Annotated in this window: 56 protein-coding genes (1 of these 56 running past the window's edge); 35 read left to right on the forward strand and 21 right to left on the reverse strand. The window is 35.1% G+C overall.

Annotated elements, in window-relative coordinates:
- Positions 1–310: 310 nt before the first annotated feature.
- On the reverse strand, positions 311–2,305 hold the full coding sequence (locus A6I66_RS14740; RefSeq protein WP_067151237.1) for a putative porin: 1,995 nt from the start codon (positions 2,303–2,305) through the stop codon (positions 311–313).
- A gap of 428 nt (positions 2,306–2,733) precedes the next feature.
- Between A6I66_RS14740 and A6I66_RS14745 the strand changes: the two genes are divergently transcribed.
- The 3 genes from A6I66_RS14745 to A6I66_RS14755 are packed head-to-tail and all read left to right on the forward strand — an operon-like array spanning position 2,734 to position 6,892.
- Complete coding sequence (locus tag A6I66_RS14745) at positions 2,734–3,333, forward strand: ribonuclease HII (RefSeq protein WP_067151081.1); 600 nt, start codon at positions 2,734–2,736, stop codon at positions 3,331–3,333.
- Between the two features lie 52 nt (positions 3,334–3,385).
- Positions 3,386–5,815, forward strand: coding sequence for a ribonuclease HII (locus tag A6I66_RS14750; protein ID WP_067151086.1), 2,430 nt, complete (start codon positions 3,386–3,388; stop codon positions 5,813–5,815).
- A 27-nt stretch (positions 5,816–5,842) separates the two neighbouring features.
- Positions 5,843–6,892 carry a nucleoid-associated protein gene (locus tag A6I66_RS14755; RefSeq protein ID WP_067151090.1) on the forward strand — a complete coding sequence of 350 codons (1,050 nt, stop codon included), beginning with the start codon at positions 5,843–5,845 and terminating at the stop codon, positions 6,890–6,892.
- Positions 6,893–6,980: 88 nt separating this feature from the next.
- Here A6I66_RS14755 and A6I66_RS14760 read toward each other — a convergent pair whose 3' ends face one another.
- Together A6I66_RS14760 and A6I66_RS14765 are read right to left on the reverse strand one after the other, a co-directional pair.
- Entirely contained in the window at positions 6,981–7,397 is a 417-nt protein-coding gene (locus tag A6I66_RS14760) for a hypothetical protein (RefSeq protein ID WP_067151093.1), read from the reverse strand.
- 23 nt (positions 7,398–7,420) lie between these two features.
- Complete coding sequence (locus A6I66_RS14765) at positions 7,421–8,188, reverse strand: OmpA family protein (protein WP_067151096.1); 768 nt, start codon at positions 8,186–8,188, stop codon at positions 7,421–7,423.
- 211 nt (positions 8,189–8,399) lie between these two features.
- Here A6I66_RS14765 and A6I66_RS14770 point away from each other — a divergent pair, with 211 nt between their 5' ends.
- Both A6I66_RS14770 and A6I66_RS14775 read left to right on the forward strand, forming a co-directional pair.
- Positions 8,400–8,984: an acetate uptake transporter gene (locus tag A6I66_RS14770; protein ID WP_067151099.1), complete on the forward strand. Its 585-nt coding sequence runs from the start codon at positions 8,400–8,402 to the stop codon at positions 8,982–8,984.
- Between the two features lie 85 nt (positions 8,985–9,069).
- Positions 9,070–10,023, forward strand: a complete 954-nt coding sequence (locus tag A6I66_RS14775; protein WP_067151102.1) for a bile acid:sodium symporter family protein — start codon at positions 9,070–9,072, stop codon at positions 10,021–10,023.
- Positions 10,024–10,039: 16 nt separating this feature from the next.
- Here the strand turns inward: A6I66_RS14775 and lipB are convergent, their stop codons facing one another.
- Entirely contained in the window at positions 10,040–10,744 is a 705-nt protein-coding gene (gene lipB / locus A6I66_RS14780; RefSeq protein WP_067151106.1) for a lipoyl(octanoyl) transferase LipB, read from the reverse strand.
- A 240-nt stretch (positions 10,745–10,984) separates the two neighbouring features.
- Here lipB and A6I66_RS14785 point away from each other — a divergent pair, with 240 nt between their 5' ends.
- Entirely contained in the window at positions 10,985–11,683 is a 699-nt protein-coding gene (locus A6I66_RS14785) for a TapB family protein (protein WP_067151109.1), read from the forward strand.
- A gap of 74 nt (positions 11,684–11,757) precedes the next feature.
- Here A6I66_RS14785 and A6I66_RS16535 read toward each other — a convergent pair whose 3' ends face one another.
- A complete protein-coding gene (locus A6I66_RS16535; protein ID WP_084399707.1) occupies positions 11,758–11,922 on the reverse strand; it encodes a YqaE/Pmp3 family membrane protein in 165 nt (54 codons plus the stop codon).
- 271 nt (positions 11,923–12,193) lie between these two features.
- Here A6I66_RS16535 and lysS point away from each other — a divergent pair, with 271 nt between their 5' ends.
- The 4 genes from lysS to A6I66_RS14805 all read left to right on the forward strand — a co-directional run bounded on the left by lysS (position 12,194) and on the right by A6I66_RS14805 (position 18,574).
- Positions 12,194–13,885: a lysine--tRNA ligase gene (gene lysS / locus A6I66_RS14790; RefSeq protein WP_067151112.1), complete on the forward strand. Its 1,692-nt coding sequence runs from the start codon at positions 12,194–12,196 to the stop codon at positions 13,883–13,885.
- 372 nt (positions 13,886–14,257) lie between these two features.
- Positions 14,258–15,373, forward strand: a complete 1,116-nt coding sequence (locus A6I66_RS14795; RefSeq protein WP_067151116.1) for a DUF2914 domain-containing protein — start codon at positions 14,258–14,260, stop codon at positions 15,371–15,373.
- Positions 15,374–15,512: 139 nt separating this feature from the next.
- Positions 15,513–17,978, forward strand: coding sequence for a hypothetical protein (locus tag A6I66_RS14800; protein ID WP_067151119.1), 2,466 nt, complete (start codon positions 15,513–15,515; stop codon positions 17,976–17,978).
- 125 nt (positions 17,979–18,103) lie between these two features.
- Positions 18,104–18,574, forward strand: coding sequence for a Spy/CpxP family protein refolding chaperone (locus A6I66_RS14805; protein ID WP_067151122.1), 471 nt, complete (start codon positions 18,104–18,106; stop codon positions 18,572–18,574).
- A 94-nt stretch (positions 18,575–18,668) separates the two neighbouring features.
- Here A6I66_RS14805 and A6I66_RS14810 read toward each other — a convergent pair whose 3' ends face one another.
- From A6I66_RS14810 to A6I66_RS14835, 6 genes are all read right to left on the reverse strand, one after another.
- On the reverse strand, positions 18,669–19,172 hold the full coding sequence (locus tag A6I66_RS14810; RefSeq protein ID WP_067151240.1) for a hypothetical protein: 504 nt from the start codon (positions 19,170–19,172) through the stop codon (positions 18,669–18,671).
- Between the two features lie 174 nt (positions 19,173–19,346).
- The gene (locus A6I66_RS14815; protein WP_067151125.1) at positions 19,347–20,147 is read right to left on the reverse strand and encodes a GIN domain-containing protein; all 801 of its coding nucleotides are present in this window, start codon (positions 20,145–20,147) and stop codon (positions 19,347–19,349) included.
- 184 nt (positions 20,148–20,331) lie between these two features.
- On the reverse strand, positions 20,332–21,618 hold the full coding sequence (hemL, locus tag A6I66_RS14820; protein WP_067151127.1) for a glutamate-1-semialdehyde 2,1-aminomutase: 1,287 nt from the start codon (positions 21,616–21,618) through the stop codon (positions 20,332–20,334).
- 13 nt (positions 21,619–21,631) lie between these two features.
- Complete coding sequence (locus A6I66_RS14825; protein ID WP_067151131.1) at positions 21,632–22,441, reverse strand: glucosaminidase domain-containing protein; 810 nt, start codon at positions 22,439–22,441, stop codon at positions 21,632–21,634.
- Position 22,442: 1 nt separating this feature from the next.
- Positions 22,443–23,354 (reverse strand): 1-aminocyclopropane-1-carboxylate deaminase/D-cysteine desulfhydrase, encoded by a 912-nt coding sequence (locus tag A6I66_RS14830; protein ID WP_067151134.1) that lies wholly within the window; start codon positions 23,352–23,354, stop codon positions 22,443–22,445.
- Complete coding sequence (locus tag A6I66_RS14835) at positions 23,344–23,682, reverse strand: hypothetical protein (protein WP_067151243.1); 339 nt, start codon at positions 23,680–23,682, stop codon at positions 23,344–23,346. Before A6I66_RS14835 ends, A6I66_RS14830 begins: the two co-directional genes overlap by 11 nt.
- Positions 23,683–23,761: 79 nt before the next feature.
- Between A6I66_RS14835 and A6I66_RS16805 the strand changes: the two genes are divergently transcribed.
- Positions 23,762–23,926 carry a DUF5522 domain-containing protein gene (locus A6I66_RS16805; protein ID WP_169815741.1) on the forward strand — a complete coding sequence of 55 codons (165 nt, stop codon included), beginning with the start codon at positions 23,762–23,764 and terminating at the stop codon, positions 23,924–23,926.
- A gap of 88 nt (positions 23,927–24,014) precedes the next feature.
- Entirely contained in the window at positions 24,015–24,587 is a 573-nt protein-coding gene (locus tag A6I66_RS14840; RefSeq protein ID WP_067151137.1) for a DUF4136 domain-containing protein, read from the forward strand.
- A 44-nt stretch (positions 24,588–24,631) separates the two neighbouring features.
- On the opposite strand, the gene A6I66_RS14845 is transcribed toward A6I66_RS14840, so the two are convergent.
- On the reverse strand, positions 24,632–25,381 hold the full coding sequence (locus tag A6I66_RS14845) for an enoyl-CoA hydratase/isomerase family protein (RefSeq protein WP_067151140.1): 750 nt from the start codon (positions 25,379–25,381) through the stop codon (positions 24,632–24,634).
- A gap of 105 nt (positions 25,382–25,486) precedes the next feature.
- Here A6I66_RS14845 and A6I66_RS14850 point away from each other — a divergent pair, with 105 nt between their 5' ends.
- Positions 25,487–25,798 carry a rhodanese-like domain-containing protein gene (locus tag A6I66_RS14850; RefSeq protein WP_067151143.1) on the forward strand — a complete coding sequence of 104 codons (312 nt, stop codon included), beginning with the start codon at positions 25,487–25,489 and terminating at the stop codon, positions 25,796–25,798.
- On the opposite strand, the gene A6I66_RS14855 is transcribed toward A6I66_RS14850, so the two are convergent.
- The 3 genes from A6I66_RS14855 to alaS form a co-directional block, all read right to left on the reverse strand.
- Positions 25,787–26,401, reverse strand: a complete 615-nt coding sequence (locus tag A6I66_RS14855; protein ID WP_067151146.1) for a DUF4230 domain-containing protein — start codon at positions 26,399–26,401, stop codon at positions 25,787–25,789. The two genes, A6I66_RS14850 and A6I66_RS14855, sit on opposite strands and share 12 nt — an antisense overlap.
- A 380-nt stretch (positions 26,402–26,781) precedes the next feature.
- A complete protein-coding gene (locus A6I66_RS14860; RefSeq protein ID WP_067151149.1) occupies positions 26,782–27,750 on the reverse strand; it encodes a GSCFA domain-containing protein in 969 nt (322 codons plus the stop codon).
- A gap of 134 nt (positions 27,751–27,884) precedes the next feature.
- Positions 27,885–30,497: an alanine--tRNA ligase gene (gene alaS, locus A6I66_RS14865; protein ID WP_067151152.1), complete on the reverse strand. Its 2,613-nt coding sequence runs from the start codon at positions 30,495–30,497 to the stop codon at positions 27,885–27,887.
- Positions 30,498–30,718: 221 nt separating this feature from the next.
- Between alaS and A6I66_RS14870 the strand changes: the two genes are divergently transcribed.
- The 8 genes from A6I66_RS14870 (at position 30,719) to A6I66_RS14905 (ending at position 35,346) form a co-directional block, all read left to right on the forward strand.
- A complete protein-coding gene (locus A6I66_RS14870) occupies positions 30,719–31,690 on the forward strand; it encodes a M23 family metallopeptidase (protein WP_067151154.1) in 972 nt (323 codons plus the stop codon).
- Entirely contained in the window at positions 31,690–32,019 is a 330-nt protein-coding gene (locus A6I66_RS14875; RefSeq protein ID WP_067151157.1) for a MerR family transcriptional regulator, read from the forward strand. The genes A6I66_RS14870 and A6I66_RS14875 overlap by 1 nt, the downstream gene beginning before the upstream one ends.
- 11 nt (positions 32,020–32,030) lie before the next feature.
- Positions 32,031–32,618 carry a LemA family protein gene (locus A6I66_RS14880; protein WP_067151160.1) on the forward strand — a complete coding sequence of 196 codons (588 nt, stop codon included), beginning with the start codon at positions 32,031–32,033 and terminating at the stop codon, positions 32,616–32,618.
- A gap of 3 nt (positions 32,619–32,621) precedes the next feature.
- A complete protein-coding gene (locus A6I66_RS14885) occupies positions 32,622–33,059 on the forward strand; it encodes a TPM domain-containing protein (protein WP_067151163.1) in 438 nt (145 codons plus the stop codon).
- Between the two features lie 6 nt (positions 33,060–33,065).
- The gene (locus tag A6I66_RS14890; protein ID WP_084399709.1) at positions 33,066–33,908 is read left to right on the forward strand and encodes a TPM domain-containing protein; all 843 of its coding nucleotides are present in this window, start codon (positions 33,066–33,068) and stop codon (positions 33,906–33,908) included.
- A 223-nt stretch (positions 33,909–34,131) separates the two neighbouring features.
- Complete coding sequence (locus tag A6I66_RS14895) at positions 34,132–34,569, forward strand: hypothetical protein (protein ID WP_067151165.1); 438 nt, start codon at positions 34,132–34,134, stop codon at positions 34,567–34,569.
- A gap of 134 nt (positions 34,570–34,703) precedes the next feature.
- A complete protein-coding gene (locus A6I66_RS14900) occupies positions 34,704–34,973 on the forward strand; it encodes a hypothetical protein (protein ID WP_157614234.1) in 270 nt (89 codons plus the stop codon).
- A gap of 148 nt (positions 34,974–35,121) precedes the next feature.
- Positions 35,122–35,346: a hypothetical protein gene (locus tag A6I66_RS14905; protein WP_067151169.1), complete on the forward strand. Its 225-nt coding sequence runs from the start codon at positions 35,122–35,124 to the stop codon at positions 35,344–35,346.
- A gap of 77 nt (positions 35,347–35,423) precedes the next feature.
- Here A6I66_RS14905 and A6I66_RS14910 read toward each other — a convergent pair whose 3' ends face one another.
- Both A6I66_RS14910 and der read right to left on the reverse strand, forming a co-directional pair.
- Positions 35,424–36,428 carry a sugar kinase gene (locus A6I66_RS14910; RefSeq protein WP_067151171.1) on the reverse strand — a complete coding sequence of 335 codons (1,005 nt, stop codon included), beginning with the start codon at positions 36,426–36,428 and terminating at the stop codon, positions 35,424–35,426.
- A 174-nt stretch (positions 36,429–36,602) separates the two neighbouring features.
- A complete protein-coding gene (gene der, locus A6I66_RS14915; RefSeq protein WP_067151173.1) occupies positions 36,603–37,907 on the reverse strand; it encodes a ribosome biogenesis GTPase Der in 1,305 nt (434 codons plus the stop codon).
- 165 nt (positions 37,908–38,072) lie between these two features.
- Here der and A6I66_RS14920 point away from each other — a divergent pair, with 165 nt between their 5' ends.
- A complete protein-coding gene (locus A6I66_RS14920; protein WP_067151175.1) occupies positions 38,073–38,576 on the forward strand; it encodes a GTP-binding protein in 504 nt (167 codons plus the stop codon).
- 162 nt (positions 38,577–38,738) lie between these two features.
- Here the strand turns inward: A6I66_RS14920 and era are convergent, their stop codons facing one another.
- From era to A6I66_RS14935, 3 genes are all read right to left on the reverse strand, one after another.
- A complete protein-coding gene (gene era, locus A6I66_RS14925; protein ID WP_067151177.1) occupies positions 38,739–39,620 on the reverse strand; it encodes a GTPase Era in 882 nt (293 codons plus the stop codon).
- A gap of 136 nt (positions 39,621–39,756) precedes the next feature.
- Positions 39,757–40,422 (reverse strand): FKBP-type peptidyl-prolyl cis-trans isomerase, encoded by a 666-nt coding sequence (locus A6I66_RS14930; RefSeq protein ID WP_067151179.1) that lies wholly within the window; start codon positions 40,420–40,422, stop codon positions 39,757–39,759.
- A gap of 109 nt (positions 40,423–40,531) precedes the next feature.
- Positions 40,532–41,236, reverse strand: coding sequence for an FKBP-type peptidyl-prolyl cis-trans isomerase (locus A6I66_RS14935; protein ID WP_067151182.1), 705 nt, complete (start codon positions 41,234–41,236; stop codon positions 40,532–40,534).
- Between the two features lie 905 nt (positions 41,237–42,141).
- Here A6I66_RS14935 and A6I66_RS14940 point away from each other — a divergent pair.
- The 12 genes from A6I66_RS14940 (at position 42,142) to A6I66_RS14995 (ending at position 54,756) form a co-directional block, all read left to right on the forward strand.
- Entirely contained in the window at positions 42,142–43,095 is a 954-nt protein-coding gene (locus A6I66_RS14940) for an alpha/beta hydrolase (protein WP_084399711.1), read from the forward strand.
- Between the two features lie 481 nt (positions 43,096–43,576).
- Positions 43,577–44,611: a LacI family DNA-binding transcriptional regulator gene (locus A6I66_RS14945; protein WP_067151185.1), complete on the forward strand. Its 1,035-nt coding sequence runs from the start codon at positions 43,577–43,579 to the stop codon at positions 44,609–44,611.
- Positions 44,612–44,839: 228 nt separating this feature from the next.
- Positions 44,840–45,559 carry a DUF3575 domain-containing protein gene (locus tag A6I66_RS14950; RefSeq protein ID WP_067151188.1) on the forward strand — a complete coding sequence of 240 codons (720 nt, stop codon included), beginning with the start codon at positions 44,840–44,842 and terminating at the stop codon, positions 45,557–45,559.
- Between the two features lie 72 nt (positions 45,560–45,631).
- Positions 45,632–46,369 carry a porin family protein gene (locus A6I66_RS14955; protein WP_067151191.1) on the forward strand — a complete coding sequence of 246 codons (738 nt, stop codon included), beginning with the start codon at positions 45,632–45,634 and terminating at the stop codon, positions 46,367–46,369.
- A gap of 21 nt (positions 46,370–46,390) precedes the next feature.
- Entirely contained in the window at positions 46,391–47,071 is a 681-nt protein-coding gene (locus A6I66_RS14960) for a hypothetical protein (protein WP_067151194.1), read from the forward strand.
- Between the two features lie 205 nt (positions 47,072–47,276).
- The gene (locus A6I66_RS14965) at positions 47,277–48,323 is read left to right on the forward strand and encodes an HAD family hydrolase (protein WP_067151197.1); all 1,047 of its coding nucleotides are present in this window, start codon (positions 47,277–47,279) and stop codon (positions 48,321–48,323) included.
- 10 nt (positions 48,324–48,333) lie between these two features.
- Positions 48,334–49,302 (forward strand): AAA family ATPase, encoded by a 969-nt coding sequence (locus tag A6I66_RS14970; protein WP_067151200.1) that lies wholly within the window; start codon positions 48,334–48,336, stop codon positions 49,300–49,302.
- 12 nt (positions 49,303–49,314) lie between these two features.
- Positions 49,315–50,265 (forward strand): DUF58 domain-containing protein, encoded by a 951-nt coding sequence (locus A6I66_RS14975; protein WP_067151203.1) that lies wholly within the window; start codon positions 49,315–49,317, stop codon positions 50,263–50,265.
- Positions 50,252–50,725, forward strand: a complete 474-nt coding sequence (locus tag A6I66_RS14980) for a DUF4381 domain-containing protein (protein WP_067151206.1) — start codon at positions 50,252–50,254, stop codon at positions 50,723–50,725. The genes A6I66_RS14975 and A6I66_RS14980 overlap by 14 nt, the downstream gene beginning before the upstream one ends.
- The gene (locus A6I66_RS14985) at positions 50,718–51,710 is read left to right on the forward strand and encodes a VWA domain-containing protein (RefSeq protein WP_067151209.1); all 993 of its coding nucleotides are present in this window, start codon (positions 50,718–50,720) and stop codon (positions 51,708–51,710) included. Before A6I66_RS14980 ends, A6I66_RS14985 begins: the two co-directional genes overlap by 8 nt.
- Positions 51,710–53,410, forward strand: a complete 1,701-nt coding sequence (locus A6I66_RS14990; RefSeq protein WP_067151212.1) for a VWA domain-containing protein — start codon at positions 51,710–51,712, stop codon at positions 53,408–53,410. Before A6I66_RS14985 ends, A6I66_RS14990 begins: the two co-directional genes overlap by 1 nt.
- Positions 53,404–54,756 carry a BatD family protein gene (locus A6I66_RS14995; protein WP_067151215.1) on the forward strand — a complete coding sequence of 451 codons (1,353 nt, stop codon included), beginning with the start codon at positions 53,404–53,406 and terminating at the stop codon, positions 54,754–54,756. The genes A6I66_RS14990 and A6I66_RS14995 overlap by 7 nt, the downstream gene beginning before the upstream one ends.
- On the opposite strand, the gene A6I66_RS15000 is transcribed toward A6I66_RS14995, so the two are convergent.
- The gene (locus A6I66_RS15000; RefSeq protein ID WP_067151218.1) at positions 54,746–56,923 is read right to left on the reverse strand and encodes a tetratricopeptide repeat protein; all 2,178 of its coding nucleotides are present in this window, start codon (positions 56,921–56,923) and stop codon (positions 54,746–54,748) included. The two genes, A6I66_RS14995 and A6I66_RS15000, sit on opposite strands and share 11 nt — an antisense overlap.
- A 180-nt stretch (positions 56,924–57,103) precedes the next feature.
- Here A6I66_RS15000 and A6I66_RS15005 point away from each other — a divergent pair, with 180 nt between their 5' ends.
- A protein-coding gene (locus A6I66_RS15005; RefSeq protein WP_169815742.1) for a DUF481 domain-containing protein crosses the window boundary here: on the forward strand, positions 57,104–57,671 show its 5' portion. 437 nt of this gene lie beyond the right edge of the window; only the first 568 of its 1,005 coding nucleotides appear in the window; the start codon lies at positions 57,104–57,106; its stop codon lies off the right edge, out of view.

Here is a 57,671-nt window from a genome sequence, read left to right on the forward strand (position 1 = left end):
GAGTTATGCTTTAAGCCATAGGCAGTACGCTGAAGGCTTTAGACTGCACGTCCTAATCTTTATCGCAGTATTCATAGTGCTAAATACTGAACTACAATTTAAATAATAGCTTTAATAAAGATGATTATTAAGAGCTATTAACTATATATACGCCGCATGCATATAGCATAAAGCTTATTGCAAATAGCCAAAACGCTTCAGATGTAACACTGACTAAAAGAAAGTTGGATGCTTGTCTTGGATATTCCTATTATACAGATACCATTACGTTATTGTGGTGCCTTCCGCCGAAGGGCTAATTAAAAAGAAACTAAAGGAAAAAATTCCACACTAAACCAAAACGCACGGTGAAATCGCGGTATGGGTTATAAGGTGCCGAATAAAAGTTATTTCCGGTAAATGACGAATTGAAGTGTTCGGCTTTTAAGAATAGACGGGTTTGACGAATTTTTACATTTACAAAGTAGTCGAATCTCGGGAAATTCCCAAACTCCCTTTCGTTTTGCACATAGAACTCTGCTAAAACTGGATTATAGGCATTCATGTAATACTTTGTAAAGTAATTAAATGTTAATCCTGTTTGCAAAAACATAGCCTTGTTAAACATATGACTAGAAAAATACAGGGTATTTCTTGTATTGAACTCTGGCACGTTTAAAACCGAATTTTCATCATCTACATTTTGGTATTCTATAGTATTGTTAAGTGCAAACTTCCCTACTTTAAACTCTTTGCCCACTCGAAGTCTTAAGTAGCCAATAGTTTTATCGTTTTGAAATGGAGACACCTGACCTGAAGTTGGATTCTCTTTAAAATAAACATAATTGCTTATGGTAGAATAATCGACTGAGACATTAAGCCATTTATCTGAGTTTATCTTAAAAGCCAATTGTTGGGTTTCGACATTAGAAAAATCGTTTTCCCAATTGTACCCTATATAATTACTTTGATATAATAAGGTATTAAAGCTTGGAGCCTTAGCACTGTGGTTGATGGAAGCAACTGCCTCAATATCCTTATTCAGTTTAAAAGTGGCTACACCTTTTAAATAATTACCATCGAACTCTCCCGCAACATTCACACCTATATCGCCAACTAAATCAAATCCGCGATAATGTTTATGATACTTCCCTCCTATTGCCGTTGTACTACCTTTTAATCTATTAATTATGGTTTCACCGTTAACTACCACCAATTGATCGTAACCATAATTATAATAAGTATTACTGGCATTAAACTGAAGATCTCCAATTAGGTTGTTATTATAATTTAACTGTAACTCATTATACAAGGTTTTTAGAGTGACTTTATCGGACAAATTCGTGGAATTGAAAGCGCTACCAAAGTACTCTGTATTTGCCGTGGTTTGTTGATATTCGTAATATTTGCTTTCGGCAGATATTACATGATTCACCCTTAACTCATTTTTTGCAATAGAATCGTTTTGATTGATAATTTTGTAGTTATGGTCGAAATAATAACGCTTACCTACTACTATATTCTCGGCGTCTTCAAAACCGACTTCTAATATGGAACGGTCGGAATACTCGGGGTTGCCACTTTCGAAATTAATGACACTGGCATCGTCTAACCCGCCATTTTCTTGATTCATTAGATCTTGTGTTACCCAATGTCCGCGTGCATGGTAACGGTTATTTTTTGTCGCATAATTAAAGGTAAATCTGAAATTACCAGTACTGGTTAATAAATGCTGGTATTTCCCTAGAGAGCGCAAACCTTTATAGGCAATAGAAAAATTAAAGCCAGGCGTCATGTTTGCAGTAAAAAACGAATCAACTAACTGTCCTTGCTCGAAAGCTGTTTTCATGAACAATTCTGTAAGCGGCGTAGGCACGCGGTAATAATTAATATCTTCAACTTCCATGTAGTTAAAGTGCCTCGCCCGCGCACCAAATAATGGCATTAACTGGGTGCTTTCAAAATTATAACTTAAGGTATTATAGGTTTGTCCAAGATTTGAAAAAGGAATCAAACCGAAATTATCTTTTCTAAGGTAATTAAACTTATAATCTTTTTGAATACTTAAAGTGGTATCAACAAATGTGGTATCGTTTTCTCGAGATATGATTTGATATTGATCGATATCTCCTTTTTTTCTCACTTTTTTTTTATTCCCTGACTCGCCATTAGGATTTAAAGTTCTAATAGAATCCTGGCTTGGGGAGCCCAGACGTTCCACTTGAGCCCCAATAACGTTGGCAAACAAAAGAAATATCGAAACTAAAAATATGGTGGTAAATTGTCGGTTCCTTTTTTTAGTATGCACTTTTAACGTTACAATCATATTAAACTTATAGGTAAACGCAACAATATCGCTGAAGCGCTCAAACATTTTTTCTCGAAGCAAAAGTAATTATTTGAACGTAAAGAGCATGAAATTATTTTAAATATTGAGAAAGGCCAAGAGCTAGAGACTTTAGACTGTATGCTTATAGCTGAAAGGAGGAAGCTTCAGAGTTGCAAAGTCACATTTTTTCAGAGATGGCGTTAGGCTGAATGATGTAAGCAATATGCTAGACAGAGCACTATAAAAAACATGGAACTAGTGAGGGAAGGTTAATAATCAATAGGCTATAATAAATAATAAATGCTGTATACCTTGGGCTGTACGCTATATGCTAGGCTAGCGACTATTGAAAACATGTAACTATAGAGGTAGGATTAATAATAATTAATCAATAGGCAATAATAAATATTCAATATTTTAGCCCCATGTTATTAAATAACCATTCCGGTTTAATTTTAGAATGTGGTACCGACGAAGCGGGGCGTGGCTGTTTAGCAGGACCTGTGACGGCTGCTGCGGTGATATTGCCTGAAAAATTCAATAATGCCATACTAAACGATTCGAAGCAAATTAGCGAAAAAAAACGCATGTTTTTAAAACCTATTATCGAAGAGCAAGCTTTGAGTTTCGCAGTTTCACATGTGTTTCAAGAAAAAATAGACGACATCAATATTTTAAATGCCTCTATACTTGCTATGCATGAATCGATTGCCCAACTAACAACAATTCCAGAATTTATTATTGTAGATGGCAACAAATTTAAAGACTATCCCAATATTCCACATGAAACCATTATAAAAGGTGACGGTAAATATTTAAGCATTGCTGCAGCTTCCGTTTTAGCAAAAACTTATAGAGACCTTTATATGGATGCCATCCATGAAGAATACCCCATGTATAATTGGAAAAAAAATAAAGGCTACCCTACCAAAGAACATCGGGAAGCCATAAAAAAATACGGTGTTACTAAATACCACCGAAAATCGTTCAGATTATTACCAGAACAGTTAAAGTTAAAGTTATAAGGTTTTAAAGGCACTAAAAAATATATTAGGTTTGTAGAAACATTTGCAACCCATGAGATTTTTTTGCATCCCCCTACTCCTTACCTTACTAATTAGCTGTACTAATGCTAATACTAAACGTTCTGAACTGCTTGATTTCGCCCCTAAAAACACGGCTATTATCATTAAAGCCCAAGAACTAAACAGGGCAAAAAGTGGTATTAGGAACAATGATTTTCTAAATAAAATTTCTAAAACGACTGCTTTTACGGACTTAGAAAAGAAATTAGAGAACATTTCTTATTTAAAACCTCAGGGTGAAGCTTTAATTTGTCTTTCTAAGGATAATCATGACAGTTTGCAATTTTCGGTTGTGACCAAGTACAACAAAGCTCTTTTTACAACAGATTCTATTCCTAATTACATTGAAGAGTCTCTTATTTACAAAAATAAAACCATTATTAAATCGACCATTAATGATGCTACTTTTTATAGCGCCGTGATTGACAGCACCTTTTTTGCATCTTCATCGAAAGCACTGGTTGAAGCTGTTTTTGAAAACGCCCCTAAAGACGAAGCTCTAAATAAAATATACCGTACAACGGCTAGCGACAAAACATTCTCACTCATAATTAAACCCGAAAACACTTTTCTTAAATCCTTATTTATTCAAGACTCGATTCTTTTTAATGATTTTTCAGAGTATTTAGCACTGGATGTAGACCTAAATCAGAATAACATTTTATTTAACGGTATTTCAAAAGCCAACGATTCGACTCAGAGTTTGATTAATATTTTCAAAGGAACTATACCACAGGAAAATCAAATCCAGCATGTGGCACCATCAAATTGTGATGGTTTTCTAAGCATGACTTTTGATAATTTCAAAACTTTTGAAAAGAACATGGCTGCGTATAAACATCAAGACTCTATTACTACATCTGCTTTATTTAATGATGTTATTGAAATAGGTTCTATTTATGAAGACGACAAACGTGCCATTGTTTTAAACTCTATCGATGTTATTGCCACCAATGATGCGCTCCTAGGAGAACAAACTATTACTGACCAGTATAGAGAAATAAACATTTACGATTTTAGTCAGCCAGAGTTATTCAAACAGATGTTTTCCCCACTAATAACTTTTAATCAAGCGACGAAGTATTGTGTTTTAGATCAGTTTTTTGTGTTTGCTAACAATACCGAGATGCTCCAAAACATCATATCGAATTACCAAAATAAAACCACGCTTGCCGAAAAAGACTTATACCAAAACAGCCATTACGCTATAAGTGATGCCGCTTCTATATTACAGTTTAATAATGGTGCGACTTTAAAATCTATTTTAAACCGCAACTTTGAAAACAACGAAAATTTTGATGTTTCTCAGTACAACGCTTCTTTGGTTCAATTTATTTACGACAATAATTTTGCTCATGTTAATGGCGTTATTCAGAAAAACAAAACAAAGGTATCAGACCATTCTATTTCGGAAGAACTTAATATTAAGCTTGATGACCATTTACTAAATCAGCCTCAATTTGTAAAAAACCACATCACGAATCAACAGGAAATTGTAGTACAAGATGTTAATAATAACTTGTATTTAATATCTAATGGTGGTAGAATACTTTGGAAAAAACAACTTCAAGGTCCTGTTTTAGGTCGTATTGAGCAAATTGATATGTACAAAAACGGTAGACTGCAACTTGCTTTCGCTACACCGAACAGAGTATATGTTTTAGACCGAAACGGAAAAGAAGTTAAACCGTTCGCTTTAAAATTTAACGATAAAATCACGCAACCTTTAGCTGTTTTCGATTATGATAACCGTAAAAACTACCGTTTACTAGTGACGCAAGGTAAAAACCTGATTATGTATGATGGAAAAGGATCGCATGTAAAAGGTTTTACTTATAAATCGGCCAATAACGACATTATTTGCAAACCAGAACACTTTAGAATTTCTGGCAAAGATTATATTGTTTTTAAAACAAAAACCATATTACATATTTTAAACCGAACAGGAAAAACCCGTGTAAAAACACAAGAATTCCATAGTTTTTCAGATGAACCTGTATTTTTATACAACGGCAACTTTACAAGTACTTCCACCGATGGCCATTTAGTTTCCACAGATACCAAAGGAGGCATGTCTAAACAAAACTTAAATCTATCTGAAAATCACGGATTACAAACCACAAGTAAAACCCTTGTTGCGCAAAGTGAAAACAAACTTACCATCAAAGACAAAACTACTGAGTTAGATTTCGGACAATACACAAAGCCTAGTTTGTTTTACATAAACAACAAAATATACGTATCGACCACCGATATACAAGCCCATAAAGTATATCTTTTTGATAGCCAGTCGGAACTTTTACCAAATTTCCCTGTTTACGGAAATGGTCCGATAGCATTGGAGCAAATCGACAAAGACAACAAACTGGAATTTGTAACAAAAGGAGATGACAATTCCATCATTATGTATCAAATTAATTAATACTATTGCATTCCTAAAAACACACCCATGATTTCTAGAAAAAACGCTTCAATTTCTCAATTTATAATTCATAAAGTTGGTAATAAATTCAACGATACTAAAAATGCATTTTCCGAGAAAACCGTAGATTTCGATGAAGCTAGTTACGAACTCATGCTTCCTTTTTTGTTAAAACCATTTGGTAGCGTGGTGCAGAGTTACCGTTTTAATCATCATTCTAATATTTCATTAAATGAAATTAACAGCTATGCGGCACAATTATTTAATGATGAAGAAGCCTTTGTTGATGTTTCAAAACATATTGTGACTCATTTATATGAACAATCAAACTCTTCACAAATTAAAACCGGTGATGTTTTAGTCGTGATGTTTGAAGGCATCGAATTTCAAGATATCACAACCAATGCTGTTGGTATATTTAAAATTGAAAGCAAAGTGAATTTCTTTCAAACTTATTTAGAGGATAACAGTTACGATGTATTGGTACAAAAAGGTATCAGTTCTAGAAAGGTTGATAAAGGGTGCTTGATTTTAAATCAAAGTGATGGTGAAGGCAATATCATACTAAGTGTAGACAATAATAGCTATGATGCTCAGTACTGGATTAACCACTTCCTGAATATTAAATACGCCGATGATGCGAACAACCACACCCAACAATACATAGAACTTTGTAAAGAATTTTCAACAGAAATAATTCAAACCAGTTATGGTGCTCAGGAAAAAAACAGCTTTTTAGCCAAAACCATCGATTTTTTTAAAGAGAATGAAGTGGTGAATGTTGAACGTTTTAAAGAAGAGCTTTTTGAAGAAGACAAGCACAAACAACAGTTTGATGATTACAAAAAGGAGTTTGAAGGCGCCCAAAACCTCATCATTAGAAATCAGTTTGACGTCGCTGAAGCCGTTGTAACAAAAGAAAAGCGCAAAATTAAAACCGATATTAAATTGGATACCAATATTCAAATAAAACTCGATATTGATGCGCCTGATGCTTCTGCTGAATATTTAGAACGCGGATACGACGAGGAGAAAAAAATGCACTACTACAAAGTGTTTTTTAACGCAGAAGACTAATAAATCCCAATGTTATAAATCAAAAAGCCATCTAAATAAATTTAGATGGCTTTTCTCGGTTTAGTTGATAAAGTGTGTGTTATAATGGTTATACACCACCTTTTAACACATCTTGCCAATTTTTAAGCTCTTCCCACTCACCGTGATCGGCTAGGTTAGCTTGAGCTGGCCAAGTTCTAGTCATACCTCTATGTGTTATAAAAGCAGGTCCTGCTTCTACTAACATGTTTTCAAGAAACTCAATAGTTGTATTTGAAAGTTGTTTGTAACTGATAATACCTCTATCGTTTAACAAGCCTTCGATTTTTGGCCCAATACCTTCAACTTTCGTTAAATCTTGTTTTATATAAGTTACTTTTTCTTCTTTTGAACCGCATCCGAAAATCGATTTTAGAAGCCAGCCTAAAAGAAATCCTAATATAAAAGCTGCTAAAAGCCATAAAAACCATGGCCAAAACACATCAGATCCATCGCAAGCGGTCGTACTTATTTGTAATAATCTCATAATTTATTTTTTTTGGTTAATTGTTATTTGGTGATGTGTACTTCTACACGTCGGTTAAATTTTTTATTTTCTGGAGAATCGTTAGGTTTAATCGGCATGGTTTCACCTTTAGACTCTACGGTAATTTTATCTTCTGCAACGCCTAAACTTACTAAATGTGATTTATATTCGTTAGCACGTTTAAGTCCAAGATCTTCATTATACTCAGCAGCACCATCACTATCGGTATGACCAACTAACTTGATATGATCTCCAGAATCTTTTAAGAATGTTGCTAATTCTTGGAAATAAGCTAAAACACTTTCGCTTGCTTCTTCTTCGGTAGAATCATATTTATAAAATACCATAGTAGTACCGAAGTGCTCCATTATATCTTCATTGCGAGTTACCCATTTGTATTTAAGTTCATGAAGCATTTTCACTTTAGTAATTTCACAATCGCTTGCGGCTCGTGCGTCTATTTCAATATCCTCTGCCGGTAATTCGGTAAATAAAGCTTTTACTTTATTTGCACGATCAAATCCTGCCTGCTCATCTTCACCTGTAAAATAAGGCCCTACTAAAAGTAATTTTTTACCTGCCACTTGAGCATCTAAAATTTCTTGTTTTTTTGCTGGCCATTTTTCATTGGTAATAACAGCGCCAGTGGCACAATCAAAAATTAACGGCCCATACTCGACAACCGGTTCGGGTTCCGCACAACACACTACGGTATCTTTATACCAACCCCAGCTAAACCAAGCCAAGAGTAGAAAAAGAATACATAGTAAGAAAGCTAATGTTTTTTTCATTTTAATGGTTTTTAGTATTTCGCATCAATGTACGAAAAAAACGATAAGATATAAACATATTCTTCCGCAAAACGATGAGTAACACCTACGACTCGGATCAAAGAAACACTTCAATATTAGTATCACTTTATTAAAATTATTATATCACCTAACAACGCTCATGTTTTTCAATTATATTATACTCTAATTTCGCAGCCTAAAAATATCTCTAATGGAAAACAAAACAACACAAATAATCGATACTACTGCGAACCCAGCACCTTTAGGTTTGTTAGCTTTTGGAATGACTACGGTGCTACTAAATTTACACAATATAGGTCTGTTTAAACTAGACGCCATGATATTAGGAATGGGAATTTTTTATGGTGGCTTAGCACAAGTTATTGCAGGGATTATGGAGTGGAAAAAAGGAAATACTTTCGCTACTACTGCTTTTACATCTTACGGTTTTTTCTGGTTAAGCTTTGCTGCTTTAGTGCTTTTACCTAAAACAGGTTTAACCATAGCTCCAGAAAATGACTCATTAGTTTCCTATTTAGTCATGTGGGGAATTTTTACTGGAGCCTTATTTATAGGTACTTTAAAAATTAGCAGAGCACTACAATTTGTATTTGCCTCATTAACACTCTTATTCTTTTTATTAGCAATAGGCGATTACACACATAACGCTTCAATAGCCCTTATTGCCGGTTGTGTTGGTATTATATGTGGATTTTCGGCCATCTATACAGGAATGGCGCAAGTAATAAATGAATTATATAAAAAGGTGATACTTCCTATTGGACCGATAGACTAGATAATAAGTATTATTTTAGCCATACTAAGAACCATTTTTTAATCTCTTTTAAAAATGGTTTTTTTATGACAAACCTTTGCACTAAATGAAAATTGATCGTTTTGTATTGGCTATAATAGCCACCATTATCACCGCATATTTTTTTCCGCAATTAGGAAGTTCTTCAAGTCCTGTCCCTTTGGACTTGATAGGCTCTATAGGTGTTTCTTTAATTTTCTTTTTTTACGGATTAAAATTAAGTCCGGATAAGATTAAATCTGGTTTAAAAAACTGGAAGCTACACTTAGTTGTACAGGCTTCTACCTTTTTACTGTTTCCCTTAATTATTCTCACGGCAAAACCATTTATTTATTCTGAAGAAGCTGAAAATTTATGGCTTTCGTTTCTGTTTCTAGGTGCTTTACCTTCTACGGTATCCTCATCGGTGGTTATGGTATCCATTGCTAAAGGCAATGTGCCTGCGGCTATTTTTAATGCTAGTATTTCTGGACTTATCGGTATTATGATTACACCGCTTTGGATGGAGCTTTTTATTCCTCCAAGTACGTCGGATTTCGATTTAACAGAAATTTACACCAAATTAATTATCACCATCATTGCCCCCGTTTTTTTAGGGATCCTTCTACAGCGTTTTGGAAGACATTTTGCAGCAAAATACAAGAGCCAATTAACCACATTCGATAAACTTGTTATTCTTTTAATTATTTACAAGAGCTTTGTGCACTCCTTTGAAGACAATATTTTTAGCAGTATGAGTTTAATCGATTTGTTAATCATTGCCGCGCTTCTTATTTTGCTTTTTTACACGATCTATTTCCTTATCGGATTTATTTCTAAAACCTTAAAATTTAATAGAGAAGATCAAATTACAGCGCAATTTTGTGGTACTAAAAAATCCTTGGTTCATGGAACGGTTTTCGCCGAAATATTATTTCCTGCAACATTCCCTATAGGTATGATGTTACTACCGCTTATGCTTTTTCATGCTTTCCAGATTTTTATAATTAGCATAATTGCGTCGCGATTAGGTAACGAATAGAAGTATAATAGGCGGTTTAAAACGCTACCAACTCTGCTTCAAAAAGGGTTTTGAAATGTTTTCGTAATTTTTCTTTTACTTCAGCTTCGTCTACTTTAGATTTCCCTAATTCTACATTTAAAGAGGTTACGGCTTTACCTCGTATTCCACAGGGAATGATATTATCGAAATAGCCTAAATCGGCATTGACGTTTAAAGCGAAGCCATGCATGGTAACCCAGCGGCTGGCACGTACACCCATAGCACAAATTTTACGTGCAAACGGTGTACCTACATCTAACCATACTCCTGTTTCACCAGGGCTACGTTCAGATTTTAATCCGTAATCGGCCAGTGTTAGAATAATCATTTCCTCTAACAATCGTAGATACTTATGGATATCGGTAAAAAAGTTTTCTAAATCTAAAATGGGATAGCCCACAATTTGTCCGGGACCATGATATGTAATATCGCCTCCTCTATTTATTTTATAAAAAGCAGCACCTTTTTCGGTAAGTTGTGCTTCACTTAAAAGTAAGTTAGACATATCGCCGCTCTTTCCTAGAGTGTACACATGAGGATGTTCTACAAACAACAAATAATTGGGCGTAGCTAAGGCGGTATCTTCTCTTCTATTTTTAATTTTTAAATCGACAATCTCTTTAAAAATAGCTTCTTGATAATCCCAAGTTTCCTTGTAATCTTTAACACCTAATTCTTGAACTTTAACTTCCTTATTCACTTGCTTTTTCTAATTATTACCCTGAGCCTTCTAAAAAACAACACTATACTTTAGACCTTAATAGGATAACTGTTTGACGATTCCAAAGCATCTCTACTCGATGCTTGGCGCAAAGGTAATTATTAAAAACCAATAAAAGCAGATTGGCAAAACAGGTGTTTTGACAGAAAAACTGTCAAAAGTCAGTTTAGCCAGTTTATAAAATACTTACCTTTGATTTGTAATTTAAATACTATTAAAATGAAAAGTATATTTAAAAAACTAAGTACAACCCTTTTATTTTTTGGCGTTCTTACATCAACAACCGTAATCAACGCGCAAAGTTGTAGCGATTATTATCCTACAAAAAAAGGCACAAAGTATGAAATCACACATTATGACAAAAAAAACAAGCTAGCTTCCAAAGATGCTTATGAAATTATAGGAACTTCTGGAAATACAACAACAATTCATGTGATAATGACCGATGAAAAAGGCAAAGAAACTATTAACGACAGTTACGATATGATTTGTACTGGAGACGCCGTTGAAATTGATGTGAACTCTATGATTAGCAAAAAGATGGCTTCAGAACTTGCTGGAAAGGATATCGATCTAGATATTAACGGCACAAAAATGGTTATCCCTAATAATTTAAGCGTTGGTAAAACCCTTCCTGACAATAATTTAGAAATGGATATCAAAGCAGGGAGCATGGACATGAAATTTAAAGTAAAAACCTATAATCGTAAAGTAACAGGAAAAGAAAAAGTAACTGTCCCAGCTGGAACTTTTGATTGTTTTGTTTTAGAGCAAGAAACAGAAATGCATATGCTCATTACAAAACACACCAAATCAAAACAATGGATTGCTGAAGGTGTTGGACTTGTAAAACAAGAAACATACAACAAAAAAGGAAAGTTTCAAGGAAAAGAAGAATTAACAGCTTTCTCAAAATAATTGAGAATGTAATTCATTTAATTCAATAAAAAAGTCTGAAATGTGATTAACATGTTTCAGACTTTTTTATGCCATTAGTTTGTGTACTTCGGATTGTTTAGAATAACCAAAGCTGCAATAACACCAGGTACCCAACCGCAAAGCCATAATAAAAATACGATTAATACCGAGCCACAACCTTTGCCTATAACGGCTAATGGCGGACATATAATTGACAATAAAACTCTCCAAAAACTCATGTGTTGTTATTCTTTTGATTGACGACTACCTTTATGACGCTTAAAACGTTTAAACGTTACATTAAATTTCCTAAAAAACGACGGCGCTGCGTTAGGGATAGCAGCGGAAATCCTTTTTGTGAGGTACGAATAAAAAGATTGCAGCGTATAGCCCGACCTCCCGATTGGGATCGGGAGTGTAACGCCCTTAAAATTCATAAATCATAAAGTGTAAATCGGAAATCAAATGATTATATTTGTGCCTTAAAAATTTTCACATCATATTTAAAGTATGGCACAATTATCTGAACAAGAGCTTGTAAGAAGAGAGAAATTAGCAAAACTGCGTGAGTTAGGAATCAATCCTTATCCAGCAGATTTATATCCTGTAAATCATACTTCTAGAGAAGTTAAAAACGATTTTGAAGAAGGCAAACCTGTTACGATTGCAGGACGTTTAATGATGATAAAGGTGCAAGGAAAGGCTAGTTTTGCACAGTTACAAGATGCTGAAGGTAAAATACAGGTCTATTTTAACCGTGATGAAATTTGCCCTGGTGAAGACAAAGTTAAATACAACGAAGTTTTTAAAAAGCTTCTAGATTTTGGTGATTTTGTTGGTATTGAAGGCGAATTATTTAAAACCAAAGTTGGAGAAAAATCGGTTAGAGTAAAAGATTTTACTCTGTTGAGTAAGGCTTTAAAACCGCTTCCTCTTCCTAAAGAAAAGGACGGTGTTGTTTACGATGCTTTTACCGATCCTGAACAACGTTACAGACAACGTTATGCCGATTTAGTGGTAAACCCGCATGTTAAAGAAGTGTTTATGAAACGTACCAAGTTGTTTAATGCGATGCGTTCGTTTTTTAATAATTCTGGGTATTTTGAAGTTGAAACACCAGTATTACAACCTATTCCTGGAGGTGCTGCTGCAAGACCATTTATAACACATCACAATGCTTTAGATGTGCCTTTATACATGCGAATTGCCAATGAATTGTATTTAAAAAGATTGATTGTTGGTGGTTTTGATGGTGTTTACGAATTTTCTAAGAACTTTAGAAACGAAGGTATGGACCGCACGCATAATCCAGAATTTACGGCTATGGAAATTTACGTAGCTTATAAGGATTACAACTGGATGATGGATTTCTGTGAGCGTTTATTAGAGTACTGCGCTATGGTTGTTAACGAGTCAACTACCGTAAAATTTGGTGAGCATGAAATAAACTTTAAAGCCCCTTATGCGCGTGTCACTATGGCCGATTCGATTAAAGAATTTACTGGCTTTGACATTACAGGAAAAACAGAAGACGAAATTAGACAAGCCGCAAAAGACCTTGGTATTGAAGTGGACGAGACTATGGGTAAAGGGAAGTTAATTGATGAAATTTTTGGAGAGAAATGTGAGGGTAACTATATTCAACCAACTTTCATTACCGACTACCCTAAAGAAATGAGTCCGCTATGTAAAGAACACCGCGACAACCCTGAGTTAACCGAGCGTTTTGAACTTATGGTTTGTGGTAAAGAAATTGCAAATGCCTACTCGGAGTTAAACGACCCTATTGATCAGCGTGAGCGTTTTGAACACCAATTAAAACTTGCTGAAAAGGGTGATGATGAAGCTACCGAATTTATAGACCACGACTTTTTACGTGCTTTAGAATACGGTATGCCTCCTACTTCTGGAATGGGTATTGGCATGGACCGATTAATTATGTTTTTAACCAATAATCAATCGATTCAAGAAGTTTTATTCTTCCCTCAAATGCGACCAGAGAAAAAGGCGGTTGCTTTAAGTGATGAAGGTAAAGCTGTTTTAGATCTTTTAAAGAAAGCTGAAAAATTAGCGTTAACAGATTTAAAAACACAATCTGGTTTATCGAATAAAAAATGGGATAAAACCATTAAGGAATTAACAAAAAACAAATTAGCTAAAGTAGAAAATACCGATGATGGCTTGTTTGTGGAACTACTATAAGTTCTATAACCATATAAAATAAAAAAGCCGGGAACCACCCCGGCTTTTTTGTTAACTAACTAACAACTAAACATAATTCTTAAACCAATATATTTTAAATTAAAAAGTCGTTTTAGGAGGAACTTTTTAATATTATTTTGTTTTAAACTAATTACTCTACAAAGAGAAGAAATATCTAGGATGTGGTTAAGGAATTTAGAAATGTTTAACAGCATTGTTAGCTAACTTTATACTTTCATTAAGATTACATAATAACTTTGTTAATTTTTTTAATAAAACCTCACATTCAAACTTAAATTAGTTTAAACCTACACCGTTTAATCTTAAAACCAAACCTAATATTCTTTTATATTTGTTTATCGACAAGTAATTATGAAACGAAAATTAGTTAGGCTAAAAAACAGCCCTCTGCCACAATTTCTTCAAAAACATAAGAAATACGCGCCACTCCTTTTCTTTATAGGCGGTTTTATTTTTGACACCCTAACACTTGGTCGCATCGATAGGCTTTATGACCTTACCGTCTTATGCTTACACATGTCTGCCTTAACCATAACCCTTTACTTATTTAACTTGGCAGACGATGGCAAATGGAAAAACACTTTTTTAGAACGTATTGAAGCTTATTTCCCTCTAGCCATTCAGTTTTTTTTCGGAGGACTATCTAGTGCTTTTGTTATTTACTTTTCTAGAAGTGTTTCCATTTCTAAAACCGCTTCTTTCTTTACTATTTTAGTGGTATTACTTTTAGCAAACGAACTTTTAAAAAAGCGTATTTCTAATAAATATTTACAGTTCAGCATCTATTATTTTATCAGTTTCACCTTTTTTACTTTTATGATCCCTGTATTTTTAAGACAAATGGGGCATCTTATTTTTATCTGCTCGGGTTTAGTTAGCCTGGGAATTACGCTAACCTTAATTACAGTGATTTATAGAAGGAGTCCGAGTACGCGCTCTGAAATCCATTTAGGCAAGCTTATCACTTTAATCGTTTCCATTTACTTGGCAATAAATCTTTTTTACCATTTTAAGCTTATCCCTCCTGTACCTCTTGCTTTACAGACAGGCATTGTCGCTCACGATATTCAGGTAAAAAATAATGAATACATTGTCACCTACGAAAAGAAGAAACCCTTCGTTTTTTGGAGAGACCACCGATCTAAATTTGTGCGTTCTAATAACAAACCTGTTTATATTTTCTCTTCGATTTTTGCACCTACTGCGTTAAAAAAATCAATTATTCATCGCTGGCAGTGGTTTGATGTTACTAAAGACGACTGGGTAACTTACGATGATATTAGCTTCAATATTACTGGTGGCCGTAATGACGGTTTTCGAGGGTACACCTATAAGAACAATGTAAAACCTGGGCTTTGGCGCGTTGAAGTAATCACTCAAGAAGAACTTGTTCTTGGGATTATAGAATTTGAAATCATTATGGATGCTAACCAAGCTCCTAAACGTTTAGTAAAAAAAGCTTTTTAAACATTTTCGTAGTACATCAAAATTTTATTTGATTTAAAGTTTTAAAACGGACTAAAAAAGCTGTGAATTTCTTGTGATTTTAAATACAATTTCTCCCTATATTTAGCGAAACTAACCACCCCAATAAACTAAACTGAAGATGATTAAAAAATTAATCGTTGGAATTGCTTTGCTAACATGCCTATCATTTAGTGTTACAAATCATTTTCGTGCTTTGGTCTTACAGAAAATAGACCATTACGCATCAAACAACTATCCCGAAAAAATATATGTACATACTGATAAGCCCTATTATGCTTTAGGCGACGATATATGGTTTACAGCCTATTTAGTAAATGGTGTAACACACAAAAAATCTGAAAAAAGCAACATCATTTACGTCGAACTTATAGATGAGGAAGATACTATCATTTCAAAAAAACAACTATATACGAATTCCCTAAGTGTCGCTGGTGATTTTAAGATTAGAAAAAACATTAAGCCCGGAAAATACATACTTCGAGCCTACACCAATTACATGAGAAATGCGAACGAAAACGACCTCTTTCAGAAGGAAATTTCAATCATTGATCATAATTCCAATACCGTTCCTTTACATTTAAAAGAAGTAAGTAGCTCTAAAAGTTTACAAGCAAGCAAACTTAATAAACCAGAAATTAGCTTTTTTCCCGAAGGCGGCAACCTTGTAAACAACTTATCGTCTAAAATAGCCATCGAAGTAAGGCATCATAATGGCATGAACATACAAGGACAGATTAAAGATTCGGAAAATAACATCATTTCTAATTTTAAAACCTCTCAATATGGCATAGGCATCACCACCTTAACTCCTAAAGAAAACACCTCGTTCCATGCCAGCGTCATGATTAATAATGAAGAATTAAAATACCCACTCCCCAAGGCACTTCCCTCCGGCCACACGCTATCCTTAGTGAATTCTGGGGATAAAATCACCATTAAGGCCGCTTCTAACAGTTCAATTGGCTTGAAAAACACGTTTCTAGTGGGACATCAACGCGGTAAATTAGTATATGAAAAATTTGAAACTACACATACTAATGAATACACAGTTAGCCTAAACACCGAACTTTTATTAGATGGTGTAGCTAGTTTTACGCTTTTCGACAATAACGGCAACCCCGTTTGTGAGCGATTAGTTTTTATAGACACCTCGAAAAACGATGTAGATTTACAATTAAACCTTAACAATAACAAGCCCAAACCAAGAGAAAAAGTTGCTATGCAGCTAAGTTTAAAGGATAAAAATGGCTTACCGTTAAAAGGACAAGTTTCTATGTCTATTACCGACTTGGACGCCATAGATCAAAAAACAACCGACGAGAACATTAAAACCTACCTTTTACTGAATTCTGATATTAGAGGTTCCATAGAAAATCCTGGATATTTTTTTGAAAAAGAAAACGACCCAAGACGCCGTTACTTGCTGGACCTAATCATGTTAACTCATGGATGGAGACGATTCAAGTGGACAGATTTACTTTACGAAAAATCTCTAAAACCAAAATTTAGTGAAGAAAAAGGCATTTACATTTCAGGATATACCACTACCCTTGAAGGCACAAAATCAAGACTAGCCACCAGTACAAGAATGACCTTAATGGGAAGCATACCGCATCAGGAATATCAAAAAACAACACCGTTTGGAACATTTAAATATGGTCCTTTTGTTTTCAATGACTCTTTAAAGGTTTTATTAGAAGCTAGAGTTCATGATTTTAAGTCGGATGATGATCCCAACAACCGAAAGGTTTCTATATACCTTGATGAACCATATTATGATAGCCCTAAAATTATTAAAGAAGAGGTTCTAAAACTCTTATTAAACGACACTACCAAGGTCTCTTCCTTTATAAAACAAGCTAAAACTATTTCGGCCATAGATTCCATTTACTTAGAAAATGCTACGAGATTAGATGAGATCGTTATTACAGCAAAAAAGGAGTCTGAAGCAGCCAAAAGAACTGCCGAACTAAATAGTAGAACAAATTATGGTTCTGCATCACGACGACTTGATATGGCTGACTATAAAAACCAAAGCCATTTAAGCGTTTTTCAATTATTAAGAAACATACACGGAATTACTACCTTCGGAGATTCCATCTATATGAGAAACAAACCTGTTACTAGAATTCTGGTTGATGATTTTCCTGTAGATGTGCTAGATGTCTCCCACATGACTGGTAATGAAGTAGATTTTATTGATGTCTTAACAGGCGCTCAAGCCTCATTCCATAGCAATTCGGGTGTAGGTGTTATAGCTATTTACACGAAAACCGGAGAATTTGAAAGAAATATTAACATTAAAAACAAACCGGGTATTATTAATTTTACCACCAAAGGATTTTATACCGCAAGGGAATATTATGCCCCGAATTACGATGATGAGTTCACCAATCTTGCAAAACAAGATCTTAGAACAACTTTACACTGGGAGCCATCGATAACGTTTTCTGATGATCAAATAAACACCAAAGAAATATCTTTTTTCACTAGTGACACTAGAAGTAAGTACGGTATAAGAATAGAGGGGATTACTGAAACAGGCACCCCAATTTATTACGTAACCACTTTAGATGTCGACTAATCAACATTATTTTTTCTGAAAACGACTCTTAAAGGATATCGTTAACATTTAGTTAAAAAGCAAGACGTCTTTAAACCTTTTTGAAATGTGGAAGTCCTAAGAGTATAATTTTAAAAACATTAAAGATGAAAAAAATAATATTAATTGCAATTGCGCTTATAGGATTACAAGGAATTGCACAAGAACAAGGTAGAGAAGGTAGAAAACACCAAAAAGGAGATCATTCAAAAATGGATTTGACTGCAGAGCAAATGGCAACGCTTCAAACCAAAAGAATGACATTAGCTTTAGATTTAAATGCTTCTCAGCAAACCGACATACAAGCTTTAAACTTAGAAAAAGCTACGAAACGTAAAGCTATGAAGGCCGAACGCCAAGCGAATAAAGACAAAGAAGCTCCTAAAAAATTAACGAGCGAAGAACGTTATAACAAACAAATCGCCATGTTAGATGCCAGAATTGCTGAAAAAGCAAAATTGCAGAAAATTTTAAACAAAGAGCAGTTTGAAAAGTTTGAAAAAATGATGAAACATAAGCAAAGAGCCGGTAAAAAAGGTAAACATGGTGACCGAAAAGGGAAATACCAAAATGGTTAAATAATAGAAGTTCGTTTATATTGGTTAGTTTAATTAAAAAGCCGCTTTTCTCCATGGAGAAAAGCGGCTTTTTGCGTGAATCATATATGCCAAATTACAAGCTTTTAAATTGCTCTATATTTGTAGCTTTCATAACCGCATCTAAATTATTCGTGTCGATACCAGAAATAAAGTCGGCCGGAACTACAACAACTCGAAACAACTGATTATCGGTCCATTCTGGAGTTAAATTTGCCAAATCAAAAGTACCATTAGAATCTAGAAAAATCCGAACATCACCCTGAGTAAAATCGAAGTTATAAGTTAAAATAGCATTATTTTGTAAAAATGCCGTTTGCGGTAATAACCGCCAGATTTCAGTCCCATTATCCGTTTCCCAAGAGATGTATGTTAAAACTACATCGGAAGGCAGTACATCGAAACCATAAGGCTCAATATGTTCAAAATTATTAGCTTGATCAAAATCTATTTCAATCTCAAAAGCTAGGCCTACTAAACCATCTTCTCCGGGAGGCCCAACAGGTCCCGGAGGTCCTTGGTCGCCTTCACAAGCGGAAAACAGTATGGCTAAACAAAATACGGCTAGAATGTGTTTCATGTTTTTCATTTTTATTAAACGTTTTTATCGCTATTTTTATTAAAAATAAGCTTAATAAGTGAAATCAGCAATTTTTATTGCCAAATCATAAGATTTAGAGACCTTGCTTTCATTTTAAATACCAACAGAGTAACCTCCTTTATTTTTACTTAAACCTAGCTATGAATCCCTATATTAATTATCCTTTTGTACAATTTCACCACCGTTTAACTCGGTAAAGTTTTCTTGGTTAGGAGTTCCTTGGTAATAGATGCGTGTGCCATTATCGGCGGTAGCCTCAAGGTAATTTGAAGCTTGCACCCAACCATTTCCGCCATCATCGGCTGTGATGGTACAGTTAACCCCTTGTATAGGATTTGTTGCTTCCCATTCGTTGTAAGGGAAGTCTAAGTTTAAACGACAACCATTTATTAATGATATATATTGATCGGTTGCAAAACCTTCTAAGGTACAGCGACTACCATCTTGTAAATCAACATACAATTCATCGGCATCTAAATCCAAAAGTGCCATTTTAGCAGCATTTTCTAAACGCACATCAAGTATACTAACCCGCATGGTGTACTCATTATAAATTTCAGCAGCATCGAAACCTACAATATTTAACTCGTCGAAAGAGGTTTCAAAGGCATTATCAAAATTTAAAATACCATTATTTTCAACTACAATGCTATTGATATTCGGACTTTCGACTATCACGACAACATTACTGGCATCGTTGCTAAGATCAGACACAAATAACACATCGTTATCCACAAACAAATCAACCGCATTTAAATTACCATCACCTGTTAACTCGACTTCTTGGTTTTCACCATAACGCAAAACTAAATTTATATTGTCACCAACATTTAATGCGGTAAAGGAGTCTAGATCAATGATTCCTCCTCCATTATTAATCCCGTCATCGTCTGAAGAACAGGACATGAATTGCATCATAAGTAATAAGGCTAATACTGAACTAATCTTTTTCATACTATGTTTATTTTTTTAATTTTCTTTAAAATACCAATTATTCTATGGCTGAGCAAAAAAAATCTGCAATAACAACTTTCTGACATCCCATTACATAAGGAATAAAACATGCTAAACTAAAAAAGGTCTACCTTGATATTGGTAGACCTTTTAGGTGTCATTATTATACTATAAGCACAAGTCGTTACAGACTCTTTGAAACTTTATTTATCGCTTCAATAGTAAAATCTAAATCTTCATAACTCAAAGCATCAGTAATAAACCAAGTTTCAAAAGCGCTTGGTGCGATGTAAACCCCTTCGTTTAACAATCCGTGAAAAAACTTTTTAAACGATTCGTTATTTCCTTTTGCTGCGGTTTCAAAATCGACCACTTCAGATTCATCAAAATGCACTGAAATCATGGAACCCACTCTATTAATAGTATGGGTTACTTTGTTCTCGATTAATACTTTGGCTATACCTTCGTGTAAATATTTTGTCTTGGCTTCTAATCTTTCAAATATTTCAGCATCTTCATTTAGTGTTTTCAACATGGCTAAACCTGCAGCCATCGCTAATGGATTTCCACTTAAGGTTCCCGCCTGATATACCGGACCTAATGGCGCCAAATGATTCATAATTTCTGCTCTAGCTGCAAAAGCGCCAACAGGTAATCCGCCACCAATCACTTTTCCGAAGCAAGCAATATCGGCATTTACACCATAAAGCTCTTGTGCCCCACCTTTTGCGAGTCTAAATCCAGACATCACCTCATCGAAAATCAGTAATATATTATGTTCGTCGCAAAGCGTTCTTAAATTTTCAAGAAAATTATTTATAGGAGGAATGCAGCCCATATTTCCAGGAACCGGCTCAACAATAACACAAGCTATTTCATTTTTATTCGCCTCCATTAATGCTTTTACATTATCAATATCATTGTAGTTTGCTAACAAGGTATCCTTAGCCGTCCCTTGGGTTACCCCAGGGCTATTAGGCGTACCAAAAGTACTTAGACCACTCCCCGCCTGTATTAAAAACGAATCGGAATGCCCGTGGTAACAACCAGCAAACTTGATAATTTTATCTTTCCCTGTAAAACCACGAGCCAAACGTACGGCACTCATACAAGCTTCGGTTCCGGAATTTACGAATCTAATTTTATCAATATTAGGCACCATAGAAACAGCTAATTGCGCAATTTCAGTTTCAATTTCTGTAGGCATCCCAAAGGACGTACCTTTTTTAGCTTTCTCAACTACAGCATCAACAACAGGTTGAAAAGCGTGCCCTAAAATCATAGGCCCCCAAGAATTGATGTAATCTATTAATCGGTTACCATCCTCGTCGTACAAATAAGCACCTTTGGCTTCTTTTACAAAAATTGGTGTTCCTCCAACACCTTTAAAAGCTCTTACTGGTGAATTTACACCACCTGGAATTACTTTTTCTGCTTCAGCAAATAATGCGCTGCTTCTTTTATAAATCATAACTCTTATTTTATTACGGTTCAACGACTAGAACCTGCCCTATACTTAAAGCGGTCCCTCGTAAACCATTTATTTTTTGAAGTTGTTCAACAGTCAAATTAAAGCGCTTAGAAATACCATAAAGGGTATCGCCTTTTTCAACAGTATAGGTATGACCAGACTGAACCGTAGGCATTTCGTATTTCACATACTTATCACCCAAAACGGCCTCATCATACAAATACAGTTTATAGCGTTCTATAAGACTAATTAATTTATCTGGATACTTTCTATCGGTGGCATAACCTGCGGCTTTCAATCCTTTTGCCCAGCCTTTGTAGTCTTCCTTTTTTAAATCGAATAATTTGGAATAACGTGATCTTTCACTTAAAAATAAAGAGTGGTCTCTAAACGAATATTTAGCATCTTTATATTTTCTAAAACATTCTTGATCGGCATCGTCATCATGATAAATTTTAGCACCTTTCCATCCATGGCATTTAATTCCGAAATGATTATTGGCTTCTACGGAAAGTCGGCCTTTACCAGAGCCCGATTCTAAAATTCCTTGAGCCAAGGTAATACTTGCAGGAATGCCATAAAGTGCCATTTCCTGCTGAGCCGTTTCATGATAATTATAAATATATTCCTCTGTACTGCTAGCAAAAACTTTAGGAGCTGGCTTAGCGACTTCTGGCTCTTGGTGTTTTTCAACTTCAGCTGGTTCTTGCTTTCTTGCAACATGTTCAGTGCGTTTGTGAGGCTTTTTAGTAACCACATGTTTTTTAGATTTACAACTAAAAACCACAACGGCCAAACAAAACACTAGTACTATTTTTCTCATTTCACAACATAATTAATGGTAAGTTCTTCTTTTTCAATAGGGCGTTCATACCTTCAATACCTTGTAAGCCTCCAGTATGAATGGCTAAAATTTTCGATCCTTTAGGGAAAAACCCTTTTTCTATTAAATCGAAAATCCCAAACAGCATTTTACCTGTATAAACGGGGTCCAAGGGAATTTTATAATCAGATTTAAACTGATTGATAAACGCAACCAATTCTTCATTTATTTTGGCATAGCCTCCAAAATGATAGTCGGTAATCAATTCCCAATTGGATTGTTTTGCAAATTTACTAATATCTGATTTTAAAAAGTCCCCTTTTAGAGCAGGAAAACCTAAAACTTGTTGACCGGGTTTTGAACAATTTATAAGTCCTGAAATGGTTCCGCCAGTCCCTACAGCCGAGCAAATGTAATCGAACTCCTTATCGGATTCGGTTAAAATTTCTTCACAGCCCTTTACCGCTAAGGCATTGGTTCCACCTTCAGGAACATGATAGTAATCGCCAAATTCATCTTTTAAAGCTGCAATAAAATCTGCCGAAGTTTTTCGTCTATATGCCTCGCGCGTCACAAATTTAAATCGCATGCCATGTTGTTGTGCAAAACTTAAGGTTGGGTTTTTATCTATTTCAGTCCACAATTCTTCACCGCGAATTATACCAACGGTTTTAAATCCGAATAACTGTCCTGCCGCTGCAACGGCTGCAATATGGTTGGAATAAGCTCCGCCAAAAGTCACAAGCGTTTTAATCCCTTTTTTTTGAGCCTCTAATACGTTATATTTTAATTTTCGGTATTTATTTCCAGATACAAACGGATGAATGACATCCTCTCGTTTCACGTACAATTCAACGTTTTTATGATGAAGATCAACTTGCTGGTTAACGCTATTTTCAAGCTTAAATATCATAGTTGCGAAGATACTTTAAAAATGCCCAAAACTGGCGTGATTTTAAATATTCTAAATCTGTTTCATGAGCATAAGCTTCGCGTTCGAAAGAAATATTCCGATAAGCCTTTTTCCAATTTAAACACCACAACCATCGCCATAAAAACTCCAATACATAAAACACATAAAAGGGCAGCACCAGCATTTCGAGCTGTTGTTTAAGATGAATACGCTCATGATTTAATAGCACCTTATCTTCTAAAAGTTGTTTCTTTTTTAAAATGATAAAAGGGTAAAGAGTTAGTCCCAAATACCCTTTTGGAATCAAATATTTAGAGATAAAAACCATGGATTTCTGAATTTCGGATAAGTTACAAAAGATATAAATCTCTTCCATCATAAACCGTATTACACTATCTTTGTTTATAATGAAAAAGATAATACCTCTTGAAGAAGGCGATTATTACCTCACACCAGAAGGGTATCGCTGTTTTACGGAAAAATACCATTTAAGACGTGGTTATTGTTGTCAAAATGGTTGTCGCCATTGTCCTTACGGTTACGATAAAAATAGACAAACTACAAACCCCTAAATTGTAAACGGCAGTTCAAAAAAACACTTAACTGGTACAATTCTTGATGCTTAAGAAAGAAATATGTTCATTTTAAATCAACTGTCCTATGAAACACCTTTTTAAAATATTACCTGTAGTACTTATAGCTGTTGTATTGACTTCATGCAACTCGATTAAAGTCGCTACTGATTACGACCAGAACAAAGATTTCAGCAAATACAAAACCTTTGCATTCTTTAAAAACGGTATTGATAAAGCCGAAATTAGCGATTTAGATAAGCGCCGTATTCTTAGAGCCATTGAGGCCGAACTTTTAAGCAAAGGAATGACTAAATCTGAAAATCCAGATATCCTCATTAGTTTATTTACTAAATCCAACCAACGCGTAGACGTTTACAACAACACTTGGGGCTATGGCGCCTGGGGTTGGGGCGGTTGGGGTCCTGGCTGGGGCATGGGACCTGGTTGGGGTTGGGGCTGGGATCAGCCTAGTGTTTCAACAAGCACCGAAGGCCAGTTATACATAGACCTTATTGATGCTCAAAGTCATGAATTGGTATGGCAAGGTTTAGGCACCGGATTCCTCACCCAAAATATGGAGAAAAAAGAAGCCCTAATTAAGGAATTTGTTGCTAAAATTATGGCAGAGTATCCTCCAGGAATGGAACAAAAGAAATAATTATAAAAAAAGACTGTTTAAAATTTTAAACAGTCTTTTTTTATTTAACGGAAACGTTTCAACGTCTTTTTTGTAAACTTACTTAAAACTAATCGACCACTAATTTCGGCGCGTTCGACTAAAAGAGCATCCCAGTGATCGGTTGCTTCCCAGAAAACCGCCTTCATTTCTTTTAACGCTTCAGGGTTGTAGCTTGCCAGTTTTTCTGTGAGACTTGACACAGCTAAGTCTAATTCTTCTGCGGTATTAAAAACCTCTCCGTATAAGCCTTTATCTTTAGCAAACTCGGCAGAGAAAAACTCCTCGGCATTAATCGTCATTTGCGACATGGCTGTTTTACCTATTTTTCTAGTAACTGCAGGTTCTATAACAAAGGGACCAATTCCTATACTTAACTCACTTAACTTTACAGAGGCATATTGCGTCGCCAAGCAATAATCGGCAGCCGCAGCAATACCAACACCTCCCCCAACAGCCTTACCTTGTACACGCCCTATAATAAGTTTAGGACAAGTACGCATGGCATTTATAACCTTAGCGAAGCCCGAAAAAAATTGCTGTCCTGTTTCGGCATCTTCAATCTCTATCAACTCATTAAAACTAGCTCCAGCACAAAACGTGCGGTCTCCCCCACTTTTTAAAACAATCACTTTAATGTCTGGATGATTTCCTGCTGTGGTTATGGTTTCAGAGAGTTTCTGTAAAACATCACTGGGCATAGAATTTCTATTAGGATGAAAAAACTCAATGTGTCCCACTTTATTTTCTATATTTAAGCTTACGTAGGCTTCCATAAATTCAGAATAATTTGGGTTGAATATACATAAAAAAAACAGTAACACTTGTTACCTTCGTTTTAATTAAAGGGAAATATATTTACAGAAAAACAATCATAACTTATGGGCATATTTAGTTTTCTATTCGGTAACAAAAACGAAAAAATCAAGGATTTTAAATCACGAAATGCTATTGTTTTAGATGTTAGAACCGTTTCGGAATACGAACAGAGTGCTATTCCTGGATCGAAAAATGTACCATTACAAACGCTTAATTCTAACATTGAAAGTATCAAGAAACTTCAAAGACCTGTAATTACTTGCTGTGCGAGTGGTGTACGATCGGCAAGTGCTGCTGCTATTTTAAAATCTAATGGTATTGAAGCCATCAACGGAGGCGGCTGGATGTCCTTGTATAAAAAACTAGAGCTTTAAACCTTTAAAATCATCGACTTGATCAATAGTCGTTTGGTTGTATTCTAAAGTCCAACCTAAAGAATTGGTTAGAATATAAAATTTAGACAACTCACTAATCAAACGGTTTTTAGCATTGGTTTTTAATTGCGATTGATTTATCTTTTTCTTTAAAGACGCATTAACAATGTTTTTAATCTTATTGTAATCATGGGCCTCAAAAGGATTTAAAAAATCGGCTTGCACATCGTAGTATTCAAAATCGGGACTAATGGTGATTTCTTCTTCGGGAATCTTTAAAATCGATAGTGTTTTTGTGGCTTCATCAAGTTTAAATTCAATTTTACTTAAATCGTAGGCCACAGTAACGTCGGCATTGACTACCACTAAAGCTTTCTTTTCAAAGGTGAGATAGTTTCCTAAAAGGTCTTTTGAATTTTGATAATTAAAAACTTGACTAAAATGGCCTTCGGTAACCACCAGTTTCCCAACATTATTAATTTGCTGTTGAATAAGTGCCGTGTTTTCTACAAGCCTAGTTTTTTCAGCTTTTTGTGTTTCACAAGACTTGGCTGCGTAGAGCACAACCAAAGTAATAACAACACCAATTAAAATTTTTCGCATGTACTAAGTTAGAAAAATTTTCATTCTTAAAACAAAAAAACATCGGTTCCTTCGACAGATGAAGTCTACCAATGTTATTAAGTTGTCTAAACTAAACAATTCAAAGATACAGGAGATTTAGAGGTTAAGTATTACCGAATCGTTAAACAAACCTTATGTTATGTTAAACCTCACGGATAACAAAATTAGGCACAAAAAAAGCACCAATGGCCCCCTTTTAAACTTGGCTCATGATGCTTTTTGGATAAACTGATTAATAGCAGTTTTAAAGGTACAACTATTCATAGAGGAACAAGCATGTTTTTCGATAAAATGTGATTAAAAGAAGTTAAAAGGTTGCATTAATCCGTTCTTTAGCCAAGGATAAAAAAACAACATTCCTATTTAAATGTCATATGCCGAAAACGATCTTGAATCTCGGCTATTTTAGAGTCTAATTGTTGAAGAAACTTTTGATGGGCTTCCGATTTTTCGTTGAAGGGACGATGCTGTAGACCTTTTTGAATACCATCCACAACATCCATAGTTTTTAAAGCCTCATTTGAAATCCAATTACTAGCAAAAGTATTCCAAATGTATTGAACAGCCAAAGCATTGGGATGCACCATATCTTCAGCATAAAAACGGTAATCCCTAAGCTCGTCCATCATGATTTCGTAAGAAGGAAAGTAAAATGAGTTCGACTGTTTGAGAGATGCCTTTTCTTCTAAAAGTTGATGTATAGCCGATGTTAAATGTGCTTTACTCCTATTATTTTCTACAAAACCATCCTTTAAATGCCGAACAGGTGAAACCGTATAAATGATGGATATTTCTTCATTAAGACCTCTTACTTGAGCCTCAATAGACTTCAAAACCTCACAAATCTCCTGAACTGACAATAAAGATTTTGAAAATTGTTTCTGCGGAATTTTATGGCAATTCGCCACAACCTGATTCGTTTCATTATAACGATACACCCAAGCGGTTCCTAGGGTAATAACCAGATGTGAAGCTGATTTTAAATCGTTATATGTTTCTTTTAAACGGGTATTTAAAGTTTGTAGAAGTTGCTCTTTTGAGACGTTACTCAATTTAGAATGAGCATCAAAACCATGCCATTGTTCATTATGAAATACCACATCGGCATCGGTATAATGTTCCTTAGAAATCGCTCGACTAATAAGCGTTTTAATAGCTAGGGGATGAAAAAGAATCCCGAATGGGTTTTGTTCTGTTTGAAACTTAAAATAAGCGAGTTTATCTCCTATATTTTCAGAAAAACAAGAGCCTACTAAAAACACTTTAGAACTATAATCTATTAAATGACTAGAGCTTTTTTTTAAAGATATTTTAGTTTGAAGGTTCATTTTTCTTTAAGTTTCAGAGATACAAAGTTACAAAGTCTCGGTGTTTATAAATTTCAAAGCTGCAAAGCTTCAGAGGTACTAATCTACTTTTGAAACTTTGCAGCTTTGTTACTTTATGACTTTTCAACTATGTTTTACTCCACATACTTCTTTGCTTCCGCTAAAGCTTGGGTAATCCCTTCTGGATTTTTCCCGCCTGCAGTTGCGAAAAATGGTTGTCCGCCACCGCCGCCTTGAATAAATTTACCCAGCTCACGAACGACCTGTCCTGCATTTAAGCCTTTACTAGCCACTAAATCTTTAGAAATATAACACGATAACAAGGCTTTACCTTCATTTTCGGTAGCAAATAACAAGAATAAATTCTCTACTTCGCCCCCTAATTCAAAAGCCACATCTTTTAATCCTGCTGCGTCTAAATCCAATTTCTTAGCTAAAAACTGAATACCGTTAATCTCTGTAAGTTCACTTTTAAGTTCGCCTTTTATATTTTTAGCTTTATCTTTTAACAAAGCTTCAATTTGCTTTTTAAGGCTTGTATTTTCTTCTTGTAAATTCTGAAGTGCTTTTATAGGCTCTTTAGCATTATTAAGCAGTCCTTTCATTTCAAAAAACAAACGGTTATTTTCTGAATAGAAATCTTTTACAGCATCGCTGGTAATAGCTTCAATTCGTCTGATTCCTGCAGCAACAGCGCCTTCGGAAACAATTTTAAAATGCCAGATATCGGCTGTATTTTTAACATGCGTTCCACCACAAAGTTCGATAGATTGTCCGAACTGAATAGAACGAACCGTATCGCCATATTTCTCGCCAAACAAACTCATTGCTCCAGCAGCGATGGCTTCTTCTTTAGGAATGTTACGTTTTTCAACTAAAGGAATTTTCCCATTAATTCTTGCATTTACGAAACTTTCCACATCACGAATTTCATCTTCCGTTAATTTAGAAAAATGCGAGAAATCGAATCTTAAATATTTTGAATGTACCGCACTACCTTTTTGCTCCACATGCGTTCCTAAAATAGAACGCAACGCTTGATGTAACAAGTGTGTTGCTGTATGGTTACATTCAGTTCTGTGACGTTGTTTTTCATCAACCACCACTTTAAAGCCCTCGTTTAAATGCTTTGGTAAGGTTTCTGTAAAGTGAATGATGACATTGTTTTCCTTCTTAGTATTTAAAATATAAATCACATCGCCATAAGCATCTTCCAAATACCCTTTATCTCCAACTTGTCCACCACCTTCAGGATAAAACGGTGTTAAATTAAATACCAACTGATACATATCACCGTCCTTTTTAGAACTCACTTTTCGGTATCGCGTTAGTTTAACATTAGCCTGAAGTGCATCGTAACCAATAAATTCTTCAACATCATCCTCTATTAAAATGGTCCAATCACCTGTAGAGCTTTCACTCGCTGCACGCGAACGGTCTTTTTGTTTTTGAAGCTCTTCATTAAAACCAGCTTCATCTAATTTTAAATCTTTTTCAGAAAGAATTAAAGCCGTTAAATCAATTGGGAAACCGTAAGTATCGTATAATTCGAAAGCTTTTGCTCCCGTAACAGTATCACCTTTAGTCTCTTCAACAATTCGATTTAAAAGCACCAAACCTTGATCTAGGGTTCTTAAAAAAGACTGTTCTTCTTCTTTAATAACATTCTCAACCAATTGTTTTTGGGCCTTTAGCTCAGGGAAGGCTTTACCCATTTTTTTATCTAAAACGTCTACAAGTCTGTAAATAAAAGGTTCTTTTTTATCTAAAAACGTAAAACCGTAACGTACGGCACGACGTAAAATTCTACGAATTACATACCCAGCACCAGTATTACTTGGCAGTTGCCCATCGGCAATGGAAAAAGCCACGGCACGCACGTGATCGGCAATCACTCGAATAGCAACGTCTACTTTTTCGTCTTTTCTATAGGTTTTATTGGTAATGGTTTCAATTTCCTTAATTATAGGCGTGAAAACATCGGTATCATAATTAGACTGTACGCCTTGTAAAACCATACATAAACGCTCAAAGCCCATTCCGGTATCAATGTGTTTATTCGGTAAGGACTCTAAAGAACCGTTTGCCTTACGGTTGTACTGCATGAAAACCAAGTTCCATATTTCAACCACCTGCGGATGATCTTGATTAACAAGATCTTTTCCAGGCACTTTAGCTTTTTCTTCCGCCGAACGGATATCTACATGTATTTCACTACAAGGTCCACAAGGTCCTTGATCGCCCATTTCCCAGAAGTTATCTTTTTTATCACCCGTTAGAATACGATCTTCCGAGATGTATTTTTTCCAAATATCAAAAGCTTCGGTATCCATCTCAAGACCATCTTCTTTATTCCCTTCAAATACGGAAACGTAAAGCATATCTTTATCGATACCAAAAACTTCGGTTAACAGTTCCCAAGACCAAGCGATGGCTTCTTCTTTAAAGTAATCGCCAAAACTCCAGTTCCCTAACATCTCGAATAAGGTATGGTGATAAGTATCATACCCTACTTCTTCAAGGTCATTATGTTTTCCAGAAACACGTAAACATTTTTGACTATCTGTAATACGTTTATTTTTAGGCTCGGCATTCCCTAAAAAGTATTCTTTAAAAGGTGCCATACCTGCATTAACGAACATTAAAGTTGGATCATCTTTTAGAACCATGGGTGCCGATGGCACAATACTATGTTGTTTTTCTTCAAAAAAACTTAAAAACTTAGCGCGAATGTCTTGTGATTTCATGTAATATTTTTAAACACCTTGTTTCGAAACTATTAGCGATAATGCGAAACAATTTTTATATTTATGCTACAAATTTATTTTAAATTTGGTTCAGCATTAAACTTCAAAGCTACTATTATTAAAATTGTTTATAATAATTTTTTGTAGGTTTGTCCGTTTACTGCATGATTGAAGATGAAAAACCACCTTCAATGCGCTGCAAAAATAGCATAATTTAAGAAATGAGTAAGGTAAAATATTATTACGATCCTGATACGCTTTCCTACAGGAAAATACAGCGTAAAAAACGCACCACTTTTAAGTATGCCTTTTTCTTTATTTTAGGAACTGCTTTTTTCGCTTTTATATTCGTTTTTATTGGTAGTCAATATGTTGAGTCTCCAAAAGAACGCGCCTTAAAAAGAGAGCTTCAAAACACGCAATTACAATTTGAGTTACTAAACAAAAAAATGGAACACGCCGAAACGGTTTTGGCGAATGTTGCCGAGCGTGATAATAATATTTATCGCGTGTATTTTGAAGCCAACCCCATTCCAGAAGAACAACGCCGTGCTGGTTTTGGCGGGATTAACCGTTATAAAAGCTTAGAAGGGTTTGACAACTCAAAGTTAATTATTGAAAGCAATAAGCGTTTAGACATCCTACAAAAGCAAATTGTAGTGCAATCTAAATCCTTAGATGAAATTACAAAACTGGCCGAAGACAAAGAGAAGTTATTGGCAGCGATACCTGCTATTCAACCTGTAAACAACAAAGATTTAACCCGTATGGCCTCTGGATATGGTATGCGAACAGACCCGTTTACAAAGGTTAGAAAAATGCACCGTGGCATGGACTTTTCAGCGCCTCGAGGCACGCCTGTTTACGCTTCTGGTGACGGTATTGTTACGCGTGCCGATTCTAGATCGACAGGTTACGGTAACCATATTAGAATAGATCATGGCTATGGGTACGTTAGTTTATATGCCCATTTATACAAATATAACGTTAGAAAAAACCAAAAGGTAAAACGAGGAGACCTTATCGGATTTGTGGGTAGTACAGGTCGATCGCAAGGACCGCATTTGCACTATGAGATTTTTAAAGACGATGAACGTATTAACCCTATTAACTTCTATTACGGCAGTTTAACCGCAGAAGAATTTAATAAACTATTGGAGCATGCTTCTTTAGAAAACCAATCATTAGATTAATGCATATCGACCTCCCGGAAAAACGCTATTATAGTATTGGTGAAGTCGCCAAAGCATTCGATGTAAACACCTCTTTAATACGTTTTTGGGAAAAAGAATTTGATGTTCTTAAACCTAAAAAAAACGCTAAAGGCAATAGAAAGTTTACCCCAGAAGACATTAAAAACTTAAAGTTTATTTATCATTTGGTAAAAGAGCGTGGTTTTACTCTTGATGGAGCTAAAACGCACTTGAAAGAAGAAAAAAAACAAGCTCTAAACACTTTTGAAATTGTTAGCAAGCTAGAAAGCATAAAAAATCAACTCATTAAAATAAAACAACACCTTTAAACTAGAACATCATGAAGAAATTTTTACCATGGATTATCGTCGCTATTGTTGTCATTGGAATTTACTCTTGGGCTAAAAACTTTAACAACACCGCCGTTGAATATGAAGCTGATGCCAAAACAGCTTGGTCTAATGTTGAAAGCTCGTACCAGCGTCGTGCCGATTTAATTCCAAATTTAGTATCGACAGTAAAAGGTTATGCCGCGCATGAAAGAGAAACTCTAGAAGGCGTTATTAAGGCTCGTTCGGAAGCTACAAAAACAACTATTGATGCCAACAACCTGACACCAGAAAAAATGGCACAATTCCAACAAGCTCAACAAGGGTTAAGCGGGGCGCTTTCTAAACTTTTAGTAACGGTAGAGCGCTACCCAGAATTGAAAGCCGATAAAAACTTCTTAGAACTACAATCGCAGTTAGAAGGCACCGAAAATCGTATCAATGTAACTAGAGATCGCTACAACGAAAAGGTTAATATTTACGACAAATTCATTAAAAAATTCCCTGCTAAATTATTAGCTGGACTTTTTGGTTTTGAAGAAATGGCACGTTTTAAAAGTGCACCAGGTAGTGAAAACGCACCAACAGTAGAGTTTTAAAACATGTCTAAAACAGAAGATTTTTTAACCGCAAAAGAGGAACAAGAAATTGTTGACGCCATCCAAAGGGCTGAGTTAAACACCTCTGGAGAAATACGTGTGCACATTGAAAAATCGGCAAATGGCGACCCCACAAATAGGGCTTTAGAAGTTTTTCATCATTTGAAAATGGATAACACGAAGCTTCAAAATGCGGTATTAATTTATGTTGCCGTTGGAGATAAATCTTTTGTTATTTATGGTGATGAAGGCATCAATAAGGTGGTGGAACCTGATTTTTGGGATTGTACTAAAGACATTATGCAAGCCCACTTTAAGAAAGGCCATTTTAAACAAGGTTTGGTTGATGGTATTTTAAGGTCTGGTGATAGGCTTCAAAAGTATTTCCCTTATGAAACGGACGACATCAACGAGCTTTCTAACGACATCTCAAAAGGCTAAAACTTTATGACCCATTTAAAACACAAAACAACATCTATATTTAACTTTAAAAGTTTAGGCTTAGGCGTTGTTTTGATGCTTTTCAGCATGAGTATTTCTTTTGCTCAATTTAAAATTCCTGAAAAGCCCAAATTCCAAACTAGTGTTTACGATTATGTGAACTTACTTTCTAGTGGCGAAAAACAAAATTTAGAACAAAAACTGGTTCGGTATTCCGACACGACCTCAACGCAAATTGTTGTCGCTATTATTCGTTCTACCGAAGGCGAAAACATCAACTTTTTAGGCGCCCAATGGGGTGAAGCTTGGGGAATTGGTCAAGCCGAAGAAGACAATGGCATATTAATTCTTCTAGCGAATGATGACCGCAGAATTGCTATAAACACAGGCTATGGTGTAGAGCACCTTTTAACCGATGCCATGTCCAGACGTATTATTGAAAACGACATCCTTCCATATTTTAGAAAAGGTGATTTTCCTGGCGGATTAAACAGAGGTGCTGATGCTATCTTTGAAGTCTTACAGGGGGAATACAAAGGTTCTCGCCCTACTTCGGGCAACCCCGAAAATTCGGTAATCCCATTTCTTGTTTTCGGATTTATTGCTTTAATGTTTATTCTATCCTATATTAAAAACAAACGCGGCGGTGGCGGTGGACGTAACGGAGGCAATAACTCTGGAGGTTTTGATATCTGGGACGCTATCATATTAAGCAATATGGGACGCGGCAATTACAGTCGAGGTTCTAGTGGCTGGGGCGGAAGCTCTGGTGGCGGCTTTGGCGGTGGTTTCGGAGGAGGCTTTGGTGGCGGTGGTTTTGGCGGTGGTGGTGCTTCTGGAGGTTGGTAATCCTAGACTTTTCAATTTAAAATAATCCTCTTAAAGATTTAAGGCCGCTTCAGCAGAAGCGGTTCTTCTATTAATTATCCACCCTTTTTTTATTACCCTTAACCACATTTATTATCCCTTTAACATTTTATTCAATTAACGAAAAAGTATAATCTTAAAATAGCTCCATAAAAGTTAAGAGAGGCTAGATTGTATAATTATTACCAACCCAACTAACCTCAACATGAAAACAAAATTTTTAAGTATTCTTATTACCGTTTTATGCACCATTTGTTATTCTCAAATCTCCTATGAACCAGGATATTTTATTGACAACAACAATGAAAAAACGGATTGCTTAATCAAAAATATGGATTGGAAAAATAACCCTACGGAGTTCGAATACAAACTTACAGAAGAAGGAGAATCACAAAAAGCAACAATACATTCTGTAAAAGAATTTGAAGTTACCAACATGTCTCAATATGTAAGATTTACTGTAAATATTGATAGATCTAGTGAAGCTTTAAGTAAAATTAGTCACGATAAAAACCCTGCATTTAAAGAGGAAGTTCTTTTTCTAAAAACCATACTTGTTGGAAAAGCTAATTTATACGAATACAACGATGGAAATTTAAAGCGCTTTTTTACCAAACAGATCAATCTAGCTTACAACAATTAGTTTTTAAAGGCTATTTAGACGATAAAAATATACTTAGAGAAAACAACAGTTTTAAAGAACAATTATGGGATAATTTAAAATGCCCAACTTTCGAAATAAAAGATTTCACAGAACTTAACTATGATAAAAAAGATTTGACTGATTTGTTTATAGCCTATAATGAATGTCACAATGAAACAGTTAAATATCTAGAACGGAAACAAAAAAGAGACCTGTTTAATTTAAATATTCGTCCGCGATACGTTTACACTTCTTTAAATAAAAGTTCAAATACCGAGATTAGAAATTTCGATTTTGATAACAAAAGTAGCTTTGGTCTTGGCGTTGAAGCAGAGTTTATATTGCCATTCAATAAAAATAAATGGGCTTTCACCATAGAACCTACATATCCAACATATAAATAATAAAAAAACAAATGATAATTCTGACAACAACTTTGGAAGACCACTAACAGCAATAGTTGAATATACTTCTATAGAATTCCCTGTCGGAATTAGATATTACATGTTTCTAAATGAAAAATCTAAAGTTTTTATAAATGCATCATTTATTATGGACTACAGTTTTGATTCAGCAGTGAGTTATGAAGGTGAAAACCTTAATGCCTTAGAAATAGAATCTGGAAACAATTTTGCTTTTGGCTTAGGATATAAGTACAATGATAAAATCAGTTTAGAGGTTAGACAGCAAACCGGTAGAGAGTTAATAAACACTCATCGCTTAGCTTCTACAAAATACAAATCGCTATCGATAGTACTTGGTTATAGCTTGTTTTAAACTGTCTAAAATAATAACATAAAAAAAACTCAGATTATAAAAATCTGAGTTTTTTTATATCAATCAATCTGTTACGATTATCTATTAAATCGTCCAGAAACGTTTCCGTCTAAAATTCTAGTAACCTCATCGATGGTAGCATAATTAACATCACCTTCATACGTATGTTTTAAAGCACAGGCTGCACTAGCATAATCCATCGACTTATAATCATCAAAATGTTGTAAGCCATAGATAAGTCCGGCAGCGAAAGCATCGCCAGTACCAATACGGTCTACAATGTGGGTGATATCAAAATCTTGAGTTTCTCTAAACTCTTCGCCATTCCACATTCTAGCTCTAATTTTATGCCAAGAGGCATTAATTGAGGTTCTTATCTTATCAAATACTTTTTCGATGGAAGGAAAGGTTTCCATAAGTAATTTACTAGCTTCAATAAACTCTTCGTTAGTATAACCGTATTCGGTACCTAAAACTTCATTCATTTCATTAATACCACCAATAAAAATGGTAGAACAATGCAATAATTCTATTAAAGCATCCTTAGCGTTTACTCCGTATTTCCATAACCCACTTCTGTAGGTTGGATCGGCAGAAACTTGCATCCCTTTTTTCTTTGCTAATTTTAAGCCTTCTTTTAAAGTATCGAAACTCCCTTGTGTTAATCCAGGAGTAATTCCGGTCCAGTGAAACCAAGAACCATCAGCTAAAGCCGATTCCCAATCAACCATATCAGGTTGAATACTTGAAAAGGCAGAGTGCGATCGGTTATAAGAAATAGAGCTTGGACGCATTACGGCACCAACTTCCAAAAAGTACACACCTAGAGGACGTCCAGAACGCACAATAGCAGTTGTATCTAAATCAAATTTATTTAAATAAGAAATGGCTGTGTCTCCAATAAAATCGTCTGAAATACAGGTAATATGCTTAACATTACCACCAAAATTAGCGATAGAAAGCCCCACATTTAATTCGGTGCCTCCAAAATAGAATTCTAAGGTATTGGCTTGAATAAACTTTTTATTTCCAAAAGGAGATAAACGCATTAGAACTTCACCGAAGGTAATAATCTGACTCATAAATATTGTTTTGAAGTGCTAAAAATAACCAATATCTACGATAAAAATATTTGTTTTAGGGAAATTTTATAAAAATGAAAATTCCCCAATTTTTAACAATTATACTGCATCTTTTATAACAAAATTCAGCAAATGCCATTTTTTATTCAACCACCTACCGTAAGTGTTCAAATACTACTTTTTACGCATATAAACACTAATTGGAACCCCGTTAAACCCAAAATGTTCGCGCAATTTGTTTTCTAAAAAGCGTCTGTACGGGTCTTTGATATACTGTGGTAAATTACAGAAAAAAGCAAACTGTGGTTGCGGTGTTGGCAACTGCATGATGTACTTAATTTTAACAAACTTCCCTTTATATGCTGGTGGTGGGTAGTTTTCTATAATAGGTAGTAAAACTTCGTTAAGCTGACTTGTTTTTATCTTCTTAGATCGGTTTTGGTATACCTCAACAGCCGTTTCAATGGCTTTGTAAATACGCTGTTTTGTTAATGCTGAAATAAATACGATAGGTACATCGGTAAAAGGTTGCATTTGTAATCGGATAGCTTTTTCGTATTCCTTAACCGATTTATGATCTTTTTCCACCAAATCCCATTTGTTTACTAAAACCACAATACCTTTTCTGTTGCGCTCGGCTAGCCAAAAAATGTTTTGTACTTGTCCGTCAAAGCCGCGATTAGCATCTAAAACCAGAATACAAACATCGGCATGCTCAATAGCTCGAACACTTCGCATTACCGAATAGAATTCTAAATCTTCTTTAACTTTAGATTTTCTTCTAATCCCAGCAGTATCCACTAGATTAAATTCAAATCCGAAGCGGTTATATTTCGTATCTATGGAGTCTCTTGTTGTTCCAGCAATATCGGTCACGATATAACGATCTTCACCAATTAAGGCATTGATAAAAGAGGATTTCCCTGCATTTGGACGCCCAACTACAGCAAAACGAGGTAGCTCATCTTCAACTACTTCTTCCTTTTCTGGTAAAGCTTTTATAAGCGCATCAAGCAAATCACCTGTACCACTACCATTAATACTGGCTACGGTGTAGTATTCTCCAAGACCTAAAGCATAAAACTCTACGGCATCTTCGGCACGTTTCGCATTATCAACTTTATTAACAACTAAAAAAACAGGCTTGTTAATACGTCTTAAAAGTTTAGCTACATCTTCATCCATTCCAGTTACGCCAGATTCCACATCTACCATAAAAATAATAGCATCAGCTTCTTCAATAGCCAACTCCACTTGTTTATCTATTTCTTCTTCGAAGATATCATCACTTCCTACTACATAACCTCCTGTATCGATTAATGAAAACTCCTTACCATTCCAATCACATTTTCCGTAATGACGGTCGCGTGTTACTCCACTAACGGCATCAACAATGGCTTCACGTCTTTGAATCAATCTATTAAAAAACGTTGATTTTCCAACATTTGGTCTCCCTACAATGGCTACTATATTACTCATAATCTCGATTTAAGGTTAACAGGTTAAAAGCGATTAAATTAAGCTGTCCTGAAAACTTGTGCAAAAATAGGAAATATACGCTTTGTCTCATCTTTTTTATGAAAAGAATAAAATTTAAGCCGTATCAAAAAAAATAGTATTTTACTATCCCAAAACCACTGCTCTATGGCTTTATCCAACGACATTGTTTTACGTCCGAGATTCAAAATTGAAATTCCTCAATACAATGAAGTCATTTTAAGTGATTTTAAAAATGCTAAAACCACGCAATCCGATTTTATTGTATCTGTAATCGACGAGCATGTTTTTATTAAATTCCCCAAGGCGAAACAAACCTATTGGTCGCCCCAACTCCACCTAGAAATAAATGCTATAGATGAAAACTCGAGTCGTATTTATGGCTTATTTGGTCCGAGTCCTACGGTATGGACATTATTTATGTTTTTACACTTTGTAGTAGCCAGCATATTTATTGGCTTCGGAATTTGGGCCTACTCCAATTGGTCGCTAGAACAAGATTATGCCATTCAGTTTAGCATTGTCCTTTTTATGATTATAATTTGGATCGCTTTATATTTTGCAGGAAGTATAGGTAAAGCCTCTAGTATTAAGGAAATGCATTTGCTAAACGATTTTATGTACGAGGTTCTAAAAAAAGAAAAGCCTTAATTGCAGAAACAATTAAAGCTTTTTAAACCAACTAACTCAAACCTATTTTTTATACTTACGCATGATTAAAATCAACTAGTACCTATGAAATAGAATTCTGAGGCAAACTTACAGTCTATATATTACCCAAGTGTTACCTAATTAACAAGTTAGCATTAGTTTTTAGTTGTTATAGCCAAAACGTTTTAACTGATTCGCGTTACTACGCCAGTTTTTATTGACTTTAACATATAATTCGATGTGAATTTGTTTTCCAAAAAAGGTTTCTAAATCTTTTCGGGCTTCAACACCTACACGTTTTAATGCACTGCCTTTATGCCCAATAATAATACCTTTTTGAGTTTCGCGTTCAACCATAATAACCGAACGTACTCTAATAATGTTTTCCTCTTCAAAAAATTCCTCTGTATCTACTTCTACAGCATAGGGAATTTCTTTTTTATAGTGTAAAAGTATTTTTTCACGAATAATTTCATTCACAAAAAAACGCTCTGGCTTATCGGTTAATTGATCTTTAGGATAAAACGGTGGTGATTCTGGAAGTAATTCTATAATTCTATTAAATACTTCATTTACATTAAAACCTTCAAGCGCTGAAATGGGATAAATTTCGGCATTTGGCACTTTAGCAGTCCATGATTGCACTTGTTCTTCTAATTGTGATTGATCTGACTTATCTATTTTATTTAGTAATAGAAGTACAGGAATTTTAGAGCTTTTAATTTTATTGAAAAAGGCTTCATCTTTTAAAGCTTGCTCGCCTATTTCTACCATATAAATAAGCACATCGGCGTCTTCGAAGGCAGATTTAACGAAATCCATCATCGACGCCTGAAGCTCGTAAGCTGGTTTTATAATACCAGGGGTGTCACTTAAAACCACTTGAAAATCTTCGCCATTAACGATACCTAAAATACGATGCCTTGTGGTTTGTGCTTTGGAGGTGATAATAGATAATTTTTCACCTACAAAGGCATTCATTAAAGTGGATTTACCCACATTAGGATTCCCTATAATATTTACAAAACCTGCTTTATGGCTCATACGATTCTTATTTTAAGCTACAAAGTTACAACTTGCACGGCTTATTCTGTGTAAAATATAGTTACAAAAAAATTTGATCTATTAAAGGGCCATTCTCAAAACTTTAGAAATTAACAGACTTAGGAGCTGGATGACACTATAAAATCTCGAGTAATTCAACTTCAAAAATTAGAGTTGCATAAGGTTTTATGGGGCCTCCTGGTCTTGGGTTCGCACCATAAGCCAAGTCATGAGGAATAAAAAATATGTATTTCGACCCTTCAGGCATGAGCTGCAAACCTTCGGTCCAGCCTTTAATAACTTGTGAAACTTCAAATTCTATGGGATCACCACGATTTACCGAACTATCAAAAACAGTTCCATCGATTAAGGTACCATGGTAGTGTACCTTAACTTTAGAGTCTTTAGTTGGCCTTGCTCCTGTGCTTTCTTTTAAAATCTTGTACTGCAAACCTGACGTCGTGGTATAAACCCCTTCTTTAGTTTTATTAGCCTTTAAAAAAGTGGTCCCTGGTTCTGATAGCTTCTCTTCCTCTGCTTTTTGTTTTTTTAGAAAATAATTTCTAATAACGTTCTTTGCAGCCGCTTCATCAATTAAAGTGTTCCCATCATTTAAACTGGCAACAAAGGCTTCAAAAAAGACATCACTATTAAATTCATCAAAGCTTGATTTTACATTTTTTGCAACATCAATTCCAATGGCATAACTCACAGAATCTACGGCTGTTTTTATTTGACTTTGCCCCTGGGTAAGCGAACAAACACACAGGAAAACTCCGATTTTTATTTTAAGATAATTCATTTTAAATATTTAAATAGGTTAGGCAAAATAAAGAAATAATATGGTTTTAAAGCAAAAAAACAGGAAGCTAAGCTTCCTGTTTTTCTATATATTTAAGTATCTAAATCTCTTATTTAACTTCTAAAAGCTCAACATCAAAAATTAATGTAGCATAAGGTTTAATTGGTCCTCCTGGTCTTGGGTTCGCACCATAAGCCAATTCTTGAGGAATGAAGAACTTATACTTAGCGCCTTCAGACATTAATTGTAAACCTTCTGTCCATCCTTTAATAACTTGAGTTACTCCAAATTCAGCAGGCTCTCCTCTATCAACTGAACTATCAAAAACAGTTCCGTCAATTAAAGTACCATGATAATGAACTTTTACTTTCGAATCTTTTGTAGGCTTAGCTCCTGTACCTTCTTTTAATACGATATATTGTAAACCACTAGCTGTAGTTTGCACACCTTCTTTAGATTTGTTTGACTCTAAAAATGCAACACCTTCTTCTTTGTTTTTCTCACCTTCTTCAGCACGCTTAGCAGCTTCTTCTTGTTGTTTCTTTTGGAAAAAAGCTCTAACAACCTTTTGTGCCGTTGCTTCATCCAACAATATGTTTGTTGAATCTAAAACATTCGTAAAACCTTGAACGAACAATTCATTATCAAAATCATCAAAACTCATTTTTACATTCTTTGCAACATCCATACCTATAGCATAGGATACAGAATCCAACTCGGTTTTAATAGGTTTATTTGAAACCGCAGACTGATTATTACAAGATACCACTAGTAAAACTAAAGTCAAAAGACTTAAACATTTCATTATTTTCATTTTAACATTTTTTGTTATTCGAAGCCAAATGTAACAAAATTATAGGGACAAAAAAAAGAAATTAATCGGGACCAAAACTCGTAATCTAGCTTTTCAAAATAAGCACAAAAAAAACTGTTCAGCTTTCTCGGAAACTGAACAGTTTTAAACTAACCAAACATTTTATATGAAAAACGAACCACTGTTTTACATTAACAGGACAAAGTTCCGAATAAAGTGAGATCCATTTTATGATAATTGTCATAAACCCACACCAGTGCTGTTAAACATCTGTTAAACGACTCTTAAAAATTACTAAAACACAAGCTGAAAGCTACTTTTTGGGGGCCTCTTACGAATGATTTCATTTCTTTTAGAATGGTATTCAGCACCCATTTTTAAGTTCTAAAAATCGAAGCAAAAAAAACTGTTCAGCTTTCTCGGAGGCTGAACAGTTCTAAACTAACCAAACATTTTATATGAAAAACGAACCACTGTTTTACATTAACAGGACAAAGTTCCGAATAAACCAAAGTGTATATTATGATAAATATCATAAACCTTCGCCAGTGCTGTTAAACATCTGTTAAATACACAAAGGACTAATTATGGCAACCGGACAACTCTGAGTGAGAATTTCAAATTAAATACACTAATTCATTTTTTGTCCGAAAACAGCTATAATCCTATCGTTTTATTAGGGTTAATCACATTTTATTAATGTTAAATTTTAACATAACATTAGGGAATTTAATGAAAATACGTATTTTTCAGCCAAAATAACACCATAACCGATCTCAAAAATATTCCATGAATATTTTAAAAGGTTAAAAGCCCAAATCAACTAACCGTAGTTCTTTGCATTTTTCAACACTTCTCCCTCAATATAGTTGAAGTTGCCTTGAGCTCGAACTAAAATTGACATCATGAACTTATTATCCAAAATTAGTAGTCTACTATTATTTATATTATGCTGTACTCCTAATTGGACTATCGGACAAACAAGTGAAAGCACCTACAATTTGGTAGATATTTATAAGGCAACCAAACAGAATTACGATTCTGCTAAAATGATTACACCTTTAAATACCGATGACATTAAATATAATGAGGACATTGTATATAAGAAAACCCGTTATAAAAAATTAGAATTAGACGTCTACTGTCCTTCTAAAAAACCTAAAAAACTTATGCCCGCGGTCATACTCGTTCATGGAGGCGGTTGGCTTACTGGTCAAAAAGAAAACCAACGTGTTATGGCACAACACCTGGCACAAAACGGTTTTGTTGGTGTTTCAATTGCCTATAGTTTGAGTTTAGAAGCGCGATATCCTGCTGCCGTTTTCGACGTGAAGGATGCCGTAAGGTGGGTTAGAAAAAACGCTAAGAAATACAAAATAAATCCAAACCAGATTGCTGTAATGGGTGCCGATTCTGGAGGTTTATTAGCCACTTTGGCAGGAGTAACATCTCACCTTAAAATTTTTAGCACAGATGATGAACCTTCTGATAAAATTCAAGCAGTTATAAATATAGATGGCATTGTGTCGTTCGTTCATCAAAACGCCCCCGCTGAAAATAGCATGGCCAGCATTTGGTTAAACGGTTCAAGAAATAAAAATGAAAATGCCTGGAAGGAAGCTTCTCCTCTGCAATACGTTGGAGAACACACCCCTCCTATACTCTTCATTAACGGCTCGAACCCAGAAATTAATGCTGGAAAAAGCGATATGACAACTTTATTAAAAATATTTCAAACCTACACCGAAACTCGTACCATCCCAAACGCTCCGCCAGCATTTTGGTTAATGGATCCTTGGTTTGATACGACCTTGAATTATAGTGTAGACTTTCTAAATAAAGTATTTGGACAATCGTAATACTTACCGACTAGCATTAAGGTTGGTGCAAAAAAAAACTGTTCAGCATTCTCGGAAACTGAACAGTTCTAAACTAACCAAACATTTTATATGAAAAACGAACCACTGTTTTACATTAACAGGACAAAGTTCCGTATAAAGTAAGATGCATTTTATGACAAATGTCATGAACCCATATTCCCCGTGTTAAAATGACGTTAAAATGACTGTTGTGAGTCAGAAACTTGGGTTGTTTATTTTAATAATTTTGACATATCAGGTACGTTTTTCTTTAGTTCAGCAACAGCCAATTTGGCTACTTCTGTGGCGCCTAACTTAGATAAATGGGTGTCATCATTATTAATTTATCTCTGATTTAATTTTACTATTCATTGTACAAATCCATTTTACCTTTTGAAACAATAAATTTAAATTAACGCTCGAAAATAAATTTCGTGATTTTTTATATTTAATTTTATGTCGAAAATTCACCTACTAGATAATGAATAAAAAAACCACAATTTATGACATTGCCAAGAGGTTAGACATTACTGCAGCTACTGTTTCTCGTGCATTAAATGACAACCCAAAAATTAGTGTCGCTACCAGAAAACTAGTATTAGAGACAGCTCGAGACATGAATTATGAGCAGAACAGACTCGCTAAGGCCTTAAAAAGTGGTAAAAGTTATAACGTTGGCGTTGTAGTACCCCGAATTAATACGAACTTTTTTGGTTCGGTAATTAGAGGTATCGAAGAAGCGCTCTACCCAGAAGGATATCACATTATTATATGTCAGACTCATGACGATGAACGTATAGAAACGAGTAACATTAACTCTTTACTCAATCTACAAGTTGACGGTATTCTTATGTCGACACCAAATATTCAACGTGACAATAACGACCTTTATTATAGTGTTTTAAAGGAGAATATTCCTTTAATTTTTTTTGATAGAAAGAAAGACATAAACGGAGTTAGTTCTGTAACTATAGACGATTTCAAGGGAGCCTATGAAGCCACGCAGCACTTAATAGATCAGGGCTATAAGCGCATTGCGCATATTTCGAATGACAGACGACTACAAATATTTAATAAAAGGTATTTAGGCTATAAACAGGCTATCATAGATAATGGTTTAGAATTTGATGAAAATTTAGTTATAGAAGCATTGAGTAAAGTTGAAGAAGGCCGAAGAGTTGTTAAAACGTTTTTAAAAATGGATAATCCGCCAGATGGCGTATTTTCTTCCAGTGATTTCTCTGCCTTAGGTGCCATTAAAGAATTTAAGGATCATGGTTTGCGAGTACCTGAAGACATCGGTGTTATCGGGTTTAGTAATGAACCATTTACGGAGCTCCTGGAACTATCCATTTCAACCGTAGATCAATCCCCAATTGAAATGGGTAAATTAGCTGCAGAAGTGTTTTTAGAGGAAGTTAATAACTCTAAAAATACTCGTTCTCAAAAGAAAGTAGTACTCAATCCACAATTAATTATCAGACAATCTTCTTCAAACAAGGTCACTCAGCACTAAAAATCAAATTACCAAATCTAACACTAAACTTCATTTTTGCCCTTAATTCACCTACGTTTTTGATACCAATCAAGAACTCATGTACCGAAACATTTGTAATATAACCCAACTAATTTATTAAACTTTATCCCAGTAATTCCCAATCCTAAGTCAAAATAATGTACTAATTTTAACCATTCCATAATTTATGATGTATCTTTAATTTACCCTTACAAAATCGTGATTATTATGAAATATATTTTTACACTGCTATGCGTTAGCGCTTTTTCACTTATTTGTAACGCACAAAAAAGTCGTCCTGTAAAAGCAAATGAAATTGCCTTTCTTGCCACCGACCTTATTGATGGCACCTTTCAGTTTAAATACGAACGCTTAATAAGCGATCATTTCTCTGTTGATTTAGGTATTGGATATAAAGGTACCCAAGGACTTGTAAAACTATCAGGTTTAGACACCGATAAAATTAAAACCAGTGATATCACTTACTCCGGAATTAAATTAGTTCCAGAAGGGAGATACTACCTTAACAACATAAGACAAACAGGAATGATTGGCTTTTACATTGGAGCCTATGTAAAATATTCTGGTTTTAATTCTGATTTAGATGGTATTTACATTAACGATTCTGGAACTACTTTCGAACTTGAATTTGAAGCCAAAATAGGGGTGACTTCTGTAGGGCTCATGGTTGGGTACAAACTACCTATTTCAAAAAGGTTTGCTGTAGACTTTCTTATTGCAGGACCTGGAGCTGGTTTTTACAACTTTTCTTTAGATAATAAAAAAGATTTACCCGATGAGTTTTACGATGATTTTAATGAAGCTTTAGAGAAGTATAGTCTTTTCGATTTTTTAGAAGGCGATTTTAGATTTAGTCAAGTAAAGCGTAAATCAGACCTTAGATTACCTTCATTTCGATATAGCATATCCTTAACTTATGCTTTCTAATACCAACAGAAATCAGTTAAATTATTTTGATCGTATTCCTTCAAGAACCAGTATAGCATTACACTTTAAATTATGAAAAAAACATTTCTATTAGGCTTTATATTTTTTGCTTTATCAACATCCTTACAAGCCCAAGCAGCATTATTTGCCCTGCTTTTTGGAGATAAAGTAGCCACCGAAAATTTCAATGTAAGTCTGGAAGCTGGTGGAACATTTATGAGCTATTCTAACCTAGAAGATCACGGCAGATCTAAAATGGGTATCAATTTTGGTATTGGAGGTAATATTAAGTTAAACGACAACTGGTATGTTTGTCCAAATATCTACTTCATGGCCAAACGTAACTTATTTCTAAACCATTATTCCTTAAATTCTGGAAACGCAGAATTGGACCTTCTTTATACAGATGTCCCAACACGAATAAAACTAGACTATATTGACGTTCCAATATTTTTTTCCTACCAAACTAACAACAAAAGATACCGCTTCAGTTTAGCGCCTCAGGTTTCATTTCTTCAAAAATCACGAGCTGAGTTCCAACGACCAGAAGGCGATTTTACTCAGAATTTCGATGGCTACACAAGAGATGTTGACTATGGTATGATGGCAGATATTGGATACATACTTGGGAAAGCCCATAAAGGTAAAGGCCTTCACATTCATCTAAGATATTATTTTGGGTTTACCGATATTTTAAATGACCAAATTAGCACAGCTTTTAATCGTTCTAATTACCTATCTTTACACCTTAGTTTGCCCTTTATTACTGATGAATTGGCAGAAAAAAACCTAGAATCATATTCCGATTAATTAAAAACAACTTATTACCTAATGAAAAAAATCAATACGTTAACTTTTATCCTTGCTGCTCTATTTTTAGTACAAGCTTGTAAACCAGCCAAAGTCGTTAATTCTTGGAAAGCCGATGGTTCTATCGTAGACCTTTTCAAAACTAAAAACGTACTGGTTATAGGCAGAACAGCGAACAATCAGGGACGTATCGCTTTTGAAATGGAAATCGCCAATGCCTTAAGAGCAAAAGGCATTAAAGCCACCGAAAGTTATACAAAAGCCCCACAAATACACCCAGAATTAGAAATGAGTGAAGAGCGTGTTGCGTTTATTAAAAGTTTAATGGATAGCGAAGGCTATAATGCTGTAGTTTTAACGGTTATTAAGGATAAAAAACAAACGGTTACCCAATCGACAAATGGTATTTATATGGGTATGGGCTATGGCGGATACCCTGGATATTACGGAGGATTCTATGACTATTACATGCAACCTTACGCCTACGGATCGTATTATGGGTCGTTTGGTGGATATATTCCAACCTCAACCTCAACTTCGGTAAGTACCGACTATATTTTAGAAACTGTAGCCTATAATTTAGATGAACCAGCCGACAAACAATTGGTAGCTGTAGTGACAACCAGCCTTGGAGACCCTAATGATGCACACAAAGCTGCTGAAAAATTAATTCCAAAAATCATGGAAAGTTTAGAAGACTAAACTCATAGATCACTCTAACTTATAAAAACCTAGTCCGTTGAATATTTTCATCGGACTTTTTTTATGCTTTTTATTGGCGTTTTATACTTTAATCAAACTACATAATTCATAAGTTGGAAATCAGAACAAATATTTTTAAAAAATCTTAATTTCCTTTGAATCATTTTTTTCTGTATCTTCATCCTAATTAATTAACCTAATACGTATGAATACTAAAAAAACCCTTCAGGCATTACTATTTGCCTTTATTTTAGTTGTAATTTCAAGCTGTAATTCTAAAAAAGAATCGGAGACCATTCTAGCTCCGGAACCTGAAACTGAAATTACAGACCCACTTCCTTCTTGGAATGATGGTGCTACAAAAGAAGCTATTACATCCTATGTCAAAGACGTCATTACTAGTGGAAGCCCTAATTTTATTCCAATCTCCGACCGCATCGCTACTTTCGATAATGACGGTACTCTTTGGAGTGAGCAACCTGCATATTTTCAGCTTTTCTTCGCCATGTATCGCATCAAAGCCTTAGCTCCAGAACATCCAGAGTGGAAAAACAAACAACCTTTTAAAGCCGTTTTAGAAAACGATATGAAAGCTTTAATGGCCTCAGGAGAAAAAGGACTTGTAGAACTGGTTATGACTTCACATTCTGGTATGACTGCTGAAGCATTTGAAGACCTTGTAAAAGATTGGTTAGCCCATGAAACGCATCCACGCTTTAAAAAACCGTTTAATGAAGTCATTTTTAAACCCATGCTTGAACTCTTAGATTATTTAAGAGCTAATAACTTCAAAACTTATATTGTTTCTGGTGGCGGTGTTGAATTTATGCGACCTTGGACCGAAGAAACCTATGGCATTCCAAAGGATCAAGTTGTTGGAAGTAGTGTTAAAACTGAATTTACGTTTGAAGACGGTAAAGCACAGATAAAGAGATTACCTCAAATCGATTTTATCGACGATAAAGCAGGAAAACCTGTTGGTATTAATAAGTTTATTGGTAAAAAACCTGTGTTTGCAGCTGGAAATTCCGATGGTGATTTACAAATGCTTCAATATTCGGCTTCTAGTAAATATAAATCTTTTCAACTATATGTACATCATACCGACGCTGACAGAGAATGGGCTTACGATAGAGAATCTCATATAGGTACTTTTGATAAAGGTTTAGATTATGCCCAAGAAAATAGCTGGACTATTATCGATATGAAAAACGATTGGAAGGTGATTTACCCTTTTGAGACAAACAACTAAAACTATACTTATGACGCCATTTGAATCTGTTTCCACTTTAAAAGAACAAATGTCTAAATCGATCATCGGACAAGCAAAGTTAATTGACACCATCATATTAGTTTTACTTGCCGATGGTAATATGCTGTTAGAAGGATTACCTGGTTTAGCCAAAACAAGAGCGATAAACGCGCTATCCAAAAACTTAGACTGCGGGTTAAGCCGCATACAATTTACGCCCGATTTATTGCCATCGGACATTACTGGAACTGAAATTTATCTCCCTAATGAAACTGAAAAATTCATGTTTCAACAAGGCCCTATTTTTAGTAATTTAATTTTGGCTGATGAAATTAACAGAGCGCCAGCAAAAGTTCAATCGGCATTATTAGAAGCTATGGAAGAACGCCAAGTCACCGTTTCTGGGAAAACCTATAAAATGGAAGACCTATTTATGGTTATGGCGACGCAAAACCCTATAGAGCAGGAAGGGACTTACCCCCTACCTGAGGCTCAAATGGATCGATTCTTAGTACATACTATTATTGATTATCCAGATGATAATGCAGAACTAGAAATCATGCGCCTCAACAAAAGAGAAGCGGCTCCCGAAACCACTAAAGAAGTTTTAAAAACCATTCCACAACAAGCCATTTTTGATGCTCGAAAAGAAATATCAAAAATTAAGGTTTCCGAAGACATGGAAAAATATATGGTGAGCTTGATTTCCGCCAGCCGATACCCTGAAAAATATGATGCCGAATTGGATAAACTTATTGATTTTGGAGCTAGTCCAAGAGGCACTATTGCTTTAGACCGCTGTAGTCGAGTTCATGCCTGGATGGAAAATCGTGATTTTGTAACACCTGAAGATATTCATAGTGTCATTAAAGATGTATTACGCCACCGTATCGCCATTAGCTACAAAGGTCGAGCTGAAGGTATTTCGGCCGATCAAATTATCGATAAATTGATAGAAGTTGTGGCTGTTGTAGCTTAAAAAACACCCTTTATGAAAGCGTCCAAGTCTGATAAAAACCCAAATGTATTTCTTACCCTCGAGCAGCTATTAAAGTTCGAACTTATAAGTACTATCATTAATTTGGGTTCAGGAAAACAAAAATCAAACAGTGTTTTATCGGGACGTTATGCCTCAAGATTACGAGGTCGCGGATTGGATTTCGAAGAATCCAGACCTTATGTTTTAGGAGATGATATAAGAAAAATTGACTGGAATGTTACCGCTAAAATTGGTAAAACACACACTAAAGTATTCACCGAAGAAAAAGAAAAGCCGGCTTTTATTTATGTGGATCAATCGGCTAGCATGGGATTTGGATCTACCAAAAAGACCAAATCTGTAGTTGCTGGAGAACTGGCTTCTATTTTAGCTCATAAGATAAAAAAAGGAGGCGATCGTGTTGGCGGTATGGTCAATTCTGGAAAAACATATGAGGTCGTTACCCCGAAAAGGGATCCAAGAAACATCATTTATTTTTTACAGAAAATAGTTGAGGCCAATCATAAGATTTACCAACCTGAACCTTTTGAATTTGAAAGTACCTTAACCGAAATCATTTCAAAAATAAATAATATTGTAACCCACGATTATGTGGTTTATATCATTAGCGATTTTCGAAGATACAGCGCTTCAGTAGTGCAATACCTAAGTCAGCTAGCCCTTCATAATGATTTAGTACTCATCAAAGTTTACGATGAACTTGAAGAGCATATTCCTCAAGAAAAGCTGACTATTACAAACACCAAATATCAAATTAATCTTAACGGAAAAAATAAAAAATTAAATAACACGCTTAATAAGGCCTTTGAATACGATTACAAAAACTTCCAATCTGAACTCGAAAAATATCAAATAAACATTTTTAAAATAAACACCCACGAACCTGTAGAAGACCAACTCATTGAGGTTTTCAGTAATTATAACACGAATGCAGCAAGATAATAATAGCACATTAAGCCCGATTATTGAAGCGCCCCCTATTCCTTTCACCATGGAAACCTTGGGGTGGAAAATTGTGTTTTTTCTCTTGGCATTGGGGCTACTGTTTTTGATATACAAATTCTATTTAAAATACAAACACAACGCATACCGAAGAGCAGCGGTGTCTCAAATAGAAGCCTTAAAATCTCAAAACACCACAGCAAACGATACGTTAATACCTCAAATTATGTTTATCATCAAGCAAACAGCCCTACAAACGTATGATAGAAAAGAGGTCGCTGCTTTACATGGCGCATCTTGGCTAAATTTTTTAGATGAAAAACTTAAAAAACCCTTTTACACCAATCATAGCAACGTCATCACTGATGCGATATATAAAAATGAATTAAAAAATGCCGATTCGTTTAATTTCAATGAATTTGTAGAAACCAGTATAACTTGGATTAAAAAACATGCCTGATAATTTTCATTTTGCATACCCATACATGGCTGTATTAGCCATATTACCTTTTTTAGTGTATTGGCTTTTGCCTAGCATTAAAAATAGAAGCACGGCATTAATCTACCCCTATTTTAAATCCAGTGCTAATGTTTCAAAACAAAAGCCCAAACGCGCTTCTTATGTAAAAAAACGCTCTTGGGTAGCTTCTTTTTTAATGTATGTGATATGGCTCCTATTAATTGTAGCCATGGCTTCGCCCGAGCTCGTAGGAAAACCTGAAAAGAAAATTAAGACCTCCCGTAATTTTTTAATTCTAGCCGATTTATCCTTCAGTATGGCTAACACCGACTGGTTTATAGATCAAAAAAGAGTCACCCGCTGGGCTGCTGTTAAAAACATCATGCAGGATTTTATTGTTAAGCGAGAAAGTGACAAAATGGGCCTAATCTTTTTTGCTAGTAACGCCTATATTCAAACACCATTTACAACCGATTTAGAAACTGTAAAAACCATGCTTGACGAAGCCGATGTGGGTATGGCCGGACAAATGACAAACATCGGTAAAGCCATTGTAAAAGGCATGGATATGTTCGAGCGCGATACCATTTCAAACAAAGTGATGCTGCTTTTAACGGATGGCGTCGATAGTGGTATGGACATACTTCCACTTGATGCCGCCAACATGGCCAAGAAAGATTCTACGATCATTTACACCATTGGAATTGGTGACCCAGGAAGTAGTTCTTCAGATCTTGACGAGCGCACCTTAACCGAAATTTCAGAATTAACCCAAGGCAAATATTTTAGAGCCAAAGATGCCGCAGAACTCGAAAAAATTTATGCCGAGTTAGATAAATTAGAACCTATAGAGTATGAAGAAGAGAGTTTTACCCCAAAAACACTTCTCTACTACTACCCTTTAGGCATCGCTTTAATTTTAGGGTTTGCTTTAGTTTTTATAAATAATCTCATTGTAATTTTTAAACGTCTTACTGCTTCCTAATGCTAGAAGAAATAAAACATATCGATTGGAATAAATTCCATTTTTTAAGAGCGGAACACCTTTGGTATGGTATCATAGCAATATCAATTCTGTGCGTTGGTTTTCTATTTTATAAGGAAACTTTTACATGGAAAAAACAAATTGCGAAACATTTAAGACCGTATGTGATTCAAAAAGGAACGGTTTGGAAAACCGTACTTATTCGGCTTTCGGTAATTATCATGTTTGGCATCGGCCTTATTGCTTATTTGGGTCCTACTTGGAGCCAGTTTAAAGCGCCTGCAAAAAAAGTAAAATCGCAATTTGTAATAGCTTTAGACATGTCTCAAAGCATGCTAACCACCGATGTGTCACCCAATCGTTTAGAGCGAGCTAAGTTTAAAATTCACGATTTATTAGAAGCCAATCCCAAAGCAGAAACCAATTTATTACTTTTTTCAGGCTCTACACATGTCGCCATCCCCTTTACAACGGATTACAAAATCATTCTCGATCAAATAGACGGCCTACAACCAAGAATGATGCCGCATAGTGGTACCTCGTTCAACTTACTATTTGATAGAATGAATACTTTTTTTACCGATAACAAAGCAGAAGGTAAAATTCTTTTAATTACCGATGATTTAGATGAATTATCAATAGAATTGTTAAGCTCTTTTTTACAAGAAAATCACGTTAGAATTTACATTTATCCCTTTGCAACACCAAGTGGGGCAAGCATTCCGGGACATAAAAAACAAGTTTCAGCCCTGAACAGTAATAAACTTAATACCCTAGCAGAACTCGATCAAGTAGAAATTGTAGAGATGACCTTAGACAATAGTGATGTTAAAGATTTGGCTAAAGCCATAAGTGATCATATTATATTCGAAGACGTAACCAGTAGAGAAGATGAAAATTGGAAAGATAACGGCTATTGGTTGGTTTTTCCTTTAGCTTTTATTTTCTTGTTTAGTTTCCGTAAGGGTTGGTCGATAAACCTTATAATAATCATGCTGTGTTTATCATCTTGCTCGAAAGAAAAAAAGAGCGATTTCAAATTCAAAGATTTGTGGTACACACAACAATACCAAGCCCAACAAGAGTATGATGCTAAAAATTACGCAAAAGCTGCTGTAAAGTTCAAAGACCCCATGCATAAAGGTGTGGCTTATTACAAGGCTGGTGACTTCCTAAGTGCAGAAACAGCATTTAAACAAGATTCCACAGTAAATGGCATGTATAATTTAGGCTTAACCTATGCTAAATTAGGACGACTAGAAGAATCGAAAGAGATCTTCGAAAAAGTTATTCAAAAGGACCCTAACAATGCCAATGCCAAAGGAAACCTACAGCATATCGTGCAAACCATGAACGATAAGGAAAACCTTAAGCCTGAAGATTTAGCGGTAGGAGAAGACAAGCCACAAGCCAAAAACAAGCAGAACAAATCACCTGAAGATTTGAGTGGTGGCGGACAAAAAGCCACTAAAAAAGACATGCAGAAAAAAAGGCTGGAAGAAAACGTTGAAACTGGAAAGCGTAAAGGCAAAGAATTGGATGAACTCCCCGACAACTTTAAATCTGGAAAAGGAGATATACCAAAAAATATTTTGATGCGTAAAGTAGATGACGATCCTGCCCTATTTTTAACGAAAAAGTTTCGATATCAAATAAAAAAAGGCATGGTTAAAACCGAAAAAACAGATAACTCATGGTAAAAAAGATCTTTGTACATATGGTTTTTGGTTTGCTTTCGGTTGCTGCTTTTGGCCAAAACCTTATCAGTTATATAACGACAAATACCACTGAAGCTTATATTGGACAACCGATCCATTTAACGGTGTCGGTATATAGTTCTACCTGGTTTACCTCGGGTATAGACGTGGGTAATATTCAAATTGATGGCGCATTAACCGTATATTTTCGTTCGGTAAGTAACTCTAGAACTTTTAGTGGTAAAAACTACTCTGGCGTAAGTTTTTATTATAATGTATTCCCTACCAAACAAGGAGATATTACCATTCCCAGTTTATCCATTCACGTAGAATCTCCAAAAGTTGGTGGGTTTAAAGGCATTAAACATGTCGTGAAAACGAAACCCAAAACCATTCATGTTAAAGACATTCCTTTAGGCTATAGTTTAAATAACTGGTTAGTTTCAAACTCATTAAACATTAACCAAAAATGGTCCATGCCCTTATCCGACATTAAAGTAGGTGATGTACTTCAGCGTACCATTCATCGATCGGCTGCAGGTACGGTTTCCGAATTCCTCCCAGCAACCACATGGGACAGTATTCCCGGAGTAAGCACTTACCCGAAACGCGCCAAGGTAAACACAACTAAATCTAAAACATCGGTTTCGGCCAGTCGTACTGAAACCGTAAGTTACCTATTTGAAAAAGAAGGTGACGTTATGATTCCCACTTTAGAATACGTGTATTGGAACCCAAACAGTAAGCGTTTCTACAGAAAACATATAGATTCTGTAATGATTTCTGTTAAACCAAATGCCGATTTAAAAATGCTGGCGACCATTAAAAAGTCATTGCAAAAAGAAGCTGAGGGTACCGCTGAAGCAGAAGAAAAGCCTTTTTTAATTTTCGGTCTCACTCCCAAAACCTTCATAGAATATCTGGTTGGTATTTTACTTATTATTTTTATACTTATTAAAGGTATTAAATACAGTATTCCTGTTTACAAGCGTAGACGACGAGCTTATTTAAATTCTGAAAATTACGCTTTCGCGGAAGTCAAAAAAACATTAAAACAAAAACACTACTACGAGTTTATCGCTGCGAGTCATGTGTGGATTAAAAAGCTACAACCAAAATTTGAATCGCTTCATGACTTGGGAACCCTTCCCATGTTTAAAAACCTAAACGAAACATTAAATAAAATAAACCGTGAAACCTTTAATAAAAACCAAGTCAATAGTAAACTCTATCAAGATTTATTGTCACAATTAATTACGGGAAGAAAAAACTATTTAAAGTACTTAAAAGCTTCTCAAAAAGCCTCCGTTAAAAGCGACAAATGGTTAAACCCTACGACTACTGATTAGTCTGTAATCGTGAAATTATACGCTGGGCCTTTTCATTTTCACCTAAATTCTGATAAATTAAAGCCAGTAAATATTCATAATTTGGGTTTCCTGGTTCCACTTTTAAGGCTTGGTTAATATGTTTTTTTGCAGCACTTAAATCTTTACTATCTTGATAATAGTAGGTTGCCAAATTATACATGGATCGTCCATCCTTCGGATTAAGTTGAATCGCTTTTTTCAATTCTGAAACTGCTTCAACTGGCTTATCCATCTCAAAAAACAATAAGGCTTTTAAAAAGTGTGGTCGTCCTTGTTTCGGTTCTAATTCAACCCAAGTATTTAAAGTGCTTAAAGCTTTATCATAGTTCTTCACTAGCGAATACGTTGTCGCTAAATTAGGATATACTGGAATTAACAAACTATCCATTTTTATGGCCATATTATATTGTTCAATGGCTTGGGTATAATCTTGTTTCTGCAAGTAAAAATCCCCCAATTGCATACGTCCGTTAGAAAAATCGGCACTACTATACAACATGATGTTATATTCTTCATTAGCTTTTATAAGCGCTGTTTTATGAGGTTCGGCAAAGGTTTCTGGATCCATATCACCTACTAACTGAGCTGCCCCAATACGTACTAACTTTTTAGAATCATTTAGCATTTTTTCGGCAATGGCTTTACGATTTTCAGCGGGCAATGGTCTAAATTTCAAAATCGCACTATACCGTACAAGTGCTGCTTCGTCATCTAATGCCGTAAAAAATGCAGCGTATTGTGATTGATTTACAAATGGTAAATTATCAATAACTGTTGCTCTTGCTATTTCAGGATAACTCAGATCATTAATAAAAGATTCCAGTTTAGCCCTTTCAGCCACCGTTAACTCCGATTTTGTACTTAACAACAAATTTTCCGAAAAATGATCAGGACGTTCAGTGCCGTACCAAGTTTCAACCATATTAGCGGCCCAAGCATCCGTTTTATCAGCATGACATCCTGTACAGGCATTTGGCGTACCATGTTTAACCGATTGATCTGGTCGTGGCACTCTAAAACTATGATCCCTTCTAAAATCATTCCCCATATACACTTCACCTGTCATATGGCAATTTATACATAAGGCCGATTCGGTACCTTGTTTATGAAAGTGATGTTTTTCTGTGTTGTATTTTGCAGGAACATGACATTGCAAGCACAATTGATTTCCATCGAATTTTAATTCCATGGAGTGCGGATTGTGACAATCGGTACACTTTACACCATTCATGTACATCTTACTTTGTAAAAATGATCCATAAACATAATCTTCTTCATCGATTTGACCATCACCATGATAAAAGTTGGTCGATAACTTTTGAAGCAAGTATTGATCTTCGAAAGATTTGCCAGGTTCTAAATTAGGGGTTAGCTTACTTCTTCTGGAATGACAAGGCGCACAAAGGGTAAGTTGTTCTTCTTGCGTGTGCCCTTTTAAAATTTTATCCGGGTATTGCCCACCTTCCTTATTTGAGGTCCATTTCACATGCTGGCTAGCAGGTCCATGACAACTTTCGCAGGTCACATTAATTTCGTCGTAAGTGGTATGGAATTCATCCCTTTCAGCATTATAATTCTTCTGAAGGTTTGTAGAATGACATTCGGCACACATGGTATTCCAGTTTTGAGCACCTTCAGTCCAATGCAGCCAATCGTTTGGAACAATCGTTTCTCCTGGATATTGATGAAACCACTTCTTGTTTTCAGTATCCCAAGTCACTCTTAACACTTGCTTTCTACCCTTATCAAAATCTACTAAATACTGTTGCAAGGGTGTAAAACCAAAAGTAAAACTGGCTTCATACTCTTTAACAGATTTATCCACTTCTTTTACAGAAACTATAAATTTGTTATCGCGTTTAAAAAAGTGATAAGAAACCCCGTCAATAGTCGTTTTATGATCATTAAAATCACCAAGCACTGTAGCATCATTAGCCACTTGCATGGCTAAATCGTGATGAGACCCTTGCCATTCTTGAAAAGCTTCATTATGACATTCTACACAAGTTTTAGAGCCAATATAGGTTGCAGCCTCATCGTGCACTATAGCCTTAGTGTCCGTTTTGTCTTTATAAACATCTTTTTTACATGATGTACAAACTATCAAAAATAAAACGATACCATAAAAAAAATTAAAACGATTCATAAGCTAAGTTTCTCAAAACAAACTTAAATAAATCCACCGAAAAGCTCCCCTGTTTTGGAATAAAATCCTTCAATATTTTATTTAATTTTCAATTATTATTAAATTGCAAACTGATGTTTTTACATTTTAATTAACTAACCATTTTCCCTTCATATGATTGCATTTCTACTCAAAAAAAAATTGACATATCTATTCTTATTTTGCTTACCTTTCTTAGGTATCTCACAAGCAGACACCCTCAAACTTAAAGATAAAACACTACTTATTGGAGAGGTGAAACTTTTAAAACAAGGGGTTATTACTATAGAAACAGATTATAGTGATAGTGATTTTAAGGTAGAATTTGATAAAGTCGATTACATCCATTTAAAAAAGAAAACACTCGTTATTTTAACCGAAGGCCGTAGACGCTTTGGAAATTTAACTACAAATAAAAAAGGTCTTGGTCAAGTGATTACCGAAGATGGAAAAATTCACACTTTTACACTAAGTGAAATGGTGGCTTTAAATGAAATTGATGATGAATTTTGGGAACGTTTTATGGGATCTATAGATCTAGGATATAACATATCTAAAGCCAACAATTTGCATCAATTCACGGCAAGTGGCGCATTACATTATATTGATAAAATGTGGCTCATGGATGGATCAATAAGTATTTTAAATTCCATACAAGATGATGCCGACAAGACTAAGCGTACAGATGCCAAGCTTGACATATATCGTATTATTATAGATGGCAAGTGGT

It is taken from the genome of Pseudotamlana agarivorans, assembly GCF_001642835.1.
GTDB classification, from domain to species: Bacteria; Bacteroidota; Bacteroidia; order Flavobacteriales; family Flavobacteriaceae; genus Pseudotamlana; species Pseudotamlana agarivorans.

Excerpts from the sequence above, each read along its gene's own strand:
- A6I66_RS14920 (WP_067151175.1), top strand. The coding sequence starts at position 38,073 with ATGGCTTTATCCAACGACATTGTTTTACGTCCGAGATTCAAAATTGAA.
- A6I66_RS14885 (WP_067151163.1), top strand. The coding sequence starts at position 32,622 with ATGTCTAAAACAGAAGATTTTTTAACCGCAAAAGAGGAACAAGAAATT.
- A6I66_RS14960 (WP_067151194.1), top strand. The coding sequence starts at position 46,391 with ATGAAAAAAATCAATACGTTAACTTTTATCCTTGCTGCTCTATTTTTA.
- A6I66_RS14770 (WP_067151099.1), top strand. The coding sequence starts at position 8,400 with ATGGAAAACAAAACAACACAAATAATCGATACTACTGCGAACCCAGCA.
- A6I66_RS14890 (WP_084399709.1), top strand. The coding sequence starts at position 33,066 with ATGACCCATTTAAAACACAAAACAACATCTATATTTAACTTTAAAAGT.
- A6I66_RS14855 (WP_067151146.1), bottom strand. The coding sequence starts at position 26,401 with ATGCGAAAAATTTTAATTGGTGTTGTTATTACTTTGGTTGTGCTCTAC.
- A6I66_RS14935 (WP_067151182.1), bottom strand. The coding sequence starts at position 41,236 with ATGAAAATAATGAAATGTTTAAGTCTTTTGACTTTAGTTTTACTAGTG.
- A6I66_RS14990 (WP_067151212.1), top strand. The coding sequence starts at position 51,710 with ATGCTAGAAGAAATAAAACATATCGATTGGAATAAATTCCATTTTTTA.
- A6I66_RS14745 (WP_067151081.1), top strand. The coding sequence starts at position 2,734 with ATGTTATTAAATAACCATTCCGGTTTAATTTTAGAATGTGGTACCGAC.
- A6I66_RS14785 (WP_067151109.1), top strand. The coding sequence starts at position 10,985 with ATGAAAAGTATATTTAAAAAACTAAGTACAACCCTTTTATTTTTTGGC.
- A6I66_RS14805 (WP_067151122.1), top strand. The coding sequence starts at position 18,104 with ATGAAAAAAATAATATTAATTGCAATTGCGCTTATAGGATTACAAGGA.
- A6I66_RS14930 (WP_067151179.1), bottom strand. The coding sequence starts at position 40,422 with ATGAATTATCTTAAAATAAAAATCGGAGTTTTCCTGTGTGTTTGTTCG.
- A6I66_RS14970 (WP_067151200.1), top strand. The coding sequence starts at position 48,334 with ATGACGCCATTTGAATCTGTTTCCACTTTAAAAGAACAAATGTCTAAA.
- A6I66_RS14775 (WP_067151102.1), top strand. The coding sequence starts at position 9,070 with ATGAAAATTGATCGTTTTGTATTGGCTATAATAGCCACCATTATCACC.
- A6I66_RS14895 (WP_067151165.1), top strand. The coding sequence starts at position 34,132 with ATGAAAACAAAATTTTTAAGTATTCTTATTACCGTTTTATGCACCATT.
- A6I66_RS14840 (WP_067151137.1), top strand. The coding sequence starts at position 24,015 with ATGAAACACCTTTTTAAAATATTACCTGTAGTACTTATAGCTGTTGTA.
- der (WP_067151173.1), bottom strand. The coding sequence starts at position 37,907 with ATGAGTAATATAGTAGCCATTGTAGGGAGACCAAATGTTGGAAAATCA.
- A6I66_RS15000 (WP_067151218.1), bottom strand. The coding sequence starts at position 56,923 with ATGAATCGTTTTAATTTTTTTTATGGTATCGTTTTATTTTTGATAGTT.
- A6I66_RS14875 (WP_067151157.1), top strand. The coding sequence starts at position 31,690 with ATGCATATCGACCTCCCGGAAAAACGCTATTATAGTATTGGTGAAGTC.
- A6I66_RS14835 (WP_067151243.1), bottom strand. The coding sequence starts at position 23,682 with ATGGTTTTTATCTCTAAATATTTGATTCCAAAAGGGTATTTGGGACTA.
- A6I66_RS14750 (WP_067151086.1), top strand. The coding sequence starts at position 3,386 with ATGAGATTTTTTTGCATCCCCCTACTCCTTACCTTACTAATTAGCTGT.
- A6I66_RS14815 (WP_067151125.1), bottom strand. The coding sequence starts at position 20,147 with ATGAAAAAGATTAGTTCAGTATTAGCCTTATTACTTATGATGCAATTC.
- A6I66_RS14825 (WP_067151131.1), bottom strand. The coding sequence starts at position 22,441 with ATGAGAAAAATAGTACTAGTGTTTTGTTTGGCCGTTGTGGTTTTTAGT.
- A6I66_RS14985 (WP_067151209.1), top strand. The coding sequence starts at position 50,718 with ATGCCTGATAATTTTCATTTTGCATACCCATACATGGCTGTATTAGCC.
- A6I66_RS14965 (WP_067151197.1), top strand. The coding sequence starts at position 47,277 with ATGAATACTAAAAAAACCCTTCAGGCATTACTATTTGCCTTTATTTTA.
- era (WP_067151177.1), bottom strand. The coding sequence starts at position 39,620 with ATGAGCCATAAAGCAGGTTTTGTAAATATTATAGGGAATCCTAATGTG.
- A6I66_RS14975 (WP_067151203.1), top strand. The coding sequence starts at position 49,315 with ATGAAAGCGTCCAAGTCTGATAAAAACCCAAATGTATTTCTTACCCTC.
- A6I66_RS14755 (WP_067151090.1), top strand. The coding sequence starts at position 5,843 with ATGATTTCTAGAAAAAACGCTTCAATTTCTCAATTTATAATTCATAAA.
- A6I66_RS14860 (WP_067151149.1), bottom strand. The coding sequence starts at position 27,750 with ATGAACCTTCAAACTAAAATATCTTTAAAAAAAAGCTCTAGTCATTTA.
- A6I66_RS14980 (WP_067151206.1), top strand. The coding sequence starts at position 50,252 with ATGCAGCAAGATAATAATAGCACATTAAGCCCGATTATTGAAGCGCCC.
- A6I66_RS14740 (WP_067151237.1), bottom strand. The coding sequence starts at position 2,305 with ATGATTGTAACGTTAAAAGTGCATACTAAAAAAAGGAACCGACAATTT.
- A6I66_RS14955 (WP_067151191.1), top strand. The coding sequence starts at position 45,632 with ATGAAAAAAACATTTCTATTAGGCTTTATATTTTTTGCTTTATCAACA.
- A6I66_RS14995 (WP_067151215.1), top strand. The coding sequence starts at position 53,404 with ATGGTAAAAAAGATCTTTGTACATATGGTTTTTGGTTTGCTTTCGGTT.
- A6I66_RS16535 (WP_084399707.1), bottom strand. The coding sequence starts at position 11,922 with ATGAGTTTTTGGAGAGTTTTATTGTCAATTATATGTCCGCCATTAGCC.
- A6I66_RS14905 (WP_067151169.1), top strand. The coding sequence starts at position 35,122 with ATGGACTACAGTTTTGATTCAGCAGTGAGTTATGAAGGTGAAAACCTT.
- A6I66_RS14945 (WP_067151185.1), top strand. The coding sequence starts at position 43,577 with ATGAATAAAAAAACCACAATTTATGACATTGCCAAGAGGTTAGACATT.
- A6I66_RS14810 (WP_067151240.1), bottom strand. The coding sequence starts at position 19,172 with ATGAAACACATTCTAGCCGTATTTTGTTTAGCCATACTGTTTTCCGCT.
- alaS (WP_067151152.1), bottom strand. The coding sequence starts at position 30,497 with ATGAAATCACAAGACATTCGCGCTAAGTTTTTAAGTTTTTTTGAAGAA.
- A6I66_RS16805 (WP_169815741.1), top strand. The coding sequence starts at position 23,762 with ATGAAAAAGATAATACCTCTTGAAGAAGGCGATTATTACCTCACACCA.
- A6I66_RS14760 (WP_067151093.1), bottom strand. The coding sequence starts at position 7,397 with ATGAGATTATTACAAATAAGTACGACCGCTTGCGATGGATCTGATGTG.
- A6I66_RS14910 (WP_067151171.1), bottom strand. The coding sequence starts at position 36,428 with ATGAGTCAGATTATTACCTTCGGTGAAGTTCTAATGCGTTTATCTCCT.
- hemL (WP_067151127.1), bottom strand. The coding sequence starts at position 21,618 with ATGATTTATAAAAGAAGCAGCGCATTATTTGCTGAAGCAGAAAAAGTA.
- A6I66_RS14765 (WP_067151096.1), bottom strand. The coding sequence starts at position 8,188 with ATGAAAAAAACATTAGCTTTCTTACTATGTATTCTTTTTCTACTCTTG.
- A6I66_RS14795 (WP_067151116.1), top strand. The coding sequence starts at position 14,258 with ATGAAACGAAAATTAGTTAGGCTAAAAAACAGCCCTCTGCCACAATTT.
- A6I66_RS14940 (WP_084399711.1), top strand. The coding sequence starts at position 42,142 with ATGAACTTATTATCCAAAATTAGTAGTCTACTATTATTTATATTATGC.
- A6I66_RS14950 (WP_067151188.1), top strand. The coding sequence starts at position 44,840 with ATGAAATATATTTTTACACTGCTATGCGTTAGCGCTTTTTCACTTATT.
- A6I66_RS14850 (WP_067151143.1), top strand. The coding sequence starts at position 25,487 with ATGGGCATATTTAGTTTTCTATTCGGTAACAAAAACGAAAAAATCAAG.
- A6I66_RS14800 (WP_067151119.1), top strand. The coding sequence starts at position 15,513 with ATGATTAAAAAATTAATCGTTGGAATTGCTTTGCTAACATGCCTATCA.
- A6I66_RS14845 (WP_067151140.1), bottom strand. The coding sequence starts at position 25,381 with ATGGAAGCCTACGTAAGCTTAAATATAGAAAATAAAGTGGGACACATT.
- A6I66_RS14830 (WP_067151134.1), bottom strand. The coding sequence starts at position 23,354 with ATGATATTTAAGCTTGAAAATAGCGTTAACCAGCAAGTTGATCTTCAT.
- lysS (WP_067151112.1), top strand. The coding sequence starts at position 12,194 with ATGGCACAATTATCTGAACAAGAGCTTGTAAGAAGAGAGAAATTAGCA.
- A6I66_RS14870 (WP_067151154.1), top strand. The coding sequence starts at position 30,719 with ATGAGTAAGGTAAAATATTATTACGATCCTGATACGCTTTCCTACAGG.
- A6I66_RS14880 (WP_067151160.1), top strand. The coding sequence starts at position 32,031 with ATGAAGAAATTTTTACCATGGATTATCGTCGCTATTGTTGTCATTGGA.